Source organism: Delftia sp. NA_296.1 (genome assembly GCF_052692095.1).
The window spans coordinates 1-55,009 of sequence record NZ_JBQZGF010000019.1; the positions used below are offsets into that span (position 1 = coordinate 1).

Annotated in this window: 53 protein-coding genes (1 of these 53 cut by a window edge); 32 read left to right on the forward strand and 21 right to left on the reverse strand. The window is 67.3% G+C overall.

Annotated features, from left to right (window positions below):
* Nucleotides 1-99 precede the first annotated feature (99 nt).
* Nucleotides 100-867 carry a class II glutamine amidotransferase gene (locus ACUTR7_RS28755; RefSeq protein WP_012202593.1) on the reverse strand — a complete coding sequence of 256 codons (768 nt, stop codon included), beginning with the start codon at nucleotides 865-867 and terminating at the stop codon, nucleotides 100-102.
* Nucleotides 868-966: 99 nt separating this feature from the next.
* On the opposite strand from ACUTR7_RS28755, the gene ACUTR7_RS28760 reads away from it, so the two are divergent.
* Complete coding sequence (locus ACUTR7_RS28760) at nucleotides 967-1,635, forward strand: hypothetical protein (protein ID WP_445610371.1); 669 nt, start codon at nucleotides 967-969, stop codon at nucleotides 1,633-1,635.
* 63 nt (nucleotides 1,636-1,698) lie between these two features.
* On the opposite strand, the gene ACUTR7_RS28765 is transcribed toward ACUTR7_RS28760, so the two are convergent.
* From ACUTR7_RS28765 to ACUTR7_RS28775, 3 genes are all read right to left on the reverse strand, one after another.
* Nucleotides 1,699-1,887: a 4-oxalocrotonate tautomerase gene (locus ACUTR7_RS28765; RefSeq protein WP_012202595.1), complete on the reverse strand. Its 189-nt coding sequence runs from the start codon at nucleotides 1,885-1,887 to the stop codon at nucleotides 1,699-1,701.
* Nucleotides 1,888-1,904: 17 nt separating this feature from the next.
* Complete coding sequence (locus ACUTR7_RS28770; protein ID WP_315533726.1) at nucleotides 1,905-2,159, reverse strand: cysteine-rich CWC family protein; 255 nt, start codon at nucleotides 2,157-2,159, stop codon at nucleotides 1,905-1,907.
* A gap of 80 nt (nucleotides 2,160-2,239) precedes the next feature.
* Nucleotides 2,240-4,432, reverse strand: a complete 2,193-nt coding sequence (locus ACUTR7_RS28775; protein WP_445610372.1) for a malate synthase G — start codon at nucleotides 4,430-4,432, stop codon at nucleotides 2,240-2,242.
* Between the two features lie 304 nt (nucleotides 4,433-4,736).
* Between ACUTR7_RS28775 and ACUTR7_RS28780 the strand changes: the two genes are divergently transcribed.
* The 9 genes from ACUTR7_RS28780 (at nucleotide 4,737) to ACUTR7_RS28820 (ending at nucleotide 13,344) form a co-directional block, all read left to right on the forward strand.
* Nucleotides 4,737-5,672 (forward strand): LysR family transcriptional regulator, encoded by a 936-nt coding sequence (locus tag ACUTR7_RS28780; RefSeq protein WP_013804758.1) that lies wholly within the window; start codon nucleotides 4,737-4,739, stop codon nucleotides 5,670-5,672.
* 28 nt (nucleotides 5,673-5,700) lie between these two features.
* The gene (locus tag ACUTR7_RS28785) at nucleotides 5,701-6,306 is read left to right on the forward strand and encodes a DUF3016 domain-containing protein (protein WP_071957015.1); all 606 of its coding nucleotides are present in this window, start codon (nucleotides 5,701-5,703) and stop codon (nucleotides 6,304-6,306) included.
* A 107-nt stretch (nucleotides 6,307-6,413) separates the two neighbouring features.
* The gene (locus ACUTR7_RS28790) at nucleotides 6,414-6,860 is read left to right on the forward strand and encodes a DUF2214 family protein (RefSeq protein ID WP_012202600.1); all 447 of its coding nucleotides are present in this window, start codon (nucleotides 6,414-6,416) and stop codon (nucleotides 6,858-6,860) included.
* Nucleotides 6,861-6,914: 54 nt separating this feature from the next.
* Nucleotides 6,915-8,612 carry an arginine--tRNA ligase gene (argS, locus tag ACUTR7_RS28795; protein WP_445610373.1) on the forward strand — a complete coding sequence of 566 codons (1,698 nt, stop codon included), beginning with the start codon at nucleotides 6,915-6,917 and terminating at the stop codon, nucleotides 8,610-8,612.
* Nucleotides 8,613-8,632: 20 nt separating this feature from the next.
* Nucleotides 8,633-9,322, forward strand: a complete 690-nt coding sequence (locus tag ACUTR7_RS28800) for an SPOR domain-containing protein (protein ID WP_012202602.1) — start codon at nucleotides 8,633-8,635, stop codon at nucleotides 9,320-9,322.
* Between the two features lie 81 nt (nucleotides 9,323-9,403).
* Entirely contained in the window at nucleotides 9,404-10,054 is a 651-nt protein-coding gene (locus ACUTR7_RS28805; protein WP_013804754.1) for a thiol:disulfide interchange protein DsbA/DsbL, read from the forward strand.
* 171 nt (nucleotides 10,055-10,225) lie between these two features.
* Nucleotides 10,226-10,888, forward strand: coding sequence for a lipopolysaccharide transport periplasmic protein LptA (gene lptA, locus ACUTR7_RS28810; protein WP_013804753.1), 663 nt, complete (start codon nucleotides 10,226-10,228; stop codon nucleotides 10,886-10,888).
* Nucleotides 10,885-11,673, forward strand: a complete 789-nt coding sequence (gene lptB, locus ACUTR7_RS28815; protein WP_012202605.1) for an LPS export ABC transporter ATP-binding protein — start codon at nucleotides 10,885-10,887, stop codon at nucleotides 11,671-11,673. The genes lptA and lptB overlap by 4 nt, the downstream gene beginning before the upstream one ends.
* 54 nt (nucleotides 11,674-11,727) lie before the next feature.
* Entirely contained in the window at nucleotides 11,728-13,344 is a 1,617-nt protein-coding gene (locus ACUTR7_RS28820) for an RNA polymerase factor sigma-54 (protein WP_445610374.1), read from the forward strand.
* A 30-nt stretch (nucleotides 13,345-13,374) separates the two neighbouring features.
* Here ACUTR7_RS28820 and rtcR read toward each other — a convergent pair whose 3' ends face one another.
* Entirely contained in the window at nucleotides 13,375-14,982 is a 1,608-nt protein-coding gene (rtcR, locus tag ACUTR7_RS28825; protein ID WP_445610375.1) for an RNA repair transcriptional activator RtcR, read from the reverse strand.
* A gap of 697 nt (nucleotides 14,983-15,679) precedes the next feature.
* On the opposite strand from rtcR, the gene ACUTR7_RS28830 reads away from it, so the two are divergent.
* The 5 genes from ACUTR7_RS28830 (at nucleotide 15,680) to rtcA (ending at nucleotide 20,692) form a co-directional block, all read left to right on the forward strand.
* Nucleotides 15,680-16,819, forward strand: coding sequence for a slipin family protein (locus ACUTR7_RS28830; RefSeq protein ID WP_046239905.1), 1,140 nt, complete (start codon nucleotides 15,680-15,682; stop codon nucleotides 16,817-16,819).
* Nucleotides 16,820-16,875: 56 nt separating this feature from the next.
* Nucleotides 16,876-17,373, forward strand: a complete 498-nt coding sequence (locus ACUTR7_RS28835; protein WP_043820033.1) for a hypothetical protein — start codon at nucleotides 16,876-16,878, stop codon at nucleotides 17,371-17,373.
* 59 nt (nucleotides 17,374-17,432) lie between these two features.
* Nucleotides 17,433-18,650 (forward strand): RtcB family protein, encoded by a 1,218-nt coding sequence (locus ACUTR7_RS28840; protein WP_174549419.1) that lies wholly within the window; start codon nucleotides 17,433-17,435, stop codon nucleotides 18,648-18,650.
* A 158-nt stretch (nucleotides 18,651-18,808) separates the two neighbouring features.
* The gene (locus ACUTR7_RS28845; protein ID WP_445610376.1) at nucleotides 18,809-19,624 is read left to right on the forward strand and encodes a nucleotidyltransferase domain-containing protein; all 816 of its coding nucleotides are present in this window, start codon (nucleotides 18,809-18,811) and stop codon (nucleotides 19,622-19,624) included.
* A 9-nt stretch (nucleotides 19,625-19,633) separates the two neighbouring features.
* The gene (rtcA, locus tag ACUTR7_RS28850) at nucleotides 19,634-20,692 is read left to right on the forward strand and encodes an RNA 3'-terminal phosphate cyclase (RefSeq protein WP_445610377.1); all 1,059 of its coding nucleotides are present in this window, start codon (nucleotides 19,634-19,636) and stop codon (nucleotides 20,690-20,692) included.
* 6 nt (nucleotides 20,693-20,698) lie between these two features.
* On the opposite strand, the gene rocF is transcribed toward rtcA, so the two are convergent.
* On the reverse strand, nucleotides 20,699-21,664 hold the full coding sequence (rocF, locus tag ACUTR7_RS28855) for an arginase (protein WP_445610378.1): 966 nt from the start codon (nucleotides 21,662-21,664) through the stop codon (nucleotides 20,699-20,701).
* 17 nt (nucleotides 21,665-21,681) lie between these two features.
* Nucleotides 21,682-22,755: an ornithine cyclodeaminase gene (locus ACUTR7_RS28860; protein WP_012202614.1), complete on the reverse strand. Its 1,074-nt coding sequence runs from the start codon at nucleotides 22,753-22,755 to the stop codon at nucleotides 21,682-21,684.
* A gap of 115 nt (nucleotides 22,756-22,870) precedes the next feature.
* Between ACUTR7_RS28860 and ACUTR7_RS28865 the strand changes: the two genes are divergently transcribed.
* The 3 genes from ACUTR7_RS28865 to sugE all read left to right on the forward strand — a co-directional run bounded on the left by ACUTR7_RS28865 (nucleotide 22,871) and on the right by sugE (nucleotide 25,145).
* Nucleotides 22,871-24,151 carry a THUMP domain-containing class I SAM-dependent RNA methyltransferase gene (locus ACUTR7_RS28865; RefSeq protein ID WP_012202615.1) on the forward strand — a complete coding sequence of 427 codons (1,281 nt, stop codon included), beginning with the start codon at nucleotides 22,871-22,873 and terminating at the stop codon, nucleotides 24,149-24,151.
* Entirely contained in the window at nucleotides 24,148-24,636 is a 489-nt protein-coding gene (locus tag ACUTR7_RS28870; RefSeq protein ID WP_012202616.1) for a putative toxin-antitoxin system toxin component, PIN family, read from the forward strand. Before ACUTR7_RS28865 ends, ACUTR7_RS28870 begins: the two co-directional genes overlap by 4 nt.
* 191 nt (nucleotides 24,637-24,827) lie before the next feature.
* Nucleotides 24,828-25,145 carry a quaternary ammonium compound efflux SMR transporter SugE gene (gene sugE, locus ACUTR7_RS28875; protein ID WP_013804742.1) on the forward strand — a complete coding sequence of 106 codons (318 nt, stop codon included), beginning with the start codon at nucleotides 24,828-24,830 and terminating at the stop codon, nucleotides 25,143-25,145.
* Between the two features lie 61 nt (nucleotides 25,146-25,206).
* On the opposite strand, the gene ACUTR7_RS28880 is transcribed toward sugE, so the two are convergent.
* The 6 genes from ACUTR7_RS28880 to ACUTR7_RS28905 form a co-directional block, all read right to left on the reverse strand.
* Nucleotides 25,207-27,663 (reverse strand): TonB-dependent siderophore receptor, encoded by a 2,457-nt coding sequence (locus tag ACUTR7_RS28880; protein ID WP_445610379.1) that lies wholly within the window; start codon nucleotides 27,661-27,663, stop codon nucleotides 25,207-25,209.
* Between the two features lie 107 nt (nucleotides 27,664-27,770).
* A complete protein-coding gene (locus tag ACUTR7_RS28885; protein ID WP_445610380.1) occupies nucleotides 27,771-28,742 on the reverse strand; it encodes a FecR domain-containing protein in 972 nt (323 codons plus the stop codon).
* Nucleotides 28,739-29,260 (reverse strand): sigma-70 family RNA polymerase sigma factor, encoded by a 522-nt coding sequence (locus ACUTR7_RS28890; protein WP_445610381.1) that lies wholly within the window; start codon nucleotides 29,258-29,260, stop codon nucleotides 28,739-28,741. The genes ACUTR7_RS28885 and ACUTR7_RS28890 overlap by 4 nt, the downstream gene beginning before the upstream one ends.
* An 87-nt stretch (nucleotides 29,261-29,347) precedes the next feature.
* A complete protein-coding gene (locus ACUTR7_RS28895; protein ID WP_012202618.1) occupies nucleotides 29,348-29,899 on the reverse strand; it encodes a GNAT family N-acetyltransferase in 552 nt (183 codons plus the stop codon).
* A 400-nt stretch (nucleotides 29,900-30,299) separates the two neighbouring features.
* Nucleotides 30,300-32,684 (reverse strand): cytochrome P450/oxidoreductase, encoded by a 2,385-nt coding sequence (locus ACUTR7_RS28900; RefSeq protein WP_445610382.1) that lies wholly within the window; start codon nucleotides 32,682-32,684, stop codon nucleotides 30,300-30,302.
* Between the two features lie 31 nt (nucleotides 32,685-32,715).
* Nucleotides 32,716-33,696, reverse strand: coding sequence for a Bug family tripartite tricarboxylate transporter substrate binding protein (locus ACUTR7_RS28905; protein WP_034389537.1), 981 nt, complete (start codon nucleotides 33,694-33,696; stop codon nucleotides 32,716-32,718).
* 160 nt (nucleotides 33,697-33,856) lie between these two features.
* Between ACUTR7_RS28905 and ACUTR7_RS28910 the strand changes: the two genes are divergently transcribed.
* A complete protein-coding gene (locus ACUTR7_RS28910) occupies nucleotides 33,857-34,681 on the forward strand; it encodes an IclR family transcriptional regulator (RefSeq protein ID WP_013804735.1) in 825 nt (274 codons plus the stop codon).
* A 30-nt stretch (nucleotides 34,682-34,711) separates the two neighbouring features.
* Here the strand turns inward: ACUTR7_RS28910 and ACUTR7_RS28915 are convergent, their stop codons facing one another.
* Entirely contained in the window at nucleotides 34,712-35,536 is an 825-nt protein-coding gene (locus tag ACUTR7_RS28915) for a hypothetical protein (RefSeq protein ID WP_445610383.1), read from the reverse strand.
* Nucleotides 35,537-35,730: 194 nt separating this feature from the next.
* Between ACUTR7_RS28915 and ACUTR7_RS28920 the strand changes: the two genes are divergently transcribed.
* Nucleotides 35,731-36,513 (forward strand): IclR family transcriptional regulator, encoded by a 783-nt coding sequence (locus ACUTR7_RS28920; protein WP_445610384.1) that lies wholly within the window; start codon nucleotides 35,731-35,733, stop codon nucleotides 36,511-36,513.
* Nucleotide 36,514: 1 nt separating this feature from the next.
* On the opposite strand, the gene ACUTR7_RS28925 is transcribed toward ACUTR7_RS28920, so the two are convergent.
* Genes ACUTR7_RS28925 through ACUTR7_RS28940 form a run of 4 tightly spaced genes read right to left on the reverse strand, consistent with a single transcriptional unit; the run spans nucleotide 36,515 to nucleotide 40,662 of the window.
* Entirely contained in the window at nucleotides 36,515-37,648 is a 1,134-nt protein-coding gene (locus ACUTR7_RS28925; RefSeq protein WP_445610385.1) for a CaiB/BaiF CoA transferase family protein, read from the reverse strand.
* 21 nt (nucleotides 37,649-37,669) lie between these two features.
* Complete coding sequence (locus ACUTR7_RS28930) at nucleotides 37,670-38,632, reverse strand: Bug family tripartite tricarboxylate transporter substrate binding protein (protein ID WP_216295194.1); 963 nt, start codon at nucleotides 38,630-38,632, stop codon at nucleotides 37,670-37,672.
* A gap of 40 nt (nucleotides 38,633-38,672) precedes the next feature.
* Entirely contained in the window at nucleotides 38,673-39,452 is a 780-nt protein-coding gene (locus tag ACUTR7_RS28935; RefSeq protein WP_046988290.1) for an SDR family NAD(P)-dependent oxidoreductase, read from the reverse strand.
* A gap of 22 nt (nucleotides 39,453-39,474) precedes the next feature.
* A complete protein-coding gene (locus tag ACUTR7_RS28940) occupies nucleotides 39,475-40,662 on the reverse strand; it encodes a thiolase family protein (protein WP_445610386.1) in 1,188 nt (395 codons plus the stop codon).
* A gap of 162 nt (nucleotides 40,663-40,824) precedes the next feature.
* On the opposite strand from ACUTR7_RS28940, the gene ACUTR7_RS28945 reads away from it, so the two are divergent.
* From ACUTR7_RS28945 to ACUTR7_RS29000, 12 genes are all read left to right on the forward strand, one after another.
* A complete protein-coding gene (locus tag ACUTR7_RS28945) occupies nucleotides 40,825-42,393 on the forward strand; it encodes an AMP-binding protein (protein ID WP_199960474.1) in 1,569 nt (522 codons plus the stop codon).
* A 48-nt stretch (nucleotides 42,394-42,441) separates the two neighbouring features.
* Nucleotides 42,442-43,584, forward strand: a complete 1,143-nt coding sequence (locus tag ACUTR7_RS28950) for an acyl-CoA dehydrogenase family protein (protein ID WP_012202629.1) — start codon at nucleotides 42,442-42,444, stop codon at nucleotides 43,582-43,584.
* 267 nt (nucleotides 43,585-43,851) lie between these two features.
* On the forward strand, nucleotides 43,852-46,230 hold the full coding sequence (locus tag ACUTR7_RS28955; protein WP_445610387.1) for a type VI secretion system Vgr family protein: 2,379 nt from the start codon (nucleotides 43,852-43,854) through the stop codon (nucleotides 46,228-46,230).
* A 45-nt stretch (nucleotides 46,231-46,275) separates the two neighbouring features.
* Nucleotides 46,276-46,587: a PAAR domain-containing protein gene (locus ACUTR7_RS28960; RefSeq protein ID WP_034389552.1), complete on the forward strand. Its 312-nt coding sequence runs from the start codon at nucleotides 46,276-46,278 to the stop codon at nucleotides 46,585-46,587.
* A 6-nt stretch (nucleotides 46,588-46,593) separates the two neighbouring features.
* Nucleotides 46,594-47,202, forward strand: coding sequence for a DUF4123 domain-containing protein (locus tag ACUTR7_RS28965; RefSeq protein WP_445610388.1), 609 nt, complete (start codon nucleotides 46,594-46,596; stop codon nucleotides 47,200-47,202).
* Nucleotides 47,199-47,603 carry a hypothetical protein gene (locus tag ACUTR7_RS28970; RefSeq protein WP_141831029.1) on the forward strand — a complete coding sequence of 135 codons (405 nt, stop codon included), beginning with the start codon at nucleotides 47,199-47,201 and terminating at the stop codon, nucleotides 47,601-47,603. Before ACUTR7_RS28965 ends, ACUTR7_RS28970 begins: the two co-directional genes overlap by 4 nt.
* A complete protein-coding gene (locus ACUTR7_RS28975; RefSeq protein ID WP_445610389.1) occupies nucleotides 47,600-48,355 on the forward strand; it encodes a hypothetical protein in 756 nt (251 codons plus the stop codon). Before ACUTR7_RS28970 ends, ACUTR7_RS28975 begins: the two co-directional genes overlap by 4 nt.
* Before the next feature lie 38 nt (nucleotides 48,356-48,393).
* On the forward strand, nucleotides 48,394-49,482 hold the full coding sequence (locus ACUTR7_RS28980) for a type VI immunity family protein (RefSeq protein WP_192368940.1): 1,089 nt from the start codon (nucleotides 48,394-48,396) through the stop codon (nucleotides 49,480-49,482).
* A complete protein-coding gene (locus ACUTR7_RS28985; RefSeq protein WP_445610390.1) occupies nucleotides 49,469-50,611 on the forward strand; it encodes a type VI immunity family protein in 1,143 nt (380 codons plus the stop codon). Before ACUTR7_RS28980 ends, ACUTR7_RS28985 begins: the two co-directional genes overlap by 14 nt.
* 12 nt (nucleotides 50,612-50,623) lie before the next feature.
* On the forward strand, nucleotides 50,624-51,145 hold the full coding sequence (locus ACUTR7_RS28990) for a hypothetical protein (protein ID WP_445610391.1): 522 nt from the start codon (nucleotides 50,624-50,626) through the stop codon (nucleotides 51,143-51,145).
* A gap of 158 nt (nucleotides 51,146-51,303) precedes the next feature.
* On the forward strand, nucleotides 51,304-52,128 hold the full coding sequence (locus ACUTR7_RS28995; protein ID WP_013804727.1) for a YecA/YgfB family protein: 825 nt from the start codon (nucleotides 51,304-51,306) through the stop codon (nucleotides 52,126-52,128).
* A gap of 33 nt (nucleotides 52,129-52,161) precedes the next feature.
* On the forward strand, nucleotides 52,162-52,476 hold the full coding sequence (locus ACUTR7_RS29000; RefSeq protein WP_012202639.1) for a helix-turn-helix domain-containing protein: 315 nt from the start codon (nucleotides 52,162-52,164) through the stop codon (nucleotides 52,474-52,476).
* On the opposite strand, the gene ACUTR7_RS29005 is transcribed toward ACUTR7_RS29000, so the two are convergent.
* The 3 genes from ACUTR7_RS29005 to ACUTR7_RS29015 form a co-directional block, all read right to left on the reverse strand.
* The gene (locus tag ACUTR7_RS29005; RefSeq protein ID WP_269197788.1) at nucleotides 52,457-52,948 is read right to left on the reverse strand and encodes a CinA family protein; all 492 of its coding nucleotides are present in this window, start codon (nucleotides 52,946-52,948) and stop codon (nucleotides 52,457-52,459) included. The genes ACUTR7_RS29000 and ACUTR7_RS29005 overlap by 20 nt on opposite strands.
* Before the next feature lie 10 nt (nucleotides 52,949-52,958).
* Nucleotides 52,959-53,459: a phosphatidylglycerophosphatase A family protein gene (locus ACUTR7_RS29010; protein WP_012202641.1), complete on the reverse strand. Its 501-nt coding sequence runs from the start codon at nucleotides 53,457-53,459 to the stop codon at nucleotides 52,959-52,961.
* Nucleotides 53,460-53,589: 130 nt separating this feature from the next.
* Nucleotides 53,590-55,009: the 3' portion of a DUF4139 domain-containing protein gene (locus tag ACUTR7_RS29015; protein WP_445610392.1), read on the reverse strand. The gene runs 233 nt beyond the window's last position; the window shows 1,420 of its 1,653 coding nt (coding positions 234-1,653); its start codon lies off the right edge, out of view; the stop codon is at nucleotides 53,590-53,592.

The window sequence follows — 55,009 nt, forward strand, 5'->3', positions numbered from 1 at the left end:
ACAGCCAAAACGGACAGCCAACCGAACATCCAAAACGGACATCCCAAAAAAAAGAGAGCGCTGACGCGATCTCTTTTTTCATCCTGAATGCGCAGTGCTTCAGAGCGGCAGGCATTCACCCTGTACAAAGACCTTGAGTTCGCCCGACTGGATTGATGTCCAGGTTTCATTCTTGGTCAACGGCGCTGTGACGATGATGGCCACTCGGTCCTGTGGTGTGGTCTCTCGCGCGAAGTCCACAGTCAGGTCCTCATCCGACAGATGGGCCTGGGCAAAGGGGTGGCGACGCTCGATGTAGCACAGGTGTGTGGTGGCATGGGCCCACAGCGCTTCGCCGTTGGACAGCAGGAAGTTGAAGGTGCCGTGCGGCGAGATGCGCCTGGCCAGTTCGCGCAGCGTATGCGTGAGTTCCTGCACACTGGGCAGGCCGGCATGGGATTTCCAGAGCTCCTGAAGAATCCAGCAGAAGGCCTGCTCGCTGTCGGTGTTGCCTACCGGATGGAAGTGGGCATGGAGTTTGGGAGCGAAGCCCTTGAGATCTCCGTTGTGGGCAAAGACCCAGTTGCGGCCCCACAGTTCACGCACGAAGGGGTGGCAGTTCTGCAGGCTTACCGCACCCTGCGTGGCCTTGCGGATGTGGGCGATGACGTTGCGGCTCTTGATCGGGTACTCGCGTATCAGCTTGGCGATGGGCGAGTCGATGGCGCGCTCGTAGCCGACGAAGTGGCGCAGGCCCTTGTCCTCGAAGAAGGCGATGCCCCAGCCGTCCGTATGGTCGCCGGTATTGCCCGCCCGCTGGGTGAACCCCGAAAAGCTGAAGCGCACGTCGGTGGGCGTGTTGCAGTTCATTCCAAGCAGCTGGCACATGGCGGTATCGTTGTTTGCGTAGTTCAAGCCATAGCCTAACGCCTGGCGCGGCAGCTGCAAGCACAATGCGGGGCAACGGCAAAAAAACGGAACATACCCATGCCCATCCTCTGTCTGCATACGGCGCACAGCAACGCCGTGATCTTCGAGCAGGCGGCTGCCGAACTGGGCTGGCCGGCCCACTCAATCGTTCATCAGGTGCATGAGGAACTGCTGTTGGAGGCGGAGGCTGCAGGTTGCATGAATGCGTCGCTTCGGCAGAAAACGGCAGGGCAGCTCGATGCGCTGGCAGACCCTGCCGACATCGATGCCGTGCTGCTGACCTGCTCGACCCTGGGCCCGGCCGTGGCGGATTGCCGCAGTGGCAAGGTCTGGCGTGCCGATGGCATGCTGGCCCGCAAGGTGGCCGCTGCCTTGCAAAGTGACCCCGAATCGCGCATTGCACTGCTGTGCGCCGCTCCCACGACGTACGAAGCCACGCGCAATCTGTTCATGGGAGAACTGCAGCAAGGCAACGCAGATCAACGCATGCAGCTGCAATGTGTTGAAGGGGCGTGGGCTCTTTTTCGCAGTGGTGATGTCGCCGGCTATGTGGCGTGCATGGCCGATGCGGCTGTTCAGGCCCATGCCGCCGGGGCTACCCAGGTGGCCCTGACGCAGGTGTCCATGGATGATGTTGCCAGGCACTGGAAGCCAGATGCCTCCATGCCTGTGCCCTGGACGGTGGCTGGGAGTGCACTGCAGGCACTCATGGAAATACGGGATTAAAGACCAGGTTTCATGAAAAAAGGCAGCCAAAGCTGCCTTTTGCATGCACTGAGCGAAAAGTCCTCAGCTGCGTTCGGACCAGAGCTTGCCGCCCGTGGCCCAGTTTTCGCGCTTGATGTCGGTGATCAGGATGTCCACCGATTCGGGCGAGCCACCGAGGACTTCGACCGAGACGCGCGTGATCTCTTCGACCAGCTTGCGCTTTTGTTCGACGGTGCGGCCTTCCATCATTTCGACGTGGTACGTGGGCATGTCAATCTCCTCAGGGATCAAGTTCTAGGGGGTTGGGTCGGCGACATCATATCGGCCGACGCGGGCGGTCGAGGCCTGTCGGTGCCAAGCGCGCAGGCGGGGCACAGGCAGGCCTTGTTGCGCAGGGGCTCCGGAATGCGGGCCAATGCATCGGGTGCCACCGGCGTGTCCATGCACCAGCAGTTCAGCGGATCAACGCCCGCAAGAATGGCGCATTGATTGCTGCGGCCGCACAGCGGACACAGGCTGGCATCGGGGGGAGGGGCACTCATCGTGGTTCCGAGTGTAGGCCCATGAAAAAAGCACCTCAGGCAAGCCTGGGTGCTTTTGCAGCCTTGGGCGCCGCCAGGTGTCAGGCGGCTGCCTTGACCTTCAGGCGCCAGGCGTGCAGCAGGGGCTCGGTGTAGCCACTGGGTTGCTCCTTGCCCTTGAAGACCAGGTCACAGGCGGCCTGGTAGGCCATCGAGGTGTCGAAGTGGCCGGCCATGGGCTTGTACAGCGCATCGCCCGCGTTCTGCTGGTCGACCACGGCGGCCATGCGCTCGAAGGTCTCGCGCACCTGGGCCTCGGTCACGATGCCGTGCTGCAGCCAGTTGGCGATGTGCTGGCTGGAGATGCGCAGCGTGGCGCGGTCTTCCATCAGGCCCACGTTGTGGATGTCGGGCACCTTGGAGCAGCCCACGCCCTGGTCCACCCAGCGAACCACATAGCCGAGGATGCCCTGGACGTTGTTGTCCAGCTCCTGCTGCTTTTCAGCCGCGCTCCACTTGTCTTCCTTGACCACGGGCACCTGCAGCAGGTCGGCCAGGATGGTGGCGCGCTCGGCGTCGGCATTGGTCTGCTCCAGCTGCTTTTGCACTTCGGCCACGTTGACCTGGTGGTAGTGCAGGGCGTGCAGCGTGGCGGCCGTGGGCGAGGGCACCCAGGCGGTATTGGCGCCGGCCTTGGGGTGGCCGATCTTTTGCTCCAGCATGGCCTTCATCAGGTCGGGCATGGCCCACATGCCCTTGCCGATCTGCGCCTTGCCGCGCAGGCCCAGGCCCAGGCCCACGAGCACGTTGCTGCGCTCATAGGCGGCCAGCCAGGCGCTGCCCTTCATGTCGGCCTTGCGGACCATGGGGCCGGCATACATGGCGGTGTGCATTTCGTCGCCCGTGCGGTCCAGGAAGCCGGTGTTGATGAAGGCCACGCGCGATGCGGCGGCGGCAATGCAGGCCTTGAGGTTGACGCTGGTGCGGCGCTCCTCGTCCATGATGCCCAGCTTGACGGTGTTCTCGGGCAGGCCCAGGACCTTTTCCACGCGGCCGAACAGCTCGCTGGCGAAGGCGGCTTCCGCGGGGCCGTGCATCTTGGGCTTGACGATGTAGACGCTGCCTGTGCGCGAGTTGCGGATGCCGTTGGCGCCCAGGCCCTTGATGTCGTGGACGGCGATGGCCGTGGTAACCATGGCGTCCAGGATGCCCTCGGGGATTTCCTTGCCGTTGCCCCAGAGGATGGCCGGGTTGGTCATCAGGTGGCCGACATTGCGCACGAACATCAGCGAACGGCCATGCAGCTTGACGGGCTTGCCATCGGCGCCCGTGTACTCGCGGTCGGCGTTCAGGCCGCGCGTCATGCTCTTGCCGCCCTTGTCGAAGGTTTCGGTCAGCGTGCCCTTGAGGATGCCCAGCCAGTTGGCATAGCCGACCACCTTGTCTTCGGCATCCACGGCGGCCACGGAGTCTTCCAGGTCCAGGATGGTGGACAGGGCGGCTTCGACCACCACGTCGGCCACGCCGGCGGCATCGGTCTGGCCGATGGCCGTGGTCTTGTCGATGCGGATGTCGATGTGCAGGCCGTTGTTGAGCAGCAGCACGGAAGAGGGCGCTGCGGCATCACCCTGGTAGCCGACAAACTGGGCGGTGTTCTTCAGGCCCGTGGTGCCGCCGTTCTTGAGCGCGACGACCAGCTGGCCAGCTTCCACGCGATAGCCGACGGCATCCTTGTGCGAGCCCGAGGCCAGCGGGGCCGCCTGGTCCAGGAAATCACGTGCGAAGGCGATCACCTTGGCGCCGCGCACGGGGTTGTAGCCCTTGCCCTTTTCCGCGCCGCCGTCTTCGCCGATGGCGTCCGTGCCGTACAGCGCGTCATACAGCGAACCCCAGCGCGCGTTGGCGGCGTTCAGCGCATAGCGGGCGTTGAGAATGGGCACGACCAGCTGGGGGCCGGCCTGGATGGCCAGTTCCGCATCCACATTGGTGGTGGTGGCCTTGGCATCCTTGGGCTGCTCGACCAGATAGCCGATCTGCGTCAGGAATTGCTGGTAGCCGGCCATGTCGGTGATGGGGCCGGGATGGGCCTTGTGCCAGGTGTCCAGCTCGGTCTGCAGGCGGTCACGCTCGGCCAGCAGGGCGGCATTGCGAGGAGCCAGATCGTTGACGATCGCGTCGAAGCCTTTCCAGAACGCCTCGGGAGCGACACCGGTGCCCGGGAGCACTTGTTCATTGATGAAACGGTGCAGCTCTGTAGCGACCTGCAGGCTGTGGGCTTGGGTGCGATCGGTCATGGTGGGAACCCCGGGTTGGATGGATGGAAAGGCTTGGCAGACCCTTTTCGGGCCTGACTATAAGGAATACTTTATTAGATTTATTTGCGTACATAAATAGACCATAAATCTTAAAACTCGTGACTTTTACGCAAAAATGTGGGAAGGTTATGCGCGCGCCAAAACCGGCCGGCTTTGGCGCGCAGCCCTATGCATGGTGCACATGGAGGACAGCCAGTGCCCACTATGCAAAAAGGCGAGTCACAGGAGACGGGTGTGCGGTCGCATGCCCCACAAGAACACGGAAAAGAAACGGACAGCGGTCATGGACAAGCTCAAGGCATTCGAGTCATTCGTATCGGTGGCAACGCGCGGCAGCCTCACGGCAGCGGCCAAGGCGGAAGGCGTGGCGCCGGCCATCATGGGGCGGCGCCTCGATGCCCTGGAAGAGCACCTGGGCGTCAAGCTCATGGTGCGCACCACGCGGCGCATCTCCCTCACGCATGAGGGCAGCGCCTTTCTTGAGGATTGCCAGCGCCTGCTGTCCGATGTGTCCAACGCCGAGGCCAGTGTCAGCGCGGGCGGGGTCAAGGCCACGGGCCACCTGCGCATCACGGCGCCGGCGGGCTTTGGCAGGCGGCACGTGGCGCCCCTGGTGCCGCTCTTTCGGGATCTGCACCCGGATGTGACGATTTCTCTGAACCTCAGCGACCGCGTGGTCGATCTGGCCGGCGAAGGCTTTGACTGCGCGGTGCGCGTGGGCGATCTGCCCGACTCGGCCCTGGTCAGCGTGCGCATTGCCGACAACCGGCGCCAGTGCGTGGCCACGCCTGCCTATCTGGAGCGCCGGGGCACGCCGCGCCACCCCAGCGAGTTGACCCAGCACGACTGCCTGACGCTGTCCAGCGACGCTTCGCAGACGCGTGGCTGGGCCTTTCGCATCCCCCATCCCGACAGCGGCACCAGCGAGGTCGTGCACTTCAAGCCGGGCGGCCCGCTGGACTGCTCCGACGGCCAGGTGTTGCACGACTGGTGCCTGGGCGGCTGGGGCATCGCCTGGCGCAGCACCTGGGAGGTCGAGGCCGAGATCACCTCGGGCCGCCTGGTGGCCGTGCTCGAAACATTCGCGGCGCCGCCCAATGGCATTTTTGTCGTCTTTCCCCAGCGCAAGCACATGCCGCTGCGTGTGCGGCTGTGGATCGACTATCTCAAGCACCACTACGAGCAGCCGGATTTCTGGCGGCGTACCCACGCGGCCTGAGCGGGCCGCCCAGCAAGGAGGAATGAGCATGGCAGTGTCGATAGCGACGAAAGCGGTATCCGCAACGCAGGGTGCGGCCCCAGGACGGCGGCGCTGGATGCGCATGGCGCTGGGAGCCGCCTGCCTGGGCATGGTGGCGGGCTGCGCCGTCCAGGGGCCGGGGCAGGGCCGGCCGGACGGGATGCGGCAGGGCGCGGTGCCTGCCGGCATCGTGAGCGTGACCTTTGACGATCCCTCGCGGTTCGACGCCGGGCGCAACGGACCCCAGGAGTCCGAGAAGGCGCGCCGCGCCTGGGTCGATGCGCTGGCCCAGTTCCTGGCCGAGCGTGCCGCGCCCAGGCTGCCCCAGGGCCAGCGGCTTGAAGTTCACCTCACCGATGTGCAGCGCGCAGGCGGCTTCGAGCCCTGGCGCGGGCCCCAGGCTGCCGATGTGCGCATCGTGCGCGACATCTACCCACCGCGCATCGACCTGCGCTTCAAGCTGCTGGGAGCCGATGGAAAGCTGCTGCGAGAAGGCAGCCGCCAGCTGCGCGACGCCAGCTTCATGATGCGCCCGGACCTCTATCCCAACGATCCCCTGCGCTACGAAAAGACGTTGCTGGACGACTGGGTGCGCGCGGAACTGGGGCGCTGACCGGACCGCAGTGGTCTACCGATTGCCTCGGACATCACGATGGCAGTCCCCGTTTCTGGCGTAATGGACGCTTGGCCCAAGAGGCCCAATTTCTATACGGATTCCCCATGACGATAGAAGCCATCCTGGCCAGCCTCCATCTGCTGGCCATCCTCACCTTCGTGGTGTTCCTGTCCAGCCAGGCGGCGCTGTGCCGCAGCGAGTGGATGAACGCCGCCGTGGTGCAGCGCCTGGCTCGGCTGGACATGATCTATGGCCTTGCCGTGGTCTTCCTGGTGCTCACCGGCATCGCCCGTCTGGTGTGGGGCGTCAAGGGCATGTCCTGGTACGTCTCGCAGCCACTGTTTCATCTGAAGATGACTTTGTTTGTCGTCGGCGCGTTGCTGTCGATCAAGCCCACGCTGGCCTTCCGGCGCTGGCGCCGCGCGCTGGATGCCGGCCAGGGCCTGCCCCAGCCGGCCGAGGTCGCCAGCACGCGCCGCTGGGTGATGTGGCAGGCCCATGTGGTGCCCGTGATCGCCGTCGTCGCGGTGTTCTGGGCGCGGGGCATGTAGGCTCCGTTTTCCTGTCCGGCGGCATGGGGTGGGCCTGCCACGTAGAATCCGCCGATGCTCTCCGTCAAACAGGAACTGCTCGCGGCTCTGGCCGGCGAGCTTGAAACTTTGTCGCCCGGCGCCGGTGCCCGTGCCGCTTTTGAATCCCCCAAGGTGGCTGCCCATGGCGATTTCGCCTGCACGGCCGCCATGCAGCTGGCCAAGCCGCTCAAGCTCAACCCGCGTTCGCTGGGCGAGCAGCTCAAGGCTGCACTGGAGGCCACGCCGTCCTTCCAGCGTTGGGTCGATGCCATCGAGATCGCCGGCCCCGGCTTTCTGAACATCCGCCTCAAGCCCGCCGCCAAGCAGCAAATCATCCGCGAAGTGCTGGAGCAGGCCGAGAAGTTCGGCTGGCTGGCCGACCGTGGCGCAAAGATGCTGGTCGAGTTCGTCTCCGCCAACCCCACCGGCCCGCTGCACGTGGGCCATGGCCGCCAGGCCGCGTTGGGCGATGCCATCTGCAACCTCTATGCCACCCAGGGCTGGGGCGTGCACCGCGAGTTCTACTACAACGACGCGGGCGTGCAGATCGACACGCTGACCAAGAGCACGCAGCTGCGTGCCAAGGGCTTCAAGCCCGGTGACGAATGCTGGCCCATCGATCCCGAGAATCCGGCAAGCAAGGCCTTCTACAACGGCTCCTACATCCAGGACATCGCCGACGACTTCGTGGCCCGCAAGACCGTCAAGGCCGACGACCGCGAATTCACGGCCAACGGCGATGTCGAGGACTACGACAACATCCGCCAGTTCGCCGTCGCCTATCTGCGCAACGAGCAGGACAAGGACCTGCAGGCCTTCAACCTGCACTTTGACGAGTACTACCTCGAATCCAGCCTCTACACCAACGGCTATGTCGAGGACGCGGTGCAGCGCCTGATCGCGGGCGGACATACCTACGAACTCGACGGCGCGCTCTGGCTCAAGTCCACCGACTACGGTGACGACAAGGACCGCGTGATGCGCAAGCAGGACGGCAACTACACGTACTTCGTGCCCGATGTCGCCTACCACATCCAGAAATTCAAGCGCGGTTACTCCAAGGTCGTCAACATCCAGGGCACGGACCACCACGGCACCATCGCGCGCGTGCGCGCCGGCCTGCAGGCCGCCGACGTGGGCATCCCTGCCGGCTATCCCGACTATGTGCTGCACACCATGGTGCGCGTGGTGCGCGGCGGCGAGGAAGTCAAGATCAGCAAGCGCGCCGGCTCCTACGTCACGCTGCGCGACCTGATCGAGTGGACCAGCAAGGACGCGGTGCGTTTCTTCCTGCTGTCCCGCAAGCCCGACACCGAGTACACCTTCGACGTGGACCTGGCCGTGGCCCAGAACAACGACAACCCCGTGTACTACGTGCAGTACGCCCATGCGCGCATCTGCTCGGTGCTGGCCGCCTGGGGGGGTGACGCGGCCACGCTCAAGGACGTGGACCTGTCGGCGCTGGAAGGCCCGCAGGCCCAGGCGCTGATGCTGCAGCTGGCCAAGTACCCGGCCATGCTGACCTCGGCCGCAGAAGGCAATGCGCCGCACGACGTGACGTTCTACCTGCGCGAACTGGCCTCGCTGTACCACAGCTACTACGACGCGGAACGCATCCTGGTGGACGACGAGAAGGTCAAGCTCGCCCGCCTGGCGCTGATCTCGGCCACGCGCCAGGTATTGCACAATGGCCTGGCAGTGCTGGGCGTCTCGGCCCCGCAACGCATGTAACTTCGAGCGACAAGCGATCTATGAAGACACAGCAACGTGGGGGCACCGTCATCGGTCTCATCATCGGCATGATCGTCGGGCTGGCAGCAGCCCTGGCCGTCGCCGTCTATGTGACCAAGGTGCCCGTGCCCTTTCTCTCCAAGGGCGGCAAGACGGCCGACCAGGACGCGGCCGAGGCCCAGCGCAACAAGAACTGGGACCCCAACGCGCCGCTGCAGGGCAAGAACCCGGCGCCGCCACCACCGGCCGCCGTCACGCCCAGCCTCCCCGGCAGCACCGCGCCAACCGCCCCCACCCCGCCCGCCGTGGCCGGAGGCGTGACTCCGCCACCCGCGCCCGTGGACCCGGCCAAGCCGCCCGCCAAGCCCGAAACCAAGGCCGATGGCAAGAGCTCGGCCGATCCGCTGGGTGACCTGGTCAAGTCGCGCTCCGCCGCCGCCGAGAAGGCGGAAAAGGCAGAAAAGGCCGACGCCGCCTTCAACTACTTCGTGCAGGCCGGCGCCTTCCGCAGCCAGGGCGATGCCGATGCGCAGCGCGCCAAGCTGGCCATGCTGGGGTGGGAGGCGCGCGTGAGCGAGCGCGAGCAAAACGGCATCACCATCTTCCGCGTGCGTGTGGGTCCGTTCACCAAGCGCGACGATGCCGAGCAGCTCAAGCAAAAGCTCGATGGCGCCGGGGTCGAGTCCACGCTGGTGCGCGCCGCACGCTGAAAGCGCGTTGCAACAAGAGCGCTGAACTTTTGGCGGGCCCCTGCCTCCTAACCTGCAGCATTGAACGAGGAGTTTGTTTTGATGAATCGCCGCGACTTTTCCCTGGCTGCCTCGGCAGCCGCTGCCAGCGCACTGACGCTGGGCACTTCCGCCGCCCAGGCCCAGGCCGCAGCGCCCAAGGAGGGCAAGGACTACATCAAGCTGGCCAAGCCCGCACCCACCAGCGCCGGCGCCGGCAAGGTCGAGGTGGTCGAGTTCTTCTGGTACAGCTGCCCGCACTGCAATGCGTTCGAGCCCACCTTTGCCGCCTGGAAGAACCAGGCCCCGGCCGACGTGGTCGTGCACCGCGTGCCCGTGGCCTTCAACGCCAGCTTCGTGCCCCAGCAAAAGCTCTACTACGCCTTCGAAGGCATGAACCTGCTGGACACCATGCATGCGCGCGCCTTCCACGCCATCCATGTGGAACGCAACCGTCTGGCCAAGGACGACGAGATCTTCGCCTGGGTGGGCAAGCAGGGCGTGGACGTGGCCAAGTTCAAGGAGGTCTACAACTCCTTCAGCGTCTCCAACCAGGTTCGCAAGGCCACCCAGCTGCAGCAGGACTATGACGTGGAAGGCGTGCCGGCCATGGGCGTGGCGGGCCGTTACTACACCGACGGCACCAAGGCCGGCAACATGACCAATGTGCTGCGCGTGGTCGATCAGCTGATCGCCACCAGCCGCAAGGGCTGAGGCCCGGGCCTCGGCCCAGCCAAGCCGCGACAGGCCCGCCATTGTGCGGGCCTGTCGCTTTTGGAAACCTCTTTTTGTGCCTTTGTGTCAGCGCTTTCCGTGCGCGTTGAAAGACGCCAGGAACGGTTGCGCGCGACACCCCCTACAATGGATGCAAGAAGCGTGCCCTCCATGAAACAACGACTTTCCTCCCTCCTGCTCGCCGCCGCCCTGGCGGCTTTCGCCGGTATGGCCCAGGCCGAAAAGGCCGACAGCACCAAGCCCATGAACATCGAGGCTGATGCGCTGCGCCATGACGAACTCAAGCAGACCAGCGTCTTCACTGGCAACGTGGTGATGACCAAGGGCACCATCGTGCTGCGCGGCGCCCAGCTCGACGTGCGGCAAGACCCTGAAGGCTTTCAGTACGGCGTGGTGACGGCCGAGGCGGGCAAGCGTGCCTTCTTCCGCCAAAAGCGCGATACCGTGCCGGGCCAGCCCGAGGAGTTCGTGGAAGGCGAGGGCGAGGTCATCGAATACGACGGCAAGGCCGACCTCGTGAAGTTCATTCGCCGCGGCGAACTGCGCCGCTATCGCGGCGGCCAGCTCAGCGACGAGATCACCGGCTCCATCATCGTCTACAACAACCTCACCGACGTGTTCACCGTTGATGGGCAAAAGACCAGCGGTGGCCAGCCCAGCTCCACGGCCGGCCAGGGCGGTCGCGTGCGCGCCGTGCTGGCGCCCAAGGAAGGCACGCCGGGCTCGCAGCCGCGCGCCCCCGCAGCGGGCACGCCGGGCACGTCCCTGCAGCCCAGCAACAGCCTGGACAGCCTCGGCGGTACCAAGCGATGAGCGGGCAAGCCGCAGCCCCGGCTGCCACTGCACGCGCCGACCAGGGCAGCAGCCTGCAGGCACGCCATCTTGCCAAGTCCTACGGCAGCCGCAAGGTGGTCAAGGACGTGTCGCTGTCCGTGAAAAAGGGCGAGGTCGTGGGCCTGCTGGGCCCCAACGGCGCGGGCAAGACCACCTCGTTCTACATGATCGTGGGCCTGGTGCGCAGCGACGGCGGCGACATCTTCATCGACGGCCAGGCCGTGGGCAACATGCCCATCCACCAGCGCTCGCGCCTGGGCCTGTCCTACCTGCCGCAAGAGGCATCGATCTTCCGCAAGCTCAGCGTCGAGGACAACGTGCGCGCCGTGCTGGAGCTGCAAAGGGACGAGCAGGGCCGGCCGCTGGCGCGCAGCGTCATCGAGGAGCGCCTGACGGCGCTGCTGCAGGAATTGCGCGTGGACCATCTGCGCGCATCGCCTGCGCTGGCGCTGTCGGGCGGCGAACGCCGCCGCGTCGAGATCGCGCGCGCCCTGGCCACGCAGCCGCGCTTCATCCTGCTGGACGAGCCCTTTGCCGGCATCGACCCCATCGCCGTGATCGAGATCCAGCGCATCATCGGCTTTCTCAAGGCGCGCGGCATCGGCGTGCTCATCACCGACCACAACGTGCGCGAGACGCTGGGCATCTGCGACCATGCCTTCATCATCAGCGACGGCCACGTGCTCGCCCAGGGCACACCCGAGGAGATCGTGGACAACGCCGAAGTGCGGCGTGTCTACCTCGGCGAACACTTCCGGATGTAGCGCCATGCCCTGCTTGGCCCGTCTGCGAGACTGTCTGCGCGAAGGAGCTGCCGCTTGAAGCCCGGTCTGTCGCTGCGCGTCTCCCAGCATCTTTCGCTCACTCCCCAGCTGCAGCAGTCGATACAGCTGCTGCAGCTGTCCACGCTGGAGCTGGCGCAGGAAGTGGAGCAGATGCTCGGCGACAACCCCTTCCTGGAGCTGGCGAATGAGGATGGGGATCACGATGCGGCCGCCGGCACCCGCGAGCCTGCCGCGCCCGGCGCCGAGGCCACGGAGTCCTTCCAGGAAAGCCGCGCAGACCAGCCTTCGGCGGCGGTGGAGTGGGAGCCCTCGGCGGACGCATCCTCCGGCGATGCCGTGGAGACTTCCGGCACGGCCGAGTCCCTGAGCTGGGAAGGCGACGGCCAGACCAACTCGGGCAACGATGACCGCGACTGGGGCAGCGATGCGCCCTCCAGCCGCACGCGCGGGCAGGGCGAGGAAGACGAGGCCGATGCCACCGAACTGGCTCGCAGCGCCGAAAGCCTGACCGACCACCTGCACCGCCAGGCCCTGAGCCTGCGCCTGGGCGAGGTGGACCGCGCCGCACTGCGCTTTCTGATCGAGAACCTCAACGACGACGGCTACCTGGAAGATCCGCTCGACGAGCTGGCACAGGGCCTGGCGGGCGACGATCTGGAGGAGTGCGAGGAACTGGTGCACCGCTTCACCGTGGCGCTGCGCCTGCTGCAAAGCCTGGAGCCCGTGGGCGTGGGCGCGCGCGACCTGGCCGAATGCCTGACGCTGCAACTGCGCGACCAGCTGGCCGATGCTGAGCGCGAAGGCAACGGCAGTGCCGAGGACGAAGACCGGCAGGCCGTGCTGCGCACTGCGCTGGACATCTGCGCCCAGCCCATGGACCTGCTGGCGCGGCGCGACCTGCGCAAGCTCGCCAGCCTGTGCGGTGCGCGCGAGGAGCGGCTGCGCGAGGCGCTGGTGCTGATCACCCGGCTGGAGCCACGCCCGGGCCGGCGCTTTGCCGACGTGCAACGCCAGATCGTCGTGCCCGACGTCATCGTGCGCCCCGTGCGCAGCGGCGCGGGCCGCATGGACTTCAGCGTGCAGCTCAACCCCGACGTCATGCCCAAGCTGCGCGTGCACGACATCTATGCCAGCGCGCTGCGCAGCCACAGGGGCAGCGAAGGCCATGCAGCGCTGCAGCAGCGGCTGCAGGAGGCGCGCTGGTTCATCAAGAACATCCAGCAGCGCTTCGACACTATCCTGCGCGTGTCGCAGGCCATCGTGGAGCGCCAGAAGAACTTCTTCGTGCATGGCGAGCTGGCCATGCGCCCGCTGGTGCTGCGCGACATTGCCGATGCGCTGGGCCTGCATGAATCCACCATCAGCCGCGTGACCACGGCCAAGTACATGGCCACGCCGCAGGGCACCTACGAGCTCAAGTACTTCTTCGGCTCGGGCCTGGGCACCGAGGCCGGTGGCAATGCCTCCAGCACGGCCGTGCGCGCGCTGATCAAGCAGTTCGTCGCGGCCGAAGACCCCAAGAAGCCGCTGTCGGACAACCAGCTCGCCGACATGCTCAAGGAGCAGGGCATCGAATGCGCGCGGCGCACGGTGGCCAAGTACCGCGAGTTGCTCAAGATCCCGCCGACCACGCTGCGCAAGGCGCTGTAGCCCAGGCGCGCAAACTCGCCATCGTGGTGTCTATGGCGTTCGGCCGGCCACGGCATCCCACTTCAAGCCGAATTTCAGCAGGTACTTGCGCAGGCGGTCGGCATCGTTGACCACGCTGCGCTGGGTGCGTGACTGGTCGAACAGGCGGCGCCCCGCATCGGACAGCGAAGGCGACTCCCGGCACACGCGCAGCACCGCTTCGAGCTGCATGCGGTCGAACAGATCCAGCGGCTCCAGCACTTCGGCAGACAGCAGGCTTTGCAGGCTGGCGCCGGCCGGTTGCACGGCATCGCCTCGTTGCCACAGCCACTTCAGGCGCTGGATCTCGGCATCGACCAGGGCCGCGGAGATGCGCCCCCCGTCGGCCAGCGTGGCCAGGCGCGTCATGCTGGCCGACAGGTCGCGGAAGTTGCCGCTCCACAGCGCCTCGGGCGAGCGCGCAAAGCGCAGATAGCGCTCGCGGGCCTCCACGTTGAAGCGCACCATCTGGCCGGTCTCGTCGGCCGAGCGCGCGAGCAGGTGGTCCATGTTGGGTTCTATGTCCTCGGGGCGCCCGGCCAGGCCCGGCAGCGCGTAGGACCACAGGTTGATGCGCGCGAACAGATCCTCGCGAAAGCGCCCCTGCGCCACGTCGATGCGCAGGTCGCGGTGCGTGCCGGCGACCAGTTGGAAGTCGCTGCTGACCTCGCGGTCGCTGCCCATGGGATAGAAGCGCTTTTCCTCCACCGCCTTGAGCAGCATGGCCTGTTCGTCCAGGCCCAGCTCGCCGATTTCGTCCAGGAACAGCACGCCCTGGTGCGCGCTGCGCAGCAGGCCGGCGCGGTCGGCCGCAGCGCCCGTGAACGCGCCCTTCTTGTGGCCGAACAGCACCGAGGCCGCGCCGTCGCCGCGCAGCGTGGCGCAATTGACCTCCACGAAGTCGCCCTGCACCTGGTGCCTGGCCTTCTTCAACTCGTACATGCGCCGCGCCAGATGCGACTTGCCCGCACCCGTGGGACCCGTGAGCAGGATGGGCGCGCGCGAGCGCACGGCCACGCGCTCGATCTCGTCGATCAGCGCGTTGAACCCGGCATTGCGCGTGGCGATGCCACTCTTGAGAAATTGCACGGCCTCGCTCTGCTCGGCGCCGAAGCGCTGGGCGATCACGTCGTAGCGCGACAGGTCCAGGTCGATCAGCGCATAGCTGCCCGGGTCGCCCATGCGCTGGCGCCGGGGTGGCGAGGTCTGGGCCAGCACGCCGGGAATGCGGCGCGACTCCACCAGCAGGAACAGGCAGATCTGTGCCACGTGCGTGCCCGTGGTGATGTGGGTCCAGTACTCCTCGCGCTCGGGGTCGAAGCGGTAGGCCTGCGTCCAGTCGAACAGCCGCGCATAGACCTCGCCGAAATCCCAGGGATCGGCAATGTCCATGGGCACGAGGTTCACCTGGGTCTCGGGCGATGCCGTGGCGATGTCGCCCTGCAGCAGCTGCGCCAGGGCCAGATGGGGCGGCGTGTAGAGCAGCTCCAGCCGCTCCACCACCAGATCCTCATGCTGCATGAGGGAGAGGGTCGGCCGCCATTTTTCCCAGCGCCCCGCGCCCCTGCCGGAGTCCAGCTGCGTACCCAGAAAGCCGATGACGACCTTTTTCTTTTCCATGTTTTTGTCTAGTTGAATAGCTGAAATTCTAGTTTCTTTGGATCGAATAAGAAATCAAGAAAAGTGTGATTTGAGATTTATCCAAATAAATCAATGGGTTGAAGAATTGTTTGGCGACGGATGCCAGGCTGGCACGCATCTCGCAATAACCAAGGCATCCAGTGCAAGCGGTGACCGCTCACAGGCCGGGGTTGGGGCAAAGGCCCGCCCCGCCGGTGCCGGAAGTCCGGGCCCCCAGGGGCTTGTCGATTTCCCGCATGCCGCACGCCGCAGGCGCTGGGTAACGGCAAGGTTGTGGAAACCGTCCCGCAAGGGACGCCTGGTTCGACTCCAGGCTTGCCAGCCACTGGTAGCTCAGTCTGGTAGAGCACCCTCGCAAGAGGACTGTCGCAGGTTCGATTCCTGTCCACTCTTCCGGCCGCAAGGCCGGGCTATTGAAACGGTCGGAAGACCACCCGCCGAACGCGGGAGGTGGCCACCGGGTTGCGATGCAGCCCAAGGCCGCCACCCGTCAGCGGCGGCGGCTGTGCCAGGTCCCGGCACGGTCCGCGCCCGCAGCCAGCCACGCTGCAACCTGTTTCCAGGGTTGCCGCCACGGCGCACTGCAAGGCCCGGGCCGTGCCCCCTGGAACCCCGCCGCTGCTGTAACGGCACCCCTATTGATTGCGGCGAAGACGCCGAACGAGGAGAAGAAGAAATGCTGAAGATCCAACGCATCACCGTCAAGAAGAACGAACGCGCCCTGCTGCTGCGCAATGGCGATTTCGAGCGCGTGCTGCACAGCGGCCGGCACTGGCTGTTTGCCGGCACCGACCAGCTGCGCGTGGAAACCTTTGCCCTGGAGCAGCCCGCCTTCACGCACGGCCTGGCCGACTACCTGATGGCCCAGGAGCCCGCCGTGGTGGCCGCCGAATTCCTGCGCGTGGAGCTGTCCGAGACCGAGGCGGGCCTGCGCAGCGAAAACGGCGTGCTGGTCGAGATCCTGCCGCCCGGCACGCGCCGCCTGTACTGGAAGGGACTGGTGGATGTGAGCGTGCAGGTGGTCGACCTGCAGGCCGGCGCCGAGCTGCCCGCCGCCCTGGCGGCGCGCCTGACCCAGACGCAGCTGCGCCAGCGCAGCGTGTCCGGCCTCAACGGCGTGCTGCAGGTGCAGGTGCCCGCAGGCCAGTGCGCGCTGCTGACCATCGACGGCAAGGTGGACCGCCTGCTGCAGGCCGGCAGCCACGCGTTCTGGAAGTTCGGCCGCAGCATTGCCGTGGAGCTGGTGGACCTGCGCCTGCAGGCTGTCGAGGTCTCGGGCCAGGACATCATGACCCGCGACAAGGTCAGCCTGCGCCTGAACCTGAGCGCCACCTATCGCCACACCGACGTTCTGCGCGCCTTTGCCCAGCTGCAAAAGCCCGCCGAGCACCTGTACCGGGAGCTGCAGTTCGCGCTGCGCGCCGCCGTGGGCACTCGCACCCTCGATGAGCTGCTGGAGAACAAGACGGTGATCGATGACGTGGTGACCGCGCACATGGCGGCCAAGCTGCAGCCCTTCGGCATGGTGGTGGAGAGCGTGGGCGTGAAGGACATCGTGCTGCCCGGCGAGATGAAGGCCATCCTGACCCAGGTGGTGCAGGCCGAAAAGCAGGCCCAGGCCAACGTGATCCGCCGCCGCGAGGAAACGGCGGCCACGCGCTCGCTGCTCAACACCGCCAAGGTCATGGAGGACAACCCCGTGGCCCTGCGCATGAAGGAGCTGGAGACGCTGGAACGCGTGGCCGAGCGCATCGACAAGATCTCCGTGTTCGGCGGGCTGGATCAGGTGCTCAACGGGCTGGTGAAGATGCGTTGACCGGCAGGCTGGTCGGGACACAACGGACAACGAAGAAACAAAAGAGAGGTACGGCCATGGCCGCATTCGAAGAACTATGGAGCTATGAGGTGGGCAAGGCGGGCTGGGCGACGTTGAAGTTCAGCACGCCCGAGGAGGAACTGGTGTGTGCCGTGTCCTACCTGCATGATTCGCTGGGTGATCTGGCCGCCATGGCGCTGGCCTTGGCCAAGGGCGCGCACCGCGCTGCCGCCGTGTTCATGGACGAGCCCGGCGAAGTGCACCTGAGCATGGAGGGTGACCGCGACACCCTTTCATACGAGCTGCGGCAGTACGCGGACTGGGCCAGCTGGGGCATCACCGCCATGGATGACTATGAAGTGCTGGCCCGTGGGCAGGTGGCCCGCGAGGACGTGGTGCGCAGCGTGTACCGCGTGCTGGACGGTATTTATTGCGGCATGGGTGTAGAGGAATACAGAAAGCGCTGGCTGGAGCATGAATTCCCGCTGCGGGACTATCAAAGCCTGGGCAGCGCCATCCGCAAGCGGGACCTGTCTCGCCTGATGCGTGGATGAGCCGCGCGGCAGCAAGACCTAAACAAGACGAACAGACAAGAAGACTGAAGGACAACGCAATGAACTACCTGCAACACAACGTGGAAAACGGCGTCCCCATCAAGATGTGGACCAAGGGCGTGCCCGTGGAGGACGAGGCGCGCAAGCAGCTGGAGAACGCCGCGCGCCTGCCCGTGGTGTTCAAGCATGTCGCGGCCATGCCCGATGTGCACCTGGGCATAGGCGCCACCGTGGGCTCGGTGATCCCGACCATCAAGGCCATCATCCCGGCGGCCGTGGGCGTGGACATCGGCTGCGGAATGATGGCTGCCAAGACCACGCTGCGCGCCGAGGACCTGCCCGACAACCTGGGCCCGCTGCGCTCGGCGATAGAGCAGGCCGTGCCGCATGGCTCGGTGCCGCGCCACCGGGGCCGTGATCCCGGCAGCTGGGAGAACCCGCCCGTGTCGGTGGACCAGGTCTGGGCCACGCTGGCCGATGAGTTCGACCTGCTGTGCGAGCTGCATCCGCGCCTGGCCAACACCAACAACCGCAAGCACCTGGGAACGCTGGGCAGTGGCAACCACTTCATCGAGATCTGCCTGGACGAGGCGGGCTTCGTGTGGTTCATGCTGCACTCGGGCTCGCGCGGCGTGGGCAATGCCATCGGCACCCATTTCATCGAGCTGGCCAAGAAGGACGCAGAACTCCATCAGCGCAACCTGCCCGACAAGGACCTGGCCTATTTCGAGGAAGGGGCCCGCTACTTTGGCGACTATGTGCGCGGCGTGTCCTGGGCGCAGAAGTTCGCCATGCGCAACCGCGAGGTGATGATGGCCAACCTCATCGCCACGGTGCGCAAGGTGATCGCCAAGCCCTTCGAGTCGCATGTGGAGGCGGTGAACTGCCACCACAACTACGTGCAGCAGGAGCGCCATTTCGGCCAGGACGTGTTCATCACCCGCAAGGGCGCGGTGAGCGCGCGGCGCGGCGAGCTGGGCATCATCCCGGGCAGCATGGGCGCGCGCAGCTATATCGTGCGCGGCCTGGGCAATCCGGAGAGCTTCGAGAGCTGCAGCCACGGTGCAGGCCGCGTGATGAGCCGCACCAAGGCCAAGAAGATGTTCAGCGTGGAGGACCACATCAAGGCCACCGAGGGCGTGGAATGCCGCAAGGATGCCAATGTGGTGGACGAGATTCCCATGGCCTACAAGGACATCGATGCGGTCATGGCCGCGCAGCAGGATCTGGTCGAGGTGGTGCACACCCTGAAGCAAGTGGTGTGCGTGAAAGGATAGGCACCCCCTGAGCCGCTATGCGGCTTCCCCCTCTCTACCCGCTTCGCGGGGGAGGGGGACGACACCCTCGGTGCGGGGCGGCCCTTCCTCGGTGTCCCTCGCTTGGGGCTTGCCAGTCTTATGAGGCGTGGCAATTGAAAAGAAAGCAGGATGAGAGCATGAGGGAAGAGAAGGTATTGAGCGCGCATCCGGTCTCCGACGCCATGCGCGCCACGGTGCTGGCCAACCTGGTCGAGGTGGAGCGCAGGCACGAGGTCACGGTGCTGTTTGCCTGCGAGTCGGGCAGCCGCGGCTGGGGCTTTGCCTCGCCCGACAGCGACTATGACGTGCGCTTCATCTATGTCCACCGCCTGCCCTGGTATCTGACCGTGGCGCCGGGCCGCGATGTCATAGAGCAGCCGCTCAGCGGCGAGCTCGATGTCAGCGGCTGGGAGCTGCGCAAGGCGCTGGGGCTGCTGCGCGCCTCCAACCCCACGCTGCTCGAATGGCTGCGCTCGCCCGTGGTCTACCGGCAGGAGCAGCCCTGGGCCGAGCGCCTGCATCTGCTGGCCGAGCAGGGCTTTTCGCCGGTGCGCGGCTACCACCACTACGTGGCCATGGCGCGCAAGAACCTGCGCGCCCACCTGCAGGGCGATGTGGTGCGCTACAAGAAATACTTCTACGTGCTGCGCCCTTTGCTGGCCGCGCGCTGGATACGCGATGGGCGCGGTGCACCGCCCATGCGCTTTGCACAGCTGGCGGCGGGCACGCTGGAGGATGCAGGCCTGCTGGCCGAGCTCAATGAGCTGCTGGAGCTCAAGATGCGCCTGGGCGAGGCCGCCAAGGGGCCGCGCCGGGTGCGGGTCCATGATTTCCTGGAGCGCGAGCTGGCCCATGCCATGGCCCATGCGCCCGATCCGGGGGAGCAGGCCGACGCGGCGCCGCTGGACCGCTATCTGCGGGATGCCGTGGCGCGCTTTGGCGGCAATGAATGAAAGAGAAAAATGAAAGTGATCGAGATCGACGGCTGCGCCGGGGAGGGCGGAGGCCAGCTGCTGCGCAGCGCGCTGGCGCTGTCCATGTGCACGGGTCAGCCCTTTGCCATGCAGCGCATCCGTGCCGGGCGCGCCAAGCCGGGCCTTATGCGCCAGCACCTGGCCTGCGTCAATGCCGCCGCCGAAATCTGCGGCGCGCAGATGCAGGGCGCCGAGATGAATTCGCAGGCGCTGCAATTTGCGCCGGGGCCGGTGCGTGCGGGCGAGTACCGCTTCGTGATCGCCTCGGCGGGCAGTTGCACCCTGCTGCTGCAGACGCTGTGGCCCGCGCTGATGCTGGCTACCGGCGAAAGCCGCCTGACCCTGGGCGGCGGCACCCACAACCCGGCCGCACCGCCCTTCCACTTCCTGGAGCGCAGCTATGCGCCGCTGCTGCACAGGCTGGGCGCGCGCTGTGAACTGCGGCTGCGCCGGCTGGGCTTTTATCCGGCCGGTGGCGGCGAGATGGACGTGACGATCACGCCGGCAACCAATGGGCTTGTGCCTTTCGATATCACCGAACGCGGCGCCCCCGTGGCCAGCCATGCCGAATGCTTTGCGCCCGCGCTGCCACGCGCGGTGGCCCAGCGCGAACTGGACCATCTGGGCCAGGCCCTGGGCTGGTCTGGCGAGCAGCTGCAGGTGGCTGCCGTGTGCCAGAACGAGGGGCCGGGCAACGCGCTGCTGGCCACGCTGGCCTATGAGCACCTGAGCGAAGTGTTCACGCAGTTCGGCATGAAAGGTGTCAGCGCCGAAAAGGTGGCGCATGACCTGGCGCGCGAGGTGCGCCGCCACCAGGGCAGCCGGGCCGCCCTGGGCCCGTACCTGGCCGACCAATGGGCCCTGCCGCTGGCGCTGGCCGTCTGGCGCAGCGGGCGTGGTGCCAGCTACACCTGCACGGAACTGACGCCGCATGCGCGCAGCAATTTCGAGGTGATCGAGCGCTTTGTGCCTGTGCGCTTTGTGCCCGTGCGCCTCGCTACAGACGCAACGGGCGACGGCTGGCGTGTTTCGCTCTCGCCAGCCTGAGCGGCCTCAGCGATCGGCCCGCACCAGCGTGCTCTTGCCGAACAGGCTCTCCAGCAGGTCCACCACCAGTTCTGCCGTCTGGTTGCGCACATCCAGCGCGGGATTGAGCTCCACCAGATCCATCGAGCCCAGGCGTCCGGTGTCGGCCAGCATCTCCATGCACAGCTGGGCCTCGCGGTAGCTGGGGCCGCCGCGCACGGGGGTGCCGGTGCCGGGCGCGATGTCGGGATCGAGGTAGTCCACGTCGAAGCTCAGGTGCAGGTGGGTGTCGCTGCCTTCCAGGTCTTCCAGCGCGCGGCGCATGACCTCGCGCATGCCCAGCTCGTCGATGGCGCGCATGTCATAGACCTCCACGCCCAGCGAATGCAGCAGGCGCTTTTCCTGGTCATCCACGCTGCGTAGGCCGATCTGGCACAGCGAGGCGGCTGCCAGCGCCGGATCGCCGCCCTGGGACAGCGCGGTGAGCGCCGCGGGCCCCAGGCCGCACAGGCTGGCCACGGGCATGCCGTGCAGGTTGCCGCTGGGCGAGATATCGGGCGTGTTGCAGTCGGCGTGGGCATCGAGCCAGATCACGCGCAGCGCAAGGCCCCGTCGGCGGCAGTGGGCAGCCACGGCACTGATCGAGCCCATGGCCAGGCTGTGGTCGCCGCCCAGCATCAGCGGCAGCTCGCCATCGTCCAGCGCCTGGCCCACGGCCTGGTGCACGGCGTCCATCCAGGCACGGGCCGGTGCGAGGTGGCGCAGCCCCTGCTCGGGTGGTGTCTGCGGATTGGGCGGGCCTGCCAGATTGCCGATGTCGCTCACCTGGCAGCCCAGCTGGCGCAGCGCCGGGCCCAGGCCGGCCACGCGCAGTGCGTCCGGCCCCATGGCGCTGCCCAGGCGGCTGGCGCCGATGTCGGTGGGCACGCCTATGAGTCTCAAGGCGCGTGCGGTCTGCGGGGTCGTATGGGTGTTCATGCTCATGGGACCCATGGTATGCAGTCCCCGTGTCAGCCAAAGCCGCGTTCTGCCTGCCCGGCCTCGCGCACCAGCCGGTACAGGTCGCGGGGGTCGGCCAGCGCAGGCACCAGGTCGATCGACTGCATCAGTCCGGTGTCGTGGGCCAGCGCGCGCAACCAGCGCAGGGCCGAATAGTCCTCCAGCGCAAAGCCCACGGAGTCGAACAGCGTGATCTCCGTGTCATGCCCGCGGCCCGGCGCCTGGCCGTTGATGACCTGCCACAGCTCGGTCACGGGCGCGTCGGCGGGCAGTTGCTGCAGCTCGCCTTCCACGCGCGTCTGCGGCGTGAACTCCACGAAGATGCGCGCGCGCCGCAGCAGTGCCAGGGGCAGCTCGGTCTTGCCGGGGCAATCGCCGCCGACGGCGTTGATGTGGGTGCCCGGGCGCACGTCGGCATCGGCGATCACGCAGGCGCGGTGCTTGGCGGCCGTCACCGTGGTCACGATGTCGGCGCCCTCCAGGGCCTCGGCGCTGCTGGCGCAGCAGGTGATGCGCTGGGCCGCGATGCCCGCATGGCCCAGGTTGTCCACCAGCTTGCGCATGGCCTGGACATCGATGTCGAAGATGCGCAGCCGTTCCACGCCCAGCAGGTGGGTGAAGGCCAGGGCCTGGAATTCGGACTGCGATCCTGCGCCTATCAGCGCCATGCTGCGGCAGCCCGGCCGCGCCAGCCGGCGCGCGGCCAGCGCCGAGGTGGCGGCAGTGCGCAGCGCCGTGGCCAGCGTCAGGTCGGACAGGAAGACCGGCAGGCCCGTGGCCACGTCGGCCAGGGCGCCGAAGGCCATCACCGTGGGCAGGTCCCGATCGGCGTTGTCCGGGTGGCCGTTGACGTACTTGAAGGCGTAGTCGAGCGCATCGGACACGGGCATGAGCTCGATCACGCCGCCGGGCGAATGGTGGGCGATGCGGGCCGATTTCTCGAAATCGGGCCAGCGCGCGAAGTCTTCCTCGATGGCATCGGCCAGGCCGGCCAGGCAGGCGGCAACGCCGACCTGCGCCACCAGGCGTGCGGCCTGCGTGGCGCCGAGGAAATCCGTGTGGACGGGCGTGGTTCGAGGCTTCATGGTGCTCTCCCTCGCGGTTGCTTCCACTGTAGGCCCGGGCCGAAGCGCAGGCAAGCGGGTTTCGGCTGGCGCCTGCGCGGGGAATCGCGGTGCGCGTATGCTCGGCACCCAAGCTATGAACCAACTGCATCTGTTTTTGCCCTGCGCCGCCGGCGTTGAGGGATTTCTGGCCGACGAGGTCCACGCGATCACCGGCCTGAGCGGCCACGACCTCATGGTGGGCCGTGGCGGCGTGATGGTGCGCGGCCTGTGGCGCGACGCCCTGCTGCTGAACCTGCACAGCCGGCTGGCCCAGCGCGTGCTGGTGCAGCTGTCGCAGACCCTGTACCGCAACGAGAACGACCTGTACCGCGCCGCCAGCGAAGTGGCCTGGGAGATCTGGTTCTCCCCGCGCGAGAGCTTCAAGATCGAGGTCACGGCCCAGCACAGCCCGCTGACCAGCCTCAACTTCGCGGCGCTGCGCGTCAAGGACGCCATTGCCGACCGCTTCCGCGACAGGAAGGGCGTGCGCCCCGACGTGGAAACGCGCCACCCCGACGTGCGCGTGCACCTGCACCTGACGACCGACGAGGCCACCATCTACATCGACACCTCGGGCGAGGCGCTGTTCAAGCGCGGCTGGCGCGAGGACAAGGGCGATGCGCCGCTCAAGGAAACCCTGGCCGCGGCCATGATCGCCGCCACGGGCTGGGACCCGCACGGCGACGATCCCCAGCCGCTGTACGACCCCTGCTGCGGCAGCGGCACGGTGCTGATCGAGGCCGCGCAGATTGCACGCCGCATTCCGGCCGGCATCCTGCGGCGCTTCGCATTCGAGAAGCTGGTGCCCTTCCAGAGGCATGTGTGGGAAGCCATGCTGGACGAGGCCGAGGCCGCCATCCTGCCCGACAGCCCCGTGGCCATCTATGGCTCCGACGTGTCCCACCGCATGGTGGACTTTGCCCAGCGCAATGCCGAGCGCGCCGGCGTGGGCCAGACCGTGCAACTGCGCGGTGGCGACGCGTTGCAGCGCATGCCGCCCTGCGAGCAGCCCGGCCTGATGCTGCTGAACCCGCCCTATGGCGAGCGCATTGCCGCAGCCGGCTCGGCCGGCCGCAGCGCCGGCGAACGCATGGAAGTGGTCGAGCGCGCGGGCCGCGAGACGGCCCAGACCGAGGACGGCGTGGAATTCTTCAGCCAGCTGGCCACCCACTGGAAGAAGAACTACAGCGGCTGGAGCGCCTGGATGCTCACGCCCGACCTCAAGCTGCCCGGCAAGATGCGCCTGAAGGAGGCGCGCCGCACGCCCATGTGGAACGGCCCTATCGAATGCCGGCTGTTCCGCTTCGACATGATCCGTGGCGCAGTCAAGCCCAGAAAGGCCGCCGAAGGCCCGGCAGAGGGCGCCGCGCCATGAAGATCGTGCTGCGCTGGCCGCAGTGCAACGACGGCTACGAAGGTCCCCTGCCCCGGCCCGTGGTGCTCGATACCAATGTGGTCCTTGACATGCTGATCTTCGACGATCCGCATGTGCCGCCGATCCGCGAACTGGTGGAGCAGGGACAGATGCGCTGGATTGCCGATCAGGCCCAGCGCCTCGAGCTCGAACGCGTGCTGCACTACAGCCAGATCGCGCCGCGCGTGGCTTTCTACGGCAAGACGGTCGAGGGCGTGCTCTCGGCCTTTGACGGAGCGGTCGAATACGTGGCCGATGCGCCGCGCATCCGCTTTGCCTGCACCGACCCCGACGACCAGCATTTCCTGGACCTGGCCAGCCAGCACCAGGCACTGCTGATCAGCAAGGACAAGGCCGTGCTCAAGCTGCGCAAGCGCGTGGCCGGCCTGGGCGCCACCGTGGGCAACATCCTGCTGGCCGAGCAGGAAGAGGCGCTGGCCGCCTGACGCCCTGGCCGCTGTTGTGCAGCAACCACCCAGGCGGCAACGGGGCAACAGCCTGGGTGCGGCCCACTGGACGGCTTTCTCCTAAACTGGCGGCCATGCAGCAAGGCGCAAGCCCTTCTGCCAGGAGGACGGCCTCCCCCACATCGGGACATGCATGCGCCGGGACGACCCGGCTCCACAAGGAGTTTTCCATGGCATGGGTCTATCTGTTGGTGGCGGGGCTGCTCGAAGTGGTCTGGGCGTTTTCGATGAAGCAATCGCACGGCTTCACGCGCCTGGTGCCCAGCGCCATCACCATCGTCACCATGATCGCCAGCTTCGGCCTGCTGGCCGTGGCCATGCGCAGCCTGCCGCTGGGCACGGCCTACACGATCTGGACCGGCATCGGCGCCGTGGGCGCCTTCCTGGTCGGCATCACGGTCCTGGGCGAGCAGGTCAGCGCCATGCGCATCGGCGCGGCCGTGCTCATCGTCTCGGGCCTGGTGCTGATGAAGATGTCCTCGGACTGAGCGGGGCCGCCCCCTGCCGGCCAGGCCGGCAGGAGGTCGGGGACCGGGCTCAGAACCTGGCTCAGAAGCGGTATTTGACGCCCACCATCAGATTGCGCGGCGTGCCGTAGTGGCTGTAGTAGCCCGCGTAGCTGAAGTACTTGCGGTCCAGGGCGTTGTTCAGGTGCACCGACGCACTCCAGTGCCGGTCGATGTCATAGCGTGCCATCAGGTTCACCACGGCATAGCTGGCCTGCCGTACCGTGGCGTCGCCTACCTCGCTTTGCCAGTTCACTCCGCCGCCCAGTGTCAGCCCCTGTAGTGCGCCGCCCAGGCGGTAGCTGCTGAAGAGCTTGACGCTGTTGCGCGGCAGCATGGTGTTGATGCGCTGGCCCTCTGCATTCGTGGTCAGGGTGTTGGCATAGCCGGCAGAGACCTGCCAGCCCGGCGCCAGCTCGCCGCTCAGTTCCATCTCCAGCCCCTGGGAGGTGGTGTTCTGCTCGGCCTTGTAGACATTGCTGCCCGGGAATTGCGCCTGCCACACCGCCAGGTTGTCCTGCTTGAGGTTGAACAGGGCCAGGCTGGAGTTGAGCTTGCCGTCCAGGTGCCTGCCCTTGATGCCGACCTCCAGTCCCCGGCCTTCCATGGGCGCCAGCGTGGCATTGTTCTCGTCGCGCACCCAGGAGGCCTGGGGATTGAAGATCTTGGTGTAGCTGGCGTACAGCGCCCACTGGGGCGTCATGTCGTAGACGGCGCCCACGTAGGGGATGAAGGCGCCGTTTTCCCGGGCGCGGGTGGTGGTGGCCTCTCCGGTGTCCGGCGTGCTGGCGGTATCGCGCCCCCAGTAGATCTGGCGGCTGCCCAGGATCAGGCGCAGCGGCTCGGAGATGCGGAAACGTCCGGTCAGATAGCCTGCGTACTGGTGCTCCTTGGTGGAGAACCGGCCGCTGGCCGCGAAGTCGGGCACGGGATTGCTGCCGTCATAGGTGAACAGGTTGTCTATGCGGCCTGCGGCCGAGTCGGAGTAGTCGTAGAGCCAGCTGCCGGAGGTGGGTCCCTTGTCCTCGAAGCGCGACAGCGTCAGGCCGGCGATCAACTCGTGCTCGCGGCCGAACAGTTTGAGCGGGCCGGTCAGGTACATGTCGAGGTTGTGCTGGCGCGGCTGGCCCTGAAAGCGCACGGGCAGCAGGCTGGTGCCGCTGCCATCGGCCTGCAGCGTGCCGTTGAGGTAGGTGTAGACCGAGTCGTAGCGGTCCTGGCCGTAGGCGTACTCGACCTTGCCGGTCCAGCCGCCGCTCAGCTCGCGCTCGATGGAGGTGAAGAAGCCGCTTTGCTCATGGTTGTTGTACGACCAGTTCGGCGATCCGTTCAGGGCGCGGGGCAGCCGGGTGGCACTGCCGTCCGGAAACCGCGACGGCAGGCCCGAGCGCATCGGCGCATCCACATCGTTGCGCAGGTAGCTGAAGCCCACGGTCCACAGGGTCCAGTCGTCGAGATCGACCTCGGCGATGCCGTACAGCAGGCGCGAGTCCTGGTGGTAGCGCTCCAGCCAGGCATCGCCCGATTGGTAGTCCGCAACCAGGCGCGCGCGGGCCGAGCCGTCCTGGTTCAGCGGGCGGGAGATGTCCAGGCCCGCGCCTCGGCGTCCCCAGCTGCCGGCATCGACATTGAGCTGCGTCTGGGGCCTGGCCGTGGGGCGCTTGCGGATCAGGTTGATGGTGGCCGAGGGGTTGCCCATGCCGCTGATGAGGCCCGTGGCGCCGCGCACGATCTCCACGCGGTCGTACATGGCCATGTGCTGGGTGTACTGGTTCAGGCCTGCAGCCGTCGGCACGCCATCGATCTCGTAGTTCTGGATCTCGAAACCCCGCGACCAGTAGCCGTCGCTTTCGGCACCCAGGCCGTCGCGCGTGACGATGATGCCGGGCGCTGCCTCCAGCATGTCGCTGAGCCGCGTGGTGCCCAGATCCTCCAGCCGCTGGCGCGTCATCACGGTCAGCGCCTGGGGCGTTTCCTGGGGAGCCAGGTTCAGGCGCGTGGAGCTGCTGGACGATGCCGTGGTGTAGGAGTCCGTGCCCTCCGTGGTCGAGCCCGGGGCCTTGCCGGACACGGTCACCGTGGCCAGGCTGACGCCTTGCTCCGGCAAAGGCGCTGCCGACGCAGGCAGGGCGCTGGCCTGGGGCGCTGGCCGCACGCCGAGCACGCCCTGGGCATCGCGCGTGAGCACCAGGCCGCTGCCGGCCAGCGCGGCCTGCAGCGCCTGCTCCGCCGTGTAGCTGCCCTGGATCGCCGGCGCCTGCTTGCCCGAGGCCAGGGCGGGGTCCAGCGACAGCGTGCGGCCGCTGTGCTGGCCAATGGCCAGCAGCGTCCGGGCCAGCGGCCCGGCTGGCAGGTCATAGCGTTGGCGCTGGGCGGCTTCGGCGCCGGAGGCTACCGCGGCCTCTTGGGCGGTCTGGGCCTGGGCGGGCAGGGTGGCGATGAGGGCGGCCAGGGCTGCGGCATGGGCCACGGGGCGCCATGCGAAAAGAGAGCGGGACATGCTTGTGGACTCCGGAGAATGGGGGATGACACAGGACATGTCGCGCGAGCGGGTCGGATGTGATCACCCCTGGCGCAGTTTTTTTTGAGCCCCGCGTTGACCGGGCCTCAGGCCGCATCGATCAGCGTCAGCCAGCCGCCGCGATAGCGCGTCACGCGGATGGGCAGGCTGCTGGCCAGCGCCTGCAGCGCACGGTCGGTATCGTCCAGCGGGAAGGTGCCCAGCACGCGAAGCCCGGAGGCGGCAGGGGCGACGCGCAACAGGCCGGTCCGGTAAGGCCGCAGGGCGTCGACCACCGAGTCCAGCGGCCAATCGTCCACGGCCAGCATGCCGCTTTGCCAGGCCGCTGCCGCCTCGGCGCGCGCCAGGGCCTCGGAAATGGCGGCCCCGTCCATCCAGGCGCTGGCGCCGGCCCGCAGCGGGGACTGTGCGCCCAGCCGCGTGTGCAGGTCCACGTCCTGCGCGAGCGCGGCCACCTGCGTGCGTTCTTCCTGCAGGCGCACCATGAAGCGCGCGCCGTGCGCTGCCGGCACCTGGGCCTGGCCATGCCGGGTCTGCACGGTGAAGGGGCTGCCGGCCGGCACCTGCGCGATCAGCGCACCCTGGCGCAGATGCACGCGGCGGCGGTCGGCGCCCAGATCGATATCGATGGCGCTGCGCGCGTCCAGCAGCAGCCGACTGCCGTCGGCCAACTCCAGGCTGCGCCGCTCGGCCGTGGCGGTATGGGCATCGGCCAGCAGGCCGGGCAAAGGCGTGAATCGGTGGGCCACCAGGCCTCCCAGGGCCGCGCCCGCAACGGCCAGTGCGCCGCCCGCAATGTGCCTGCGGCGGCGGTCGGGCTGCAGCAGTGCGTTCAGCGCTGCATCGGCTGACGCATGGCTGGAGGTGTGGGGCGCCAGCGGTTGGAGCACGCGCTCCAGCGAGCCGCTCACCTGGGACCACGCGGCTTCGTGGGCCGGGTCGGTCTGTCGCCAATGGTCCAGGGCCTTGCGCTGGTGCTCGGTCATGGCTCCCGAGCGCGACTCCACCAGCCAGGCGATGGCCTGCTGGCGCAGGGCGGCGGCCGAGGTGGAACTCATTGCGGCAGCGCCGTTGCGCAGTCCAGTGCGCAGCAGGCGGCTATGGCGCGCCCCATGTGGCGCCGCACGGTGATCTCGGCAATGCCCAGGCGCAGCGCGATCTCCCGGTAGGGCATGTCGTGCAATTGGTTGAGCAGCAGCACGCGGCGCGTGGTGGGTGGCAGCGACTGCAGCACGCGGTCCACGGCCTGCAGCGCCTGCACGATGGCATAGCGTTCCTCTTCCGAGGGCATGTGCATGGCGGGCTGGGCCGCCAGCGCCTCCAGGTAGGCATGCTCCAGGTCGCGCCTGCGCCAGAAGGAGAACAGCGTGCGCTTGGCCATGGTGGTCAGGTAGGCGCGCGGGTTGTCCAGCGGTGGAAGGTGGCGGGTGGTGAGCAGTTGCACGAAGGTGTCGTGCGTCAGGTCTTGCGCCTGTGCGGTGTCACCCAGCTTGCGGCGCAGCCAGCCTTGCAGCCAGCCATGGTGGTCTGCGTAGAGCACGGCGACGGGAGGTGGCGGCAGGGGATGGGCGGGCATGCGGCGGGACAGGTGATGGGATGGGAATGCGTCTCAATTATCGCGCCATGCCCTCACTTCCCGTGATTCACCTCGCCCGTGAGGCCCTCAGCGGCCCGTGCCCAGCTCCAGCGTCAGGCGCAGCATGTCGCGGTGCTGCACGCCGCGCTCCCACAGCTGGGTGGTGTAGTGCCTGAGGAAGAAATCCCGGTCTATGCCCGTCACGCGAAAACCCGCGCGCTGGTAGAAGACCAGCTGGTCGCCAAAGCTGCCCGTGCCGACCTCGATGCGCGGCGCTCGCTGGGAGCGCGCCCATTCGATGGCACGCCGCAGCAGGGCGGTGCCCAGGCCCCGGTGGTGCAGCGATTCCGCGACCGCGATGTTCATCAGCTCCCAGGCGGGTGGGCCTGAGGCCTCATCGCCGCTGGCGCGCAGCGGCACCAGCACGCACATGCCCAATACCTCGCCGCGCCCGCCGGGACGCGGCGGCTGGCCTTCGCGCTGGAAGGACTCGCGCGCGGCAAAACAGGTGGAGCCCGCCAGATAGCCGCGCACCTTTTCCCGCGACGGATCCGCCGACAGCAGCAGCGGCCACGGCGCCTCGGCCGGGTTCAGCGGCTCTATGTGCCAGGGTGCGAGAGAAACGGAAGGCGCGGTCATAAGCCTGAATCATCCCATGCCTGACATTGGGACGCAGTTGGGCGCCTCTGCGGAATCTTGACGTGCGCTTACAACTGTGCCTTTGCACGGGTGGATCTAGTGGTTTATACTTAGATCTAGGGTAAACGCTTAGAGGGTTTTCCCGGCATTCGCGGCACTTGAGATGCATGCCGCCAGTGATTGTTGAGCGTCTCAGTAAGGAAGTTCACCATGCGCCAAGCAATCTATTCCCTGATCGATTTCATCCAGCAAGCCCGCAACGCCGAGCTCGAAATCGCCAACCAGTAATCCGGTTGGAGGCAGGTGCGCCCCGAAGCGCGCCCACCGATGCGATCGCCCCATTGCCGATGATGGCCTTGGGGCTTTTGTGTTTCTGGGCGCCGGGCTGCCCGAACCCTGGCTACAGGCCCAGCACCAGCCGGCCGCTCCTGGCGCGCGAGCAGCAGCTCATCATCTTGGTGCAGGCCGCGCGCTCGCCGCGCGTGAGCACCATGTCGCGGTGGTCCACCTCGCCTTCGAGCACGGGCACTTCGCAGGACCCGCACAGCCCTTCCCGGCAGTCGCTTTGCACTTCGATCTTCGCGCTGCGCAGGGCGTCCAGCAGCGTCTGGTCGTTGCGCACCTGCAGCACAAGGCCCGAGGCGCGCAGTTCCACCTCGAAGCCCTGCTCCCTGGCAGGGTCCAGCGCCCCCACGGTGGAGACGAAATGCTCCACGCGCAGGCTGTCCTCGGGCCAGTGGCGGCTGGCGGCCTCCAGGCCGTCCAGCAGGCGCGCCGGTCCGCAGGCATGGATGCGGGCTCCGGCGCGCGGCGTGGCCAGCAGGGCGGCGTAGTCGGCGCGCCGGCCCTCCTCCGCCACGTACAGATGCAGCCTGGCGCCATGCTCGGCCAGCAGCGGCGCCAGCAGCGCCATGCCCGCGCGGCGCCGGCCGCTGTAGTGGATCTCATAGGACAGGCCCAATGCCCTGGCGCGCCGTGCCATGGCCGAGATGGGCGTGATGCCGATGCCGCCGGCCACCAGGATCAGGTGGCTGGCGCCTTCGTCCAGCGGGAAATGGTTGCGCGGGCCCCGCACCTGTACGGTGGCGCCGCGGTGCAGATGCTCATGCACCCAGGCCGAGCCGCCACGGCCGTTGGCCTCGCGCAGCACGGCAATCTCGTAGCTGCCGGTGTCCTGCGGGTCGCCGCACAGCGAGTACTGGCGTGACAGGCCCGTGTCGCCGCATTGCAGGTCGATGTGCGAGCCCGGCGTCCAGCGCGGCAGGGCGTGTCCATCGGCGGCCTTCAGGCGCAGGCGCAGCACGCCTTCGGCGGCAGCCTCGGCCTCGGCCACGACCATGGGCCGGCTGGCGCCGCCCTGCAGGGCTTCGCCGATGCGCACGGGCTGGCGCGCCTGCAGCAGGGCGGGACGGGCGCGCTCGGGGTTGAGGGCCGGGTCCCACTCCACCCACAGGTGCTCGGGGCCCCGGAACGAGGTGTTGGGCACGTAGGTGAACCGCTGCTCGGCCAGCCGCATGTGGGGCAGGCGGCGTGTGAACTCCTCCAGGAAGATCTGCATCTCCATGCGCGCCAGGTTCTTGCCCATGCACTGGTGCGAGCCATAGCCGAAGGTCAGGTGGTCGCCGGCGTTGTCGCGGTGGATGTCGAAGAAGTCGGCATCGGCGAAATGCCGCTCGTCGTGGTTGGCCGACGAGGTTACGATGAGCAGCTTCGAGCCCGCCGGCACGGCCACGCCGCCGATCACCACGTCGCGCGTGGCCAGGCGCCGCCAGGCGGCCACCGAGCCGTTGTGGCGCAGGCATTCCTCCACGGCATTGGGGATCAGCGCAGGGTTCTCGCAGATCTGCTTCCAGGCGCCGGGATGCTGCAGCAGCAGCTTGACGGCGTTGGCCGTGGCATTGGCCGTGGTCTCGTGCGCGGCCACGATGCCGGCCATCATCATGGAGTGCAGGTAGGAGTCGGTGACGACCTCGGGAAGCTCCTTTTGCTTGCGTATGCCGTATTGCATCCAGCCCGGCGCATCGGGGTTCTCGCGCATCTTGGCCAGCACCTTGCCGGCCAGCTGCCAGAAGTTGCCCACCGCATGGGCCACGGCCACCTGCTGCTCGGGCCGGGGCCGGCCCCAGGTGTTGACGGTGTGGGCGATGGAGTACTCGCGCAGCTTGTCCATGTCCTCCTCGGGCACGCCGAGAAAGTGCAGGGCCACGGTCAGCGGCACCTCCCACAGCATCTGGTCCACAAGGTCGGCGCGGCCGTCGTCGATGAAGCGGTCCACATAGGCGCGCGCCAGCTCGCGCACCATGGGCTCGTGGTGGCGCAGCTCCTCGGGCGTGAACGGGTCCATCAGCGCGCGGCGGCGCGGCATGTGGGCGGGCTCGTCCTCGTTGACCAGGGTGCGGTTCAGCGCGAAGCCGTAGGAGGCCAGCACGGCATTGGCCTCCTCGCCCGTGGGCGTGATCTTCTCCAGCGCGATCGAGGGACTGAAGGCGATGTTGTCGCGGAACACCGCCTTGATGTCGTCGAAGCGCGTGACCACCCAGTAGCCCAGTTGCGGGCTGTAGAACACCGGCTCCTGCTCGCGCGCCCAGCGCACATATTCGGGCGGGTCCTGCTGGTAGCCGTCGCTGAACGGGTCGAAGGCCGCGGCACCCGCGCTGACGGGGCAGCCCGTGGGGCCGGTCTGGCCGCTGGGCTGGCGGTGGTCGAAGGGGCAGCGCGCGGAGGCTGGCGCAGAGCCGGACGCAAAGGCGGACGGGGCGGTGTCGGGGGCGGCGGAGGCAGTCATGGCAGGTTCGCAGGCAGGCAGGCGCGGAGGGTCAATCCAAAGTGATGTTCTGGTCGCGGATCAGCTGGTGCCAGCGCGTGCTTTCGCTGGCCAGCAGCGCGGCGAACTGCTCGGGCGTGTTGCCCACGGGCTCCACGCCGAAATCCACGAGCTTCTGGCGCACGGCGGGCTCGTTGATCGCGGCCACGACCTGCCTGTGCAGGGCCGCGATGACCGGGGCCGGGGTCCTGGCGGGCGCCACCAGTCCCACCAGGGCGGCGGCTTGCACCTTGGGCAGGCCCAGCTCGGCGAAGGTGGGCACGTCGGGCAACTGGGGCAGGCGCGTGGCGTTGGCCACAGCCAGCGGGCGGACCTTGCCGCCCTTGATGAAGCCTGCGCCCGCGGCCAAGTCCACCATCATCACGGGCACCTGGCCGCCAGCCACGTCGCCCAGGGCCGGCGCCGCGCCCTTGTAGGGCGCATGCACCAGCTTCAGGCCGGCCTCCACCCTGAGCAGTTCCATGGCCAGGTGGTGCGGGCTGCCGGCACCGGCCGAGGCGTAGTTCACGCCGTCCTTGCTGGTGCGCGCCTGGGCCAGGAAGTCTTTGGCCGTGGCCGCTGCCATGCCGGGGCCGGCCACCAGGATCATCGGGAAGCGGCCCATCAGCGTGACCGGCGCGAGGTCCCTGGCGGGGTTGTAGCTGAGGCTCTTGTAGAGCACGGGATTGAAGACCAGGGTGCCGTTGTCGGCCGACAGCACGGTGTAGCCATCGGCGGCGGCGCGCGCGGTTTCCGAGGCGCCTATGGCCGTGTTGCCGCCCGGGCGGTTGTCCACCACGATGGGCTGGTGCACCTGGCCGCCCCAGGCCTGGCCTATGGTGCGGGCCAGGAAGTCCGAGCCGCCGCCGGCCGCGTAGGGAACGATCCAGCGCACGTTCCTGCTGGGGAATCCGTCCTGGGCCAGCGCGCCGGGCAGGGCGGTGGCCGATAGCAGGCCTGCGGCCAGTGTGGTGAGGAAAAGGCGCTTGTGCATGGGGCTTGTCTCCGGTGAGGCCTGGGTGGAATCCATGGAATCTTGTTTTGCGTAATTTTTCTACGCATTGCGTAAAAACACCGCCAGGGATTACCCGCAAGCTGCGGCACAATGCCCCGCCAGCCCTTAAAACAGGCCTTTCCAGACCCGCCCTGACGCCATGACTTCCACTGTTGCCTCCGAGATCGACGAGCCCGCGCCGCCGCGCGAAAGGCGCCAGCGCGTGCAGGCCGCCGAGACCTGCCTGGCCGTGCTCAAGGCCCTGGCCACGCTGGGCGGACGCGCCAGCCTCACGGCCATCGCGGGCGCGGTGGAGGAAAGCCCGGCCAAGGTCCACCGCTACCTGGCCAGCCTGATGGCCGAGGGGCTGGTGGAGCAGGACCGTGGTGGCACGCAGTACGCGCTGGCGGCCGAGGCCATGCGCGTGGGCCTGGCCGCCATGCGACAGTCCGACCCCATCCGCCTGGCCGAGCCGGCCCTGCTGCACCTGCGCGAGGCCTTGCAGGTCACCAGCTTCGTGGCCGTGATGGGTAACCTGGGGCCGACCATCGTGCGCTTCGAGGAGCCGGGCCTGCCGGTCACCGTCAATGTGCGCGTGGGCTCGGTGATGTCGCTGCTGTGGTCGGCCACGGGGCGCGCCTTCTTCGCCTTCATGGACGACGATGCCCGCGTGGATGCGCTGCTGGCCCGGGAGCTGGCCGAGGCGCCGGCCGCGCGGCGCGCGCTGCTCGATGGCGCGGACCCGCTGGGCACGCTGCGCCGCGAGATCCGCGCTGCGGGCTGCGCCTCGGTGCGCGACGTCAACCTGCCGGGCATCAGTGCCGTGGCGGCGCCGCTGCACGACTACACGGGCCATGTGGTGGGCGTGCTATGCGCGCTGGGCGCCAGCGGCGGCTTCGACCCGGACCCGCAGGGCGCGGTGGCCCGGGCCCTGCGCGCCGAAGCGGCGCGCGTCAGCGCCTCGCTGGGCCATCTGCCAGGCTGAGGCCCGGCTGAGGCCTGCAACCCGCTGCCGCTACGGCGTCACCAGCGTGTAGGCCATGCGCACGCGCTGCATGTCGCGGCCCAGGCGGCGGCTTTCGGGCAGGCGGCGCACCCAGGCCAGCTGTTTCACGGTGCGCGCCATCAGGGCGCGGGTTTCGGGCTCCATGGACTGCACGAAATCCCGCCAGGCCGTGCGCGCGGCCGGCATGGCGCCGGCCTGCTCCAGTATCCAGGCCGTGGAGTGGGCGTAGCACAGGGCATCGCGCACGCGGCACAGCGCCAGGGGCAGGTGGGCGGCGGGGTCGTCCTCGAAGTCGATGAAGCCGATCACGCCATCGGCGCAGCAGACCATGTTGCGCGCAAAGGCCTGGCTCAGGCAGTCGCCGCTGCCATGCACCTGCTGCAGGGTCTGCAGGCCCTGCAGCCACAGCGCCAGCGTGCTGCCATCGCTCCGGGGCAGGGCGGCTTCCATGGCATTGCCCAGCGAGGGCGCCTCCACGCCGGGGCTGCCCAGGTGACGCATGGCAAAGCCGTCCTCGCACTCGGCCAGCACGGCAGGCACGCGCAGGCCGCGCTGCGCCAGCTGGCGCAGGCGGCGTACCTCGGTGCGGATGGCTTCGTGGCCGCCGGGATTGGGCACGGGCCGCAGCACGGGCAGGCGCAGGCACAAGGCGAGCAGGGCCAGCGCGCGATAGCGCCATGCCGGGTTGCTGGCGCCCGCGCGCTTGACCCAGATGGTTTCGTCTTCCCGGTCATAGCGCTGGATGCTGAGAGGCTGGCTCAGCACATGGGCGCGCAAAAAGGCGTCGTAGTCTGGCGGCTCGGTAGGCGGGACGGCGGAGGACGGTTCGGACACGGCAGGCTCTGGAAAGTGAGTGGCTGGCGCGCAACGCCAGCCGGATGCGGCAATTGTGCCGTGCCAGGACTTGCCGCTTGCGCCGGCCGGCGGTGGCGCCAGGGTTTGCACTGCGGCAAGGCCGGTGGATTTGCCGCTTGGCAGCCGGAAAATTGAGACAATCGTTTCATCTTTAGCAGTGCCGAAAACCATTCATGAACACAGAAGACAGTGGCAAGCTGGTGGCCGCCCTGGTGCGCGGCATCTCCGTGCTCCAGTGCTTTTCCAACAAGCACCAGGAACTCAGCGCCCGTGAACTGATGGACATGACGGGCCTGCCCAAGCCCACGCTGTTCCGCCTGATCGACACCCTGTGCGAACTGAACCTGATGCGCTACTCGGACCGCCTGTCCAAGTACGTGCCGGGCGTGGGGCTGCTGAACCTGTCCTCGCCCGTGCTGGCGCGCATGCACATGCGCCAGTTCGCGCGGCCGCACATGCAGGAGCTGGCCAACCATCTGGAAGGCCAGATCCAGCTGGCCGTGGGGCACGGCCGCCAGCTGTGCCTGGTGGAGCTGGCCAACGGCCTGACCAACAAGGTCTTCCTGCCCGAGATCGGGGTGCACATCTCGCTGTCGCGCACCGCCACGGGCCGCGCCTACCTGCTGAGCCTTCCCGAGGCCGAGCGCGAGGCCTTCATCGCCGAGCTGCAGGTCGACGATCCCGCACGCGCCCAGCAACTGCGCGAGCGGCTCGACGATGCGCGGCGCGACCTGGCCGAGCACGGCTTTTGCCGCAGCCACGGCGACCTGCACCGCGAGATCCAGTCCATTGCCGTGCCCATGTCCACGGCCAAGGACGGCGAATACTGGGTGTTCTCGGTCTCCCTGCCCATCTACAGCCCGCAAAGCCGCGCACTGGAAAGCGATGCCGGGCCGCGCCTGATCACGCTGGTGCGCCTGGTCGAAGGCATGCTGGGCGCCTCCAGCCTCTCGTGAATCAGCGGGCGCTGCGCCAGACTTCCTGCGCGCGGCCTGCGCTCACCTTCTCCCGCACGCTGGCGGTATCGGAGCCTGCGGCATTTGCAGGACCCGGCGCATAGGCCTGGCCGTCAAAGCGTGGCGCGGGGCTGGCCTGCAGGGCGCCGCCTTCGGGCTGCAGATAGATGCCACGCGCCTGCAGGTGCGGGTGGCGGGCGGCTTCCACAGGGCTGAGCACGGCGCCGAAGCAGGCATCGCTGCCCTCCAGCAATTGCTGCCAGTGCGCGCGGGGCCGGGAGGCGAACAGCGTCTGCAGCTGCGCGCGCCGCACCGGCCAGGCGGCGCGGTCCCACTGCGGGCCCTGGAACGCTGCGGCACCGGCCAGGCCCAGCCTGTCCAGCAGCAGGGCGTGGAACTGCGGCTCGATGGCGCCCACGGTGATGAAGCCGCCATCGGCACAGGCATAGGTTTCGTAGAACGGTGCGCTGTCGTGGATGCTGTGGCCGCGCTCGTCGGCCACCAGGCCGCGCTGGCGCGCGTGCAGCATGAGGTTGAGCATGTGCGCCGCACCATCGACGATGGCCGCGTCCACCACGGTGCCGCACCCCGTGGCGCGTGCCTGCACGATGCCGGCCAGCAGCCCCGTCATCAGGTACATGGCGCCGCCGCCGATGTCGCCCAGGGTGGCAAAGGGCGAGACCGGCCGGGCATCGGCCGGCGCGCATCCCCACAGCGCGCCCGAGACGGCGGCATAGTTGTTGTCGTGGCCAGCTGCCTGGGCCAGCGGGCCGTCCTGGCCCCAGCCCGTCATGCGGCCATAGACCAGGCGCGGGTTGAGGGCCTGGCAGGCCTCGGGTCCCAGGCCCAGGCGCTCCATGGTGCCGGGCCGCATGCCTTCGATCAGCGCATCGGCATCGCGCACCAGGGCCAGCACCAGGTCACGCCCTTCGGGCGACTTGAGATCGGCGAACACCGAGCGCTTGCCGCGCGACAGCGCGGAGGCGGCTGAGGTGGCTGATGTGGCGGCGGGTTCCGCCTCGGGCCGCACGATGGACACCACATCGGCCCCCAGATCCGCCAGATGCATGGCGCAGAACGGCCCCGGGCCGATGCCGCCAATCTCCAGCACGCGCACGCTGTCCAGCACCTTCATGGTGTCTCCGTCGAAATCGGTTCAGTCGAGTTGCAGCTGGCGGCTGGTGATCAGCGCGCCCCAGCTCTTGCGGTCGTTGTCCACCAGCTGGGTGAACTGCGCCTGCGGCATGCCGCCGGGGCGGCCGCCGAGCTCGCGGTAGCGGCGCGCCACCTCGGGGTCCCGGAGCACGGCGACAAGGCCGTCGGTGAGCTTGCGCACCACGGCGGGCGGCGTCTGCGCGGGCAGGAAGAAACCCATCCAGCCGACCTTGTCGAAGTCCTGCAGGCCCAGCTCGGTGGTGGTGGGCACGTTGGGCAGCTCGGGCTCGCGCTGCGCGCCCGTCACGGCGATGGGATGCAGCTTGCCCGCCTTGATATGCACCAGCGAGGCCGTGAGGTTGTCGAACATGAACTGCGTCTCTCCCGAGACGATGGCCGCCGTGGCCGGTGCCGAGCCACGGTAGGGCACATGCACCACGTCCACGCCCGTGCGCTCGCGCAGCAGTTCGCCCATGAGGTGCGTGGTCTGGCCCACGCCGGCCGAGGAGAACGACAGCTTGCCCGGCGCCTGCCGCGCGGCCTTGAGCAGATCGTCCAGCGAGCGCACCGGCGATGCCTGGGGCACGACCAGTACGTTGGAGAACGAGATCATGTCCGTCAGCGCCACGAAGTCCTCGGGCCTGTAGGGCAGCTTCTTGTAGGCCGTGTAGTTGATGGCGTTGGAGCCCGTGTTGCCCACCAGCACCGTATAGCCGTCCGGCTGCGCGCGTGCCACCTGGCTGGCACCGATGGAGCCGCCCGCGCCCGGCTTGTTGTCCACGATGACGGGCTGGCCCAGCCGCTCGCCCAGCTTGAGCGCCAGCAGCCGCGCGGGAATGTCGGTGGAACCCCCGGCCGCGCCCGGCACGACCAGGGTGATGGGCCGGGTGGGCCAGGCATCGGCTGCAATGGCTGCCGTGGCGCACAGCCAGGCGGCAGCGGCCAGCGTGAGGCGTTTGAACATGGTGTTTCTTCTCCGCGCGTGTGCTGGGCCAGTGCGCTTCTCAGCGAGGACTCATCCGAATGGCACCGTCCAGGCGAATCGTCTCGCCATTGAGCATGGGATTTTCAAGAATGTGCAGCGCGGTCAGCGCGTACTCGGACGGGTGGCCCAGGCGTGCGGGGTTGGGCACGGAGGCGGCCAGCGACTGGCGGATGTTGTCGGGCAGCTTGGCCAGGATGGGCGTGTCGAACAGGCCCGGCGCAATGGTGCACACGCGGATCATGCGCGTGGCCAGGTCGCGCGCGGCGACGATGGTCATGCCGATGATGCCGGCCTTGGCCGAGGCGTAGGGAATCTGGCCGATCTGCCCCTCGTAGCCCGCCACCGAGGCCGTGAGCACGCAGGCGCCGCGCTCGCCTTGCACGGGTTCGTTGCGCGCCATGCTGGCGGCGGCCAGGCGCAGCGTGTTGAAGGTGCCGATCAGGTTCACGCGCACGATGCCCGTGTACTTGTCCAGCGAGCCGGGGCTGCCGTCCTTCTCCACCAGCCGCAGCGGCCCGCCCACGCCCGCGCAGTGCACCAGGGCGCGGAACTCGCCGAAGTCCTCGGCGGCCGCAATGGCGGCGGCCATCTGGTCGGCGTCGGCCACGTCGGCCTTCACGAAGCGCAGGCGGCTGCCGTGGCGCTGGCGGGCGGCGTCCACCATGGCCGCGCCGCGGTCCTCGTTCAGGTCCACCACCACCACGTTCAGGCCGCGCTCCAGCAGTGCCTGGGCCGATGCCTCGCCCAGGCCCGATACGCCGCCCGTCACCAGGGCCGTCATGTTCTCTTGCAGTTGCATGGATGTGTCTCCGGTGCCTGGCTTACAGGCGTTCGATGATGGTGGCGTTGGCCATGCCGCCGGCCTCGCACATGGATTGCAGGCCGTAGCGCGCGCCGCTGTCCTCCAGCGCATGCAGCATGGTGGTCATCAGGCGGATGCCCGAGGCCCCCAGCGGATGGCCCAGGGCGATGGCGCCACCGCGCGGGTTCAGCCGCTCGGGGTCGGCGCCCAGTTCCCTCAGCTCTTTCAGCCAGGCCAGGGGCACGGAGGCAAAGGCCTCGTTGATCTCGCAGTGGTCCATCTGCTCCAGCCGCATGCCGGCCTTGGCCAGCACGCGCCGCGTGGCGGGAATGGGGGCCGTGAGCATGTACAGCGGATCGTCGCCCACCACGTCCAGCGCCACGAAGCGCGCACGCGGGCGCAGGCCCAGTTGCTGGGCGCGCTTTTCGCTCATCAGCAGCATGGCGCTGGCGCCGTCGGTCATCTGCGAGGCATTGCCCGCCGTGGTGTGCCAGCGGATCTGCGGAAAGCGCGCCGACAGCTCGTCGTTCTGGAACACGGCATTGAGCGCGCCCAGCTTCTGCGTCGTGGTTCCCGGGCGGATGGTCTCGTCGGCCGTGACGAGGCCGGCAGGCGTGGTGATGCCCACGATCTCGCGCTCGAAGTGCCCGGCCGACTGGGCCTCATGGGCGCGCTGGTGCGATCGTGCGGCATAGGCATCCAGTTCCTCGCGGCCCAGGCCCCAGCGCGCGGCCACGAGGTCGGCCGACACGCCCTGGCCCACCAGCCCCGGCGCAAAGCGCGCATCGAAGCGCGCGCCCGTGGTGTTCTGCCCCATGCGCGAGCTGCCCATGGGCACGCGGCTCATGGACTCCACGCCGCAGGCGATCACCATGTCCTGCGTGCCCGACATGATGGCCTGCACGGCAAAGTGCACCGCCTGCTGGCTGGAGCCGCACTTGCGGTCGATGGTGGTGGACGGCACATGGGCCGGCAGGCCTGCGGCCAGCCAGGCCAGGCGGCCCGGCGTGCCGGCCTGCTCGCCGGCCTGGCTCACGCAGCCGGTGATCACATCGTCCACCGCGCCGGGGTCGATGCGGTTGCGCTGCACGAGCTGCTCCAGCACCTGGCTGAGCAGATCGACGGGGTGGAGCTGGGCCAGGGCGCCATCGGGCTTGGCCCGGGCCATGGGACTGCGGATGGCATCGACGATGACAGGAGTGTTCATGCGGATTTAATGAGACTGGAGGTTCATGAAATGAATGATAAGTCTCGAAATTTGCATTGAATAAAGCGTTTTCCCGGATGAAAAACCGAGCGTAAACAAAAATACTTGCTGAAAACCTGATGAATTCGAGACGGCGGATTCAAAAAAGCAAAGGAGACAGGCGTGCATGACTTTCACAGCTGGGCCGATGCCCGGCCCGACCGCGTTGCGCTGACCATGGGCGACAGCGGTCAGCAGCACACGGCGGGCGCGCTGGCGCAGCGCTCGCGCGAGGTGGCGCAGTGGATGGCCGGACAGGGCCTGGCGGCCGGCGACACGGTGGCCGTGCTGATGGAAAACCGCGTGGAGATCCTGGAGCTGGTGCTGGCCGCGCGCCTGGCGGGCCTGTACGCGGTGGTCATCAGCACCCACCTGACGGCGCCCGAGGTGGCCTACATCCTGGGCGACAGCGGGGCGCGCCATGTCTTTGCCTCGGCCGCCACGGCGGCGCAGCTGCCGGCCGCGCTGGCGGCCACCGTGCATTCGGTGGACGGAGAAGACTGCGCATCCACGGGCCTGCCGTCGCTGGCCGATGCCCTGGCCGCTTGGCGCGCGCAGGCGCCCGCGCCCATCGACCTGTCGGGCCGTCCGCTGGGGCGCGACCTGCTGTACTCCTCCGGCACCACGGGCCGGCCCAAGGGGATCAAGAAGGCGCTGCCGGCGGCGCTCTACCGCACGCAGGCCGACCCCGAATTCCTGGCCTGGCAGCGCAACATGGGCTTTGATGCCGACGCGGTCTACCTCTCGCCCGCGCCGCTGTACCACGCAGCGCCGCTGCGCTACTGCCTGCGCACGCTGGACGGCGGCGGCGCGGTGGTGATCACGGCGCGCTTCGACGCTCAGCAGGCGCTGGCCATGATCGAGCGCTACCGCATCACCCACAGCCAGTGGGTGCCGACCATGCTGGGCCGCCTGCTTCAGTTGCCCGAGGAGGTGCGGCACGGCTATGACTTGTCCAGCCATCGCTGCGCCATCCATGCGGCCGCGCCTTGCCCGGTGGCCGTCAAGCAGGCGCTGCTGGACTGGTGGGGCGACATCCTGCTGGAGTACTACGCGGGCTCCGAAGGCTGCGGCATCACCCTGATCAACTCCGCCGAATGGCGCCGGCGCCCAGGCTCGGTGGGCCGCGCCAGCTACGGTCGGCTGCGCATCGTGGGCGACGACGGGCAGGAGCTGCCTGCGGGCCAGATCGGCCGCGTGTTCTTCTCGGACGTGGCGCCCTTCGCCTATCTCAACGATCCCGCCAAGACCCGCGAGGCCATCGACGAGCGTGGCTGGGCCACCTATGGCGACCTGGGCCATGTGGACGAGGAGGGCTACCTCTTCCTCAGCGACCGGCGGGCGGACCTCATCCTGTCGGGCGGCGTCAACCTCTATCCGCAGGAGATAGAGAACGCGCTGGCCACGCACCCGGCCGTGCAGGAGGTGGCCGTGGTCGGCGTGCCCGAGCCCGACTTCGGCGAGCAGCCCATGGCCGTGGTCGTGCTGCGCCAGGGCCATGCGGCCAGCGCCGAGATGGCGCGCGCCATCGTCGCCGAGGCCGGCGCCACGCTGTCGCGCCTCAAGCGCCCGCAGCGCCTGCAGTTCGTGGACGAGCTGCCGCGCCTGCCCACGGGCAAGCTGCTGCGCCGCGTGCTCAAGGACAGGCTGCGCGAGCAGCCCCACGCGGGCTTCAACCTGCGCAGCGCCTGAACGGCCCTTCACCGTCTTTCCTCACCGACAACCACCGGATACCGACCCATGCAAGACCTGACCGAGCGCTCCGTCTACCGCGAAGACCATGAACAGTTCCGCGAGCAGGCCCGCCGCTTCTTCGAGCGCGAGATCGTGCCCCACCATGCCGAATGGGAGCGCCAGGGCATCGTGCCCAAGGAGGTCTGGCGCAAGGCCGGGCGCGAAGGCCTGCTCAACCCCATGCTGCCCGAGCCCTACGGCGGCGGCGGCGACTTCGGCCATGCGGCCGTGCTGCTGGAGGAGATCGCGCGCACGGGCGCCAGCGGGCTGGGCTTTCCGCTGCATTCGGACATCGTCGCGCCCTACATCCATGCCTATGGCAGCAAGGCGCAGAAGGACCGCTGGCTGCCGCGCATGGCCGCAGGCGAGCTGATCGGCGCCATCGCCATGACCGAGCCCGGCGCGGGCAGCGACCTCAAGTCCGTGCGCACCACGGCACGGCGCGAGGGCGACCACTACGTGCTCAACGGCCAGAAGACCTTCATCACCAACGGCATCAATTCGGAGCTGGTCATCGTCGTCGCCAAGACCGCGCCCGAGATGGGTGCCAAGGGCGTGTCCCTGATCGTGGTCGAGGACGGCATGCCCGGCTTCTCCAAGGGCCGCAAGCTGGAAAAGATCGGCCTCATGGCGCAGGACACCTCGGAGCTGTTCTTCGACAACGTGCGCGTGCCGGCCGACCACCTGCTGGGCGAGGAGAACGCGGGCTTCAGGTACCTCATGCACGAACTGGCCCAGGAGCGCCTGGTGGTGGCCGTGCGCGCGGCCGCGTCCATCGAGGCCTTTTTGCACAAGACCATTGCCTACACGCGCGAGCGCAAGGCCTTCGGCCAGCCGGTGTTCGATTTCCAGAACACGCGCTTCAAGCTGGCCGAGGCCAAGGCCCAGGCCACCATGCTGCGCGTCTTCGTGGACGACTGCATCGCCCTGCACCTGCGCCGCGCGCTCGCGCCCGACCGGGCGGCCATGGTCAAGCTCAATGCCACGGCGCTGCAAAACCGCCTGCTCGACGAATTCCTGCAACTGCACGGCGGCTACGGCTACATGACCGAATACCAGATCGGCCGCGCCTGGACCGATGCGCGCATAGGGCGCATCTACGGGGGCAGTGACGAGATCATGAAGGAGATCATCGCCAGGACACTGTGAACCCCTGAGCGGCTGCGCGGGCGTGCGGCGCCCTGATCCGGAGGCGGCCAGCCGGGGCGATGTGTGGCGGCAGCACATCAGGAAGGCCCTTGCTCCGGCCGCTTGTCCTAGGCTTTTCCCAAGTCCGTTCCGGGGGGAGAACCGGCAACTTCCCTTTGGCAATCCTATTTTTCGGCAGAAACTGGAATTTCCATGGAGTGGCTCATTCTTCCATGATCTTTCCGTATCGAAAGACCGGGAGGGCGCCCCCGCAGGGCGCGAGCACCAATGACACGCCGAGTCACCATCCATACGCCATTGGGCGATGAACTGCATTTCCGTGAATTGCGCGGCCAGGAAAACATCAGCCAGCTCTTCAGCCTTGATGTGGAAATGCTCAGCGAAAACGAAAGCATCGACCCCAAGGCCCTATTGGGCAAAAACGCCACCATCGAAATAGAAACCCAGGGCGGCGGCAGGCGCTACATCGACGGCATCGTCACCCGCTTCGGCATGCAGGGCCAGGACCACCGCCACTATGCCTACAAGGCCCGCCTGAGCCCCTGGCTGTGGCTGGCCACGCGCAAGAGCGACTTTCGCATCTTCCAGAACCTCAACGTGCCCGACATCATCGAGCAGGTATTGGGCGTCTATGGCCATCCAATGCAAAGGAAACTCACGCGCGCCTATCGCAGCTGGGATTACTGCGTGCAATACAACGAAAGCGATTGCGACTTCGTCTCGCGATTGATGGAGCACGAAGGCATCTACTACTTCTTCGAGCACGCATCGGGCCGGCACACCCTGGTGCTGTGCGACGACATCATTGCCTCGCATGGCGCATTGCCCGGCGGTGAATCCATTCCCTTCTATCCCCCGGAAAAAGCCGCTGCCGGGGACCAGGAAAACATCCACGCCTGGCAGCTGGAGCAGGAAATCAAGCCGGGCCGCCATTACATCGACGACTACGACTTCAAAAAGCCCCGGGCCGAACTGTCCCACATGCGCCGCGATCCACCGGGCCATGCGCACGACGGCCATGAAACCTACGAATGGCCGGGCGGCTACACGGAATACGGCGATGGAGATGCCTACATCCGCGTGCGCCTGAAGCAAGGCCTCACGGGCCAAAGCCGGGTGCGGGGCCAGTCCTGCCACCGGGCGCTGGCCACGGGCTACACCTTCAGCCTCTACAACTACCCGCGCGGCGACCAGAACCAGCAGTACCTGATCACCGGCCTGAGCTACCACCTGAAAGAAAACCCTCGCGTCAGCGCGATCACCAGCGTACGTGGTGTCCCATCCGCACCGAGTGCCCGGGACGGCGCCAAGGAAGAAGGATCCTTCCAGCGCTACGAACTGCAGGCCCAGCCCACCAGCCTCGCCTTCACGCCGCCGCGCACCACGCCCAAGCCGCGCACCACGGGGCCGCAGACGGCCATTGTCGTGGGCCCGGCCGGGCAGGAAATCTGGACCGACGGATACGGCCGCATCAAGGTGCAGTTCCACTGGGACCGGCTGGGCAAGAAGGACCAGAACTCCAGTTGCTGGATCCGTGTCGCCACGAACTGGGCAGGCCCGGGCTTTGGCGCCATCTCGATCCCCCGCATAGGGCATGAGGTGGTGGTGGACTTCCTCAACGGCGACCCGGACTACCCCATCGTCACGGGCTGCGTCTACAACGCGGCCAACATGCCGCCCTGGGCGCTGCCGGCCAACGCCACGCAATCGGGCATCAAGACGCGGTCGAGCAAGGACGGCGCGCCGGGCGCGGGCCTGAAGAACGGCCAGGGCGACGCCAACGCCATCCGCTTCGAGGACAAGGCGGGCGCCGAACAGCTGTGGCTGCACGCGCAAAAGGACCAGCTCACCGAAGTCGAGAACGACGAGGACAAATGGGTGGGCAACGACCGGCGCAAGACCATCGACCGGGATGAGACCAACGTCATCCACCGGGACCGCACGGAGACCGTGGACCGCAACGAGAAGATCGACGTGCACGGCTGGCGCACGGAGGTGGTGGACCTGGACGAGACCCTCACCGTCCACCAGAACCGCACGCGCACGGTGGACCTGGATGAAAGCATCCGCATCTGCAAGAACCGCACGAAAACCGTGGATGCCAATGGGCGCGACAGCATTGGTCGCAACTGGACCGTGTCCACGGGCAGGATGAAATCCGAAGCCGTGGGCATCGGCTACACGCAGGGCACGGGCCTCTTCAAGATGATCACCGTGGGGTGCGCCTACAACCTCAACGTGGGCGCGGTGCTGATGAGCAACGTGGGTGTCCTGCGAAGCGACAACGTGGGCATGGACTGGAGCCGGACCGTGGGGCGCAATCGCAGCGCGCAGATTGGCAACGATGAAGGCCTCATCGTGGGCAACAACCGCAGCAGCACCATCCAGAACAATGACAGCACCGAGGTAGGGCAGGACCAGGCGGTCAACGTCGGCAACGATCACGCGCTGCGGGTGGGCGCCAACAGCCTGATCGATGCGGGCGGGCAACTGGCCCTGGCTGCAGGCACCACGCTCACGGTCGATGGGCAGACCGTCATCGTCACCGGCACCCAAGGCATCAGGCTGCAGTCGGGGGCCAGTTCCATCGAGATATCCCCGGCCATGATCGAGATCAAGTCGCCACTGGTGAAGATCAACTGCTGAACCCGGGACACTCGCATGGGACAACCTGCAGCAAGAGTGGGCGACATGCATGCCTGCCCCGCCCACGGGGGCGGGGCCATTCTCTCCGGCCAGGCCAATGTGCTCATCGGCGGCATGCCGGCGGCCAGGGTCACGGACAAGGCGCTGTGCCCCCGTTCACCGCCCGATGCCCTGGCCGAAGGCGAAGCCACGGTACTGATCGGTGGCAGGCCCGCAGCCCGCATGGGGGACAGGACCGTGCACGGCGGCGTGGTCGTCTCGGGCTGCACCACCGTCTGGATCGGTGCGAATGCGGGCCGGTGCCTGGCCGAAGCCGCGCAATCGGGGGCCGCCTTCGTGTCGGCCATGGAGGACTGAATCGCCATGTCCACCTTGATTCCCCCAGGCCCCGGCACGCCGGACGATCTCCAGATGGCGCGCCAGGCCGTGCTCGAAAAGGTGGCGGCCACCTACGACGGCCTGCTCTACGCCATCGTGGATGCGGCGGCGGATGAGCACCTGCATGACGCCATCCTGGCCGAGCCGCCGCAGTCGTGCATCACCTGCCTGTATGACGGCATGCCTGCCGCCCGCTATGCGCGCTACGCGCCCTATCTCATGCGGGTGCATGCAGGCAGTCCGCTGTTCCAGCGCTGGCCGCATGAAGGCTGGCAGGCGCACTGGGGCATTTTCCTGATCAGCCGGCTGCCCGCCCCTGCGCTCAAGCGCCATCTCAAGCGGTTTCTGCAGGCCAGGGGAGACGGCGGCCAGCGGCTGTGGCTGCGCTTTTACGACCCGCGCGTGCTGCCTCGCCTGCTGGCGCAGTTCGACCCGGCGCATCTGGGGGACTGGTTCCGCGGCCACAGCATCCTCGCCTGCCTGGCACCGCATCCCGAGGGGATCTGGGTCGGCATGGCGCAGCGCAAGTTTTTGGACCATGTCACAGGCCTGGCGCGCCTGGACAACAGGCAATGGGAGGTGCCTTCGCCATGATGGAAATTTCAACCCTGGAAATGCAGCGCACGCTGCGCCGCAACCTGGTGCCCAGCGAAGGAGGGATTGCCGCCATCGTGCGGCAGACCTGCCATCTCAGCGAGCAGGATTGGCCGCATGACAGGCTGCTGGCCCATACCCGGCGAGGCCTTGACCGTGCGGTGGGCTGGGGCCTGTCGACGCCGGACGATGTCATCGGCTTCCTGGCCTTGCGCCACCAGTTTGGCGAGCGCTTCGACGAATTTCCCGCCGTGCGCAAGTTTCTCTCGCGCACCGACCTGCCGCCTGACGGACGCATCCAGTTGATGATGCTTGAACTGCCGATGGGCATCTGGGACGTGGTGCGGCGGCGTACGCCGGCAGGCGAGTCCTCCTCGCCCCTGGGAGGCCCGGGTGCATGAGCTGCGAGCAACTGGTCCCCGCCTTCATTGCCCTCAATCGCCTGAAGCGGTCCAGGGAGCTGTGCAAGGCCGTCGTGCTTGTGGGCTTCAACAAGGTATGCGGTACCCGGGACTTCGACAACGAACTGGACCGCAGGGCGCTGTGCGAGCTGTTTTGCTGCTGCATGACCGGCGGCCTGGGCCAGCGCTGCGTGGCCGGCGTGGTCATGCAGGCCGACGGGTTTGAAGGCTACCGGGGCTACTACAAGCAGGAAGTGCCGTACCTGAACAAGGCCCCCGTCATGTCGCGCAGGGAGCCCGTACGACCCACGCGCAGCCGGCCTGCGGGCTCGCGCATCCCGGATGTGGTCGTGGTGAAGAACCCGCGCCTTCCGCCTGTGCTGGACAACGTGCAGCGGGTCTATGAGATGAAGTTTCCGGGGGATGGCTTTTCCAATGCTGAAGGGCCAGACGGCAAGAGTCAGTTTCATGCGTACCGAGAAATTTTCGAAGACAAGTTTCTCCAGAAGGCCTTGGACGCCGGAAGCTGCGCTTGCGACAGCGATGGAGAAAAGTCGAACGAAAGTGTGTTGAACCAGGCAGCGCGATGGCAGGCCAACAGGGAAAAGGCCATCTCTTTGGCAGAGCGGGTGAATGCGGATACGTCGGCTGCGGTGGGGGCTGCGGCCGGTGCGTCCGCACTGGGGCGGGTACTTCGAGGTGTAGGCGCGGTAGGGACTGCACTGGCAAGAGTCCTTGGGTTGTCATTCTGAAACGATGGCTTCGGTACGGTGAGATATGGAGGATGAATATGGCAAAAGATTTCAAAAAACCTTTGAGCACCAGAGAGCTGCAAAAAGCCACCGTGGCGACGATGGATATTCTCAAGGCGCTGGTACTGTGCAATCAGTTCGGTGATGTCTGTGCAAGAGCCGGCTGGACCATTGAAATGGTGTTCCATGAGGGAGATTCCTTGGCTGTGCGTGAACGTGCATGGAAAGTGGTTGATCTTTTTTGTGAGGCCGTAGGGAAGGAGAAATTGGTTTATTGGTATGACGGAATGCCTGCCATGCTGACCAGCGCAATGGCACAAAAGAAGTTGACCGCGAAGAAGCAGAAGAGCCTAGACAATCCTAAAGGTTATGCACTGATTTTTCATATGGCTTCCGGAAAGCCAAAGCCGCCTGAACTGTGGGAAAACAATGCACAAGACTTTCGCCTTTACTGTTGTATCAACAACGACGAAGGGCTTTGGATGAAGGATCGCTATCAATCACCTGGAATAGGGCCTGCCATGTCTTTCATCCGCATGGCATTTCCTGCATGGTGGGTTTTGAATCAACCGTCCGAGCGCAATGTCGGTTGGATCACCTCTCAAGTGGTGGAATTGATGCAGCCTTTCTGGGCTACGGCGGGTTGGGGCATCATGTCTGCTGTGGAAGAGCGCAATATCGATCCCGACGGAAAAGGTCAGCAAATACTCTATCCTTATCTTCAGCGATTTCCAGGCTTGAATGCTTTAGGTAGCCACGCCTTGCAGAGTCATGACTTCAACAACGCTATGTACAGCATCAACTGGCTGAGTTTTGTCAGCGATGCATTGCTGGAGAAACTGGGTGGGCGGGAGGCCGTACGAAAGAAGGTGCAGGCCAGCCAATACCTTTCCGCCGGGGATGTGGGCAACTGCCTGGGGATTCGTGCAGGAGACTTTCCGGGGCTTGGGGATATGGACCAGGGGCTGACGCTGCCCGCCTTTGGCGAGGCGGCTCGCCTGCTCAAGCCGGCTCGTGCCAAATTTCGGCTCAACAGTTTTGTTGCCCCACCGCCTTCCGGCTCTAACGATGAACATGCATGGCTGCTGGCATGCGATGCCTATATGAGCCGGTTTGATTTGTTCTGATTTCTGGTGTTTTGAAGTAATGGAGAAGATAGCGATGGCTGCGGAACATGATTTCAACTGGCCTTGCGGCAATGATAAAGCGAATGTTGCCACCGTGGCGACGATGGATATTCTCAAGGCGCTGGTATTGCAGAACCAATTTGGGCGCATTTGTGCAAGAGCAGGCTGGACCATCGAGATGGTGTTCCATGACGGGGATTCATTGGCCGTGCGTGAGCGTGCATGGAAAGTGATTGATCTGTTTTGTGAGGTTGTTGGCGCAGACAAGCTTGCAATATGGTGGGGTCTGGCGCCTATGTCACTGACCAGCAAGCAAGCACAAGCGAGAATTGCCAAACACAAGCCGAGTACGCTTAACAATCCCGAAGGGTTTGCGATGATTTTTGATCTAGCTTCGGGAAATCCAAAGCCACCAGATGACTGGGTTGAAAATGCTCAAGACTTTCGACTTCACTGCCGTATAAACAACGATGAAGGTATTTGGCTACATGACCGCCATATCTCGCCTGGCATAGGTCCTGCCATGTCTTTCATTCGCATGGCATTTCCAGCATGGTGGATTCTTGACCAGCCACCTGAGCACAACGTGGGCCGGATCACTACCCAGGTGGTGGAGTTGATGCAACCCTTCTGGGCTATTGCCGGATGGGGTGTCATTCCTGCAGTGGAAGAACGCAATATCGGACCTGTTGGCAAGGGCCAGCAAGTGCTATATCCCTATCTGAAGCGGTTCCCAGGATTGAATGCCATAGGAAGTCTTGCATTGTTCGATCATGATTTCAACAACGCCATGTACAGCATCAATTGGCTCAGTTTTGTCAGCGATGCATTGCTGGAGAAACTGGGTGGGCGGGAGGCCGTGCGAAAGCAGGTGGAGGCCAGCCAATACCTTTCCGCCGGGGATGTGGGCAACTGCCTGGGGATTCGGGCAGGAGATTTTCCGGGGTTGGGGGACATGGATAAGGGACTGACACTGCCAGCCTTTTGCGAGGCAGCGCGCCTGCTCAAGCCGATTCGTGCCAAATCCCGGCTCAACAACTTCATCGGACCGCCGCCTTCCGGATCCGACGACGAAGACGCGTGGCAATTGGCATGCGACGCCTATATGCGTCGTTTTGATGAGTTCTGAATGGAAAGCACCATGAAGCCGCAGCCCATCGCCCCGTTGATGGATGCCGTGTTGCGCACGCTGGGACGGCATAGCCGGCAGGACTGCCTGCGCCTGGCCCTGCGCCAGGCGGGATTGAGCGATGCGCAGCTGCTGAAGATCGATCACGCCCCGCCTTACCCGGTGACATGGGCGGAGAGGGGGCTGGGCCTGGTCCTTCAACGCCTGGCCTGGGGCGACATGCCAGGCGCTCCGACATGGGGCGTGCACAGCGTGACCCTGGATGCGCAGCGCTGGAAGGGGTCCTGGCCCATGGGCCTGGATCCGGAGACCGTGACCGCGCAGGAATTCGTCAGCCTGCTGGCCCAGGACCCGGCCGAGGCGCTGTGCCTGCCCCAGATGGCCTGCTGCACGACCCGCGGCTTCGACGAGCAGACATGGGCACTGGTGGCAGTCTTTGGCGGCGCCAGCGGCGCTTTGCAGAATTTGACGATGAGCCGGGTCGGGGAATGGGTGGGGCTTTCCATGCTCCCGGCCTGGCAGGGAGCCGGGTAGCGGGTGGGCCATGTGGGCCATGTAGGCGATAGGGCCCCGTGGGCGCCAGTTCCGACCGGGCGCCACGGGCATGGCGGCGCGGCTACACTGCGGGCCATTCATTCGAGGGGCTGGCCGTGGCCGGTTCCTTCTCCCTGTTTTCCCTAGAGATTTCCGCCATGTCCAACGACGCCCACGAAGCCACCGCCCTGCCCGACGAGCCTGCCCTGACGCCCGAGGCGCTGGAGGAGCTTGACGATCTGCTCGACGAGCTGCGCACGCGCGGCGAGGAGATTCCGCAGTGGGAGTTCTGCGACGGTTTCCTGACGGCGTTGATCTGCACGCGCCGCGAGGTGCCGGCCGCCGAGTGGCTGCCCATGCTGCTGGGCGACGGCGGCACGCTGGAGGTGGCCGAGGGCCAGCCGCTGCCACTGATGGAAGTGTTCAAGGACGCGGCGCAGCAGGCGCGCTTTCTGGAGCTGGTGGGCCTGCGCATGGACGAGATCCGCACCCAGCTGGACGCCGATGTGAAGACGCTGGAAGACGACCGCACCTTCCAGCCCGAGGCCATGGACATGCGCGGCGCCATCCTGTCGCTGCCCGAGGAAGAGCGTCCCGATGACGGCGAGATTCCCTCGTTCGGCCAGATCTGGGCGCTGGGCTTCATGTTCGTGGTCGAGAACTGGGCCGAGGAATGGGCCGCCCCGCGCGACAAGGAAGCCGCCGGCTGGCTCAACGAGGCGCTCAACGCCGTCGTGGCCCTGACCGAGGACGACACCGGCAAGCCCGAAGTCTGCATGTACGACGAGGACGGCCCCGCCAGCACCAGCCAGGAGCGCGTGGAGCAGTTCGGCGAGGCCATCTGGGCGCTGTACGACCTGCGCCAGATCTGGAAGAGCATGGGCCCGCGCCAGGAAACCATCGTCAAGGGCGAGCAGCCGGGCCGCAACGACCCCTGCCCCTGCGGCAGCGGCAAGAAGTTCAAGAAGTGCCACGGCGCCTGAGCGCCCGCGCCACAGGCTTTGGATGCACGAGCCATGAGACATATCGGTGAACGCATACGCGCCCGCCGCGCCGAACTGGGCATGACCCAGGGCCGGCTGGCCGAGGCCGCAGGCATCACGGCCTCGGCCGTGTCGCAGATCGAATCGGGGGCCATCCGCACCCTCAAGAACGACACCCTGGCCCGCGTGGCCCTGGCGCTGCAGACCACGGCGCTGGAGCTGACGGCCGGGCTGGAAGACGACAACGCCCCGCTGCCCGTGGACGAGCAGCGCCTGCTGGAAAGCTACCGCGCCCTGCCTGCACCGCTGCAGGAGATCGCGCACCGGCTCATAAAAGCCTTGCGCTGATCAGCGCATTGAGGCGCTGCAGGGCATGGACCGTGGTGGCCTGGCGCACGGCGGCGCGGTCGCCGTCAAAGCGCAGGCATTCGCTGTGCGTGGTGCCGTACACGCTCCAGCCGAACCAGACCGTGCCCACAGGCTTGGCGGCGCTGCCGCCGCCCGGCCCGGCCACGCCTGTCACGGCCACGCTGCACTGCGCGCGTGAGTGGGCGATGGCGCCTTCGGCCATGGCGCGCGCCACGGGCTCGCTCACGGCGCCGTGCTCGGCGATCAGCGCCTCGGGCACGCCCAGCAGGTCGTGCTTGGCCGCGTTGGAGTAGCTGACAAGGCCGCGCTCGAACCATTCGCTGGAGCCGGCGCGGTCCGTGCAGGCCGCAGCGATCATGCCGCCCGTGCAGCTCTCGGCCGTGGCCAGCATCCAGCCGCGCTGCAGCAGCAGGCCTGCCAGGGTTTCGACGAGTTCGTTGGATGCGCTCATGCCAGCTCCTTCAGCCAATGAAATGGCGCCACAGGGCGATGACCAGCAGCGTGCAGAAGGCGGCCACCAGGTCATCGAACATGATCCCCCAGCCGCCGCGCCAGCCGAAGCCCTTGAAGCACCGGTCGGCCCATTTGACGGGCTGGGGCTTGGCGGCGTCGAAGAAGCGAAACAGCGCGAAGGCGATGAGCTGGCCCCAGAAGCCCGTGGGCATGACCAGCCACAGCACCAGCCAGAAGGCCACGATCTCGTCCCAGACCAGGTTGCCCGGGTCGGCCACGCGCATGTGGCGCGCCGTGACCGTGCAGGCCCACCAGCCCAGGGGAATGCTGCCCGCGATCAGCAGGCCGATCTGCTGGGGCGTGAACCAGTGCTGCAGCAGCAGGAAGGACAGCCAGGCCCACAGCGTGCCCACGGTGCCGGGCGCGATGCGCCCCAGCCCCGAGCCCAGCCCCATGGCGATGAAGTGGGCCGGGTGGGACATCATGAATTCCAGCGTGGGGCGTGCCATGCCGCCCTGCGGTGGGCCTTCCGGTGGGCGCGCCGCAGAGGCAAAGGTGGGGGTAGCAGGATCGCCGGAAACCTCCGGCCGCAGCGGCGCGTCACTCATGGGGCGAGATCATAAGCGCGGCCCTGGTGCTTCACTGACGCTCTTCGACCGCCAGATCCTGCGGATGGCGGATATGGTGGCGGGCCTCGAAGCTGGCGCTGGCGCCAGCGGCCAGCGGCTGCTGCCAGGCGATCATGCCGTTGCGGTCGTTCCAGCGCGTGGTGGACGGCTGCGGGCTGTATTGGGACTGCACGCGGATCTGCTCGTTGCGCGAGACGGGTGCGGCGTCCACCACCTGCAGCTCGATGGCGCGGTCATGGCGGTTGTCCACCTGGAAGCGCCGCGTGACCTGGCGTTCGGTGCTGCTGCTGAGCAGGCCGCCGCTGCCCGTGGCCGAGTCCACGGGCAGGTTGCGCACGACCACCTTGTCGTCACGGCCGAAGGACAGGCCCTGGGCCAGCGCTGCGGCGTTGCCGAAGTCCAGCCGGCCCTGGCCGGCGAAGGCGCCATCGCGGAACAGGGCCACGGGGCCTGCGGGCCACACGCCGGCCGGCACGGCCAGCTGGGCCACCAGGTAGGCGGCCTCTTCCACGGCGGGCGCCGTGCGCGTGAGCAAGGTGGCCGGCAGGTTCTGCGAGCCCAGGGCCAGGGTCACGCGCTCGCTGCTGGAGGGCACGCTGATGCGGTAGGGCACGGAGAACTGCGTGGCGTAGGCAGTGTTGAGGCTGGCGACATCGAGCACCGGCAGTTCGGCGGCCTCGCCGGCCGCCCCGGGCTTGCGGGCGCGCTCCAGCATCATTGCAGGGGCCGCCGGGGCCGGCGCTGGCGGAGGGGCCATGGCGGCCACGGGGCGGGGCCGTTCCACATCCAGCGTCCAGGGATTGGGCAGGCGTGCCTGCGTGCTGCGCGAAGGCTGGCCGGTGGACAGCAGCAGCTGTACCTGGCTCCAGTCCTCGCCGCTGTTCTGGGCCACCAGGGCCAGGCGTTCGATGGCCACCGTGCCCTTGGCCGGGTCCAGCTGGGCGCGGTAGGTGGGCTGCCAGCTCGGGCCGCGCACCTGGTAGGTGAGCTGCACATTGGCATCGGCCGGGCTGGCCAGTTGCACGGTGACCTTCATCACCTGGGCGTTGCCTGCGCCCGTGCGGTCGCGTTCGAGCTGCAGCGGCCTGAGCTGCTCCTGCAGCGCCTGCTTTTGCCGCAGGATCTGGTGGGCGCGCAGCGTGTTGCCACGGCTGGTGCTGCGCAACGCCTCGGTGGCGGCGCCCAGCTGGCTGGCGGCGGGCAGGGCGGGGGCTTTGGCGTCATCGCCGGGCTTGGCCAGGCCCTGCAGGTAGTCGCCCACGAGCTTGGCGGCGGACTCGTCGGCCTCCAGCGCGGCCAACTGGTCTTCCAGCGTGCGGATCTGCTGCTCCAGCGGGCTGGCGCAGGCCTTGGAGGCCAGTTCGCGCGGCTGCGACTGCAGCTTGTAGTCGCCCAGGCGCACGCCGGCATCGGCGCTGACCTGCAGGCTC

Excerpts from the sequence above, each read along its gene's own strand:
- ACUTR7_RS28980 (WP_192368940.1), top strand. The coding sequence starts at position 48,394 with ATGGCAAAAGATTTCAAAAAACCTTTGAGCACCAGAGAGCTGCAAAAA.
- ACUTR7_RS28940 (WP_445610386.1), bottom strand. The coding sequence starts at position 40,662 with ATGAACACTCCTGTCATCGTCGATGCCATCCGCAGTCCCATGGCCCGG.
- ACUTR7_RS28805 (WP_013804754.1), top strand. The coding sequence starts at position 9,404 with ATGAATCGCCGCGACTTTTCCCTGGCTGCCTCGGCAGCCGCTGCCAGC.
- ACUTR7_RS28910 (WP_013804735.1), top strand. The coding sequence starts at position 33,857 with ATGACTTCCACTGTTGCCTCCGAGATCGACGAGCCCGCGCCGCCGCGC.
- ACUTR7_RS28860 (WP_012202614.1), bottom strand. The coding sequence starts at position 22,755 with ATGAAGCCTCGAACCACGCCCGTCCACACGGATTTCCTCGGCGCCACG.
- sugE (WP_013804742.1), top strand. The coding sequence starts at position 24,828 with ATGGCATGGGTCTATCTGTTGGTGGCGGGGCTGCTCGAAGTGGTCTGG.
- ACUTR7_RS28930 (WP_216295194.1), bottom strand. The coding sequence starts at position 38,632 with ATGTTCAAACGCCTCACGCTGGCCGCTGCCGCCTGGCTGTGCGCCACG.
- ACUTR7_RS28755 (WP_012202593.1), bottom strand. The coding sequence starts at position 867 with ATGTGCCAGCTGCTTGGAATGAACTGCAACACGCCCACCGACGTGCGC.
- ACUTR7_RS28760 (WP_445610371.1), top strand. The coding sequence starts at position 967 with ATGCCCATCCTCTGTCTGCATACGGCGCACAGCAACGCCGTGATCTTC.
- ACUTR7_RS28900 (WP_445610382.1), bottom strand. The coding sequence starts at position 32,684 with ATGACTGCCTCCGCCGCCCCCGACACCGCCCCGTCCGCCTTTGCGTCC.
- argS (WP_445610373.1), top strand. The coding sequence starts at position 6,915 with ATGCTCTCCGTCAAACAGGAACTGCTCGCGGCTCTGGCCGGCGAGCTT.
- ACUTR7_RS28885 (WP_445610380.1), bottom strand. The coding sequence starts at position 28,742 with ATGAGTTCCACCTCGGCCGCCGCCCTGCGCCAGCAGGCCATCGCCTGG.
- ACUTR7_RS29010 (WP_012202641.1), bottom strand. The coding sequence starts at position 53,459 with ATGGCACGCCCCACGCTGGAATTCATGATGTCCCACCCGGCCCACTTC.
- rtcR (WP_445610375.1), bottom strand. The coding sequence starts at position 14,982 with ATGGAAAAGAAAAAGGTCGTCATCGGCTTTCTGGGTACGCAGCTGGAC.
- rocF (WP_445610378.1), bottom strand. The coding sequence starts at position 21,664 with ATGGGTCCCATGAGCATGAACACCCATACGACCCCGCAGACCGCACGC.
- ACUTR7_RS28960 (WP_034389552.1), top strand. The coding sequence starts at position 46,276 with ATGCATGCCTGCCCCGCCCACGGGGGCGGGGCCATTCTCTCCGGCCAG.
- ACUTR7_RS28990 (WP_445610391.1), top strand. The coding sequence starts at position 50,624 with ATGAAGCCGCAGCCCATCGCCCCGTTGATGGATGCCGTGTTGCGCACG.
- ACUTR7_RS28920 (WP_445610384.1), top strand. The coding sequence starts at position 35,731 with ATGAACACAGAAGACAGTGGCAAGCTGGTGGCCGCCCTGGTGCGCGGC.
- lptA (WP_013804753.1), top strand. The coding sequence starts at position 10,226 with ATGAAACAACGACTTTCCTCCCTCCTGCTCGCCGCCGCCCTGGCGGCT.
- ACUTR7_RS28785 (WP_071957015.1), top strand. The coding sequence starts at position 5,701 with ATGGCAGTGTCGATAGCGACGAAAGCGGTATCCGCAACGCAGGGTGCG.
- ACUTR7_RS28775 (WP_445610372.1), bottom strand. The coding sequence starts at position 4,432 with ATGACCGATCGCACCCAAGCCCACAGCCTGCAGGTCGCTACAGAGCTG.
- ACUTR7_RS29000 (WP_012202639.1), top strand. The coding sequence starts at position 52,162 with ATGAGACATATCGGTGAACGCATACGCGCCCGCCGCGCCGAACTGGGC.
- ACUTR7_RS28865 (WP_012202615.1), top strand. The coding sequence starts at position 22,871 with ATGAACCAACTGCATCTGTTTTTGCCCTGCGCCGCCGGCGTTGAGGGA.
- ACUTR7_RS28975 (WP_445610389.1), top strand. The coding sequence starts at position 47,600 with ATGAGCTGCGAGCAACTGGTCCCCGCCTTCATTGCCCTCAATCGCCTG.
- rtcA (WP_445610377.1), top strand. The coding sequence starts at position 19,634 with ATGAAAGTGATCGAGATCGACGGCTGCGCCGGGGAGGGCGGAGGCCAG.
- ACUTR7_RS28895 (WP_012202618.1), bottom strand. The coding sequence starts at position 29,899 with ATGACCGCGCCTTCCGTTTCTCTCGCACCCTGGCACATAGAGCCGCTG.
- ACUTR7_RS28995 (WP_013804727.1), top strand. The coding sequence starts at position 51,304 with ATGTCCAACGACGCCCACGAAGCCACCGCCCTGCCCGACGAGCCTGCC.
- ACUTR7_RS28840 (WP_174549419.1), top strand. The coding sequence starts at position 17,433 with ATGAACTACCTGCAACACAACGTGGAAAACGGCGTCCCCATCAAGATG.
- ACUTR7_RS28830 (WP_046239905.1), top strand. The coding sequence starts at position 15,680 with ATGCTGAAGATCCAACGCATCACCGTCAAGAAGAACGAACGCGCCCTG.
- ACUTR7_RS28890 (WP_445610381.1), bottom strand. The coding sequence starts at position 29,260 with ATGCCCGCCCATCCCCTGCCGCCACCTCCCGTCGCCGTGCTCTACGCA.
- ACUTR7_RS29005 (WP_269197788.1), bottom strand. The coding sequence starts at position 52,948 with ATGAGCGCATCCAACGAACTCGTCGAAACCCTGGCAGGCCTGCTGCTG.
- ACUTR7_RS28835 (WP_043820033.1), top strand. The coding sequence starts at position 16,876 with ATGGCCGCATTCGAAGAACTATGGAGCTATGAGGTGGGCAAGGCGGGC.
- lptB (WP_012202605.1), top strand. The coding sequence starts at position 10,885 with ATGAGCGGGCAAGCCGCAGCCCCGGCTGCCACTGCACGCGCCGACCAG.
- ACUTR7_RS28950 (WP_012202629.1), top strand. The coding sequence starts at position 42,442 with ATGCAAGACCTGACCGAGCGCTCCGTCTACCGCGAAGACCATGAACAG.
- ACUTR7_RS28870 (WP_012202616.1), top strand. The coding sequence starts at position 24,148 with ATGAAGATCGTGCTGCGCTGGCCGCAGTGCAACGACGGCTACGAAGGT.
- ACUTR7_RS28935 (WP_046988290.1), bottom strand. The coding sequence starts at position 39,452 with ATGCAACTGCAAGAGAACATGACGGCCCTGGTGACGGGCGGCGTATCG.
- ACUTR7_RS28965 (WP_445610388.1), top strand. The coding sequence starts at position 46,594 with ATGTCCACCTTGATTCCCCCAGGCCCCGGCACGCCGGACGATCTCCAG.
- ACUTR7_RS28970 (WP_141831029.1), top strand. The coding sequence starts at position 47,199 with ATGATGGAAATTTCAACCCTGGAAATGCAGCGCACGCTGCGCCGCAAC.
- ACUTR7_RS28955 (WP_445610387.1), top strand. The coding sequence starts at position 43,852 with ATGACACGCCGAGTCACCATCCATACGCCATTGGGCGATGAACTGCAT.
- ACUTR7_RS28905 (WP_034389537.1), bottom strand. The coding sequence starts at position 33,696 with ATGCACAAGCGCCTTTTCCTCACCACACTGGCCGCAGGCCTGCTATCG.
- ACUTR7_RS28800 (WP_012202602.1), top strand. The coding sequence starts at position 8,633 with ATGAAGACACAGCAACGTGGGGGCACCGTCATCGGTCTCATCATCGGC.
- ACUTR7_RS28765 (WP_012202595.1), bottom strand. The coding sequence starts at position 1,887 with ATGCCCACGTACCACGTCGAAATGATGGAAGGCCGCACCGTCGAACAA.
- ACUTR7_RS28925 (WP_445610385.1), bottom strand. The coding sequence starts at position 37,648 with ATGAAGGTGCTGGACAGCGTGCGCGTGCTGGAGATTGGCGGCATCGGC.
- ACUTR7_RS28780 (WP_013804758.1), top strand. The coding sequence starts at position 4,737 with ATGGACAAGCTCAAGGCATTCGAGTCATTCGTATCGGTGGCAACGCGC.
- ACUTR7_RS28790 (WP_012202600.1), top strand. The coding sequence starts at position 6,414 with ATGACGATAGAAGCCATCCTGGCCAGCCTCCATCTGCTGGCCATCCTC.
- ACUTR7_RS28880 (WP_445610379.1), bottom strand. The coding sequence starts at position 27,663 with ATGTCCCGCTCTCTTTTCGCATGGCGCCCCGTGGCCCATGCCGCAGCC.
- ACUTR7_RS28845 (WP_445610376.1), top strand. The coding sequence starts at position 18,809 with ATGAGGGAAGAGAAGGTATTGAGCGCGCATCCGGTCTCCGACGCCATG.
- ACUTR7_RS28770 (WP_315533726.1), bottom strand. The coding sequence starts at position 2,159 with ATGAGTGCCCCTCCCCCCGATGCCAGCCTGTGTCCGCTGTGCGGCCGC.